Below are 57,671 nucleotides of genomic sequence, written 5' to 3'. Positions count from 1 at the left end.
AAAAGGTGCAAAGCATCTGAAATCCGGAATTTTTCAAACTGATCGGCAATTTCCACAATGGTTTTATCCATTTGGTTTCCAAACCACGCGATTGCTTGCTCGTCAGATTTATTTGCCGCTAAATCATCATTTTTTTTCCATCCTTGAATCAGCTTATTTGAGTTCCAGATTTTGGTTGCAAAATTTCGGCCTTGTAACATCAAGTCTTCGTCAAATAACAAATCGTTTCCTGCAGCTGAACTCAATAAAATACCAACACGAACGCCGTCCGCGCCATATTTTTCCATTAATTCAATCGGGTCCGGCGAGTTTCCGAGTGATTTCGACATTTTCCGTCTTTGTTTATCGCGGACAATTCCAGTGAAATACACGTTTTTAAACGGAACTTCCTGGCGGTATTCAATTCCGGCCATAATCATACGCGCAACCCAGAAAAAGATGATATCCGGGCCGGTAACCAAATCGGAAGTCGGATAATAATAACTAATGTCTTTATTTTCTGGATCTAATAATCCATCAAAAACCGACATTGGCCACAGCCACGAAGAAAACCAGGTATCCAAAGCATCTTCATCCTGACGGAGATCGGAGATTTCGAGATTTGAATTTTGAGATTTTTCGCGCGCAAGAAGCAGTGCTTCATCGATATTTTCAGCTACCACGAAATGTTCTTCGGCGGTTCCGTAGAAATACGCCGGAATTTGCTGTCCCCACCAAAGCTGGCGAGAAATATTCCAGTCGCGGATGTTTTCCATCCAGTGTTTGTAGGTATTTTTGAATTTTTCGGGGTGAAATTTTATCTCGTCATTCATCACCACATCCAATGCAGGCTGAGCAAGCTCCGACATTTTCAAAAACCACTGGACCGAAACTTTCGGTTCTATGATGGCGCCGGTTCTTTCGGATGTTCCGACTTTATTGACGTAATCTTCAGCTTTCAGCAAAAGATGTTTTTCCTCCAGCTCCTTTACGATTTCCTTGCGGACAACAAAACGGTTTTTACCGGCATAATGCTGCCCGTGCTCATTCAAATTCGCATCGTCATCCAGTGAATCAATCATGGGAAGACCATGACGTTTTCCGATTTCGTAATCGTTGGTGTCGTGAGCCGGCGTAATTTTCAGCGCGCCTGTACCAAATTCCATATCCACATAATCATCCTCAATAATTGGAATAACGCGGTTTACAATCGGAACGATAACTTTTTTCCCCCTTAAATGGGCATATTTTTCATCTTTTGGATTAATGCAAACTGCAGTGTCGCCGAAAATGGTTTCCGGGCGCGTAGTCGCAACGGTAAGAAAATCTTCAGTTCCTTCGATTTTATATTTTAAATAGAATAATTTGCCGTTTTGCTCTTTAAAAATTACCTCTTCGTCAGAAATATTGGTTTTCGCTTCCGGATCCCAGTTTACAATTCGGTAACCGCGGTAAATCAGACCTTTTCGGTACAGATCCACGAAAGATTTCACCACCTGCTCGGAAAGTTTTGGTTCCATGGTAAATCGCGTGCGCTCCCAATCACACGAACAGCCAAGTTTTTTCAGCTGCGCCAAAATGGTTCCGCCGTACTTATCGGTCCATTCCCAGGCGTGTTTCAAAAATTCTTCCCTTGAAATATCGGCTTTATTGATGCCTTCTTCTTTCAGTTTCGCCACCACTTTTGCTTCAGTCGCAATTGACGCATGATCTGTGCCGGGAACCCAACAGGCGTTGAAGCCCTGCATACGTGCGCGGCGCACCAAAATATCCTGGATGGTATTATTCAGCATATGTCCCATGTGCAGAATTCCGGTAACATTGGGCGGTGGAATTACGATGGTATACGGCGGCTTTTCGTTTGGTTCTGAATGAAAATAATTATTTTCGAGCCAGTAATTATACCATTTTTGCTCGGTTTCCCGCGGCGAATATTTATCTGAAATCTGCATAGAATCTAACTTTTGCTTTAATCTACAAAAATAGACAAATAAAAAAAATTTCCTTTACTAATAAAATAATTTTTAACTTTGCCTGTTACAATTTGTCAAAACAACAATTTTAAAACATCAAAAAAATGAAAAAAATATTTGCCGGACTTTTCCTTACCGCTTCTTTCGCTTTTGCTACCGCGCAAACTATTTCCTTTGATAAAACAACCATCGATTACGGAACTGTAAAATTAGGTGAAGATGGTCACCGTTACTTTACTGTGAAAAATACAGGTGATAAGCCGTTAATTATTTCCAGAGTTCAGGCGCAGTGCGGCTGTACAACTCCGGAAGTGCCGAAAGATCCGATTATGCCGGGAAAAACAGCTAAATTAAACGTAGCTTACGATACCAATATCCCGGGAACTTTTGTAAAAATCATCGAAGTTTATTCTAATGATGCTGAAAACGGAAGATCTGTAATCAATATCAAAGGTAAAGTTGATCCAAGTGCGCCGGCAGCAGCTACAAAAGCTCTTCCTGCTACAGCGGTTCAAAAGGACTAAATAGAATTTCCACATATATCGTATTTCTGCGATAATCCTGAAAATCATTTCTTTATTGAAATGATTTTTTTATTTTAGTAGAAATATAAAAATATGGATTTAGATTTTAGAGATAATTTTATTGTTAAAGATAGCTTTAAAATTGGAGATACGCTTACCAAATACGACGGTAAACTTCAAAAGGCAGAAGGCAAAAAAATGCTCGAAAAGGAGAAAGAAAAACTCCGCGACCTGCAGGAAAAACTTTATGCTGATGGCAGCAAATCTTTATTAATCGTGCTTCAGGCCATGGATGCTGCAGGAAAAGATTCGCTGATCGAGCACGTTTTCGGTGGTGTAAATCCGCAGGGCTGCGAAGTCCACAGTTTTAAATCTCCAAGTGCTAAAGAATATGCGCACGATTTTTTATGGCGTCATTACATCGCTTTGCCGGAAAAAGGTAAAATCGGGATTTTTAACCGAAGCCATTATGAAAGTGTATTAGTTTGTAAAGTTCACCCTGAATATAATTTAAGCGAAAGGGTTTGGGATTCTCTAAACGATTTTGATGGGAAATTCTGGGAAAACCGTTACGAAAGTATCCGTAATTTTGAAAAACATCTGGCAGAAAACGGCACTACAATCGTAAAAATATTTCTGAACGTTTCGCAGGAAGAACAGAAACAAAGATTTCTGGACAGAATAAATGAGCCGGAAAAAAACTGGAAATTTGCAGCAGGTGATTTACCCGAACGCGCTTTGTGGGAAAAGTATATGGAAGCTTACGAACGCGCAATAGATGAAACTTCAGAGGATCACGCGCCGTGGTTTGTAATTCCGGCGGACCAAAAGTGGTTTGCACGGGTAGCCGCCGTTCAGATTATTATTGATGCTTTAGAACACATGGATTTAAAATTTCCGAAACTTTCGGATAACGAAACTGCCGCTTTAGCAGAAGCGAAAAAACAGCTGGAAAACGAATAAAAAACTGACTTCTGACCCCTGATTACTGGCCACTGACCACTGAAAAAAACCCACAAGAAAAACTATAAGCCGGATTCTGTTCTCTCGCCGAAGCGAAAGCGCCTGTTATTTATCTACGTTCTGCATTGCTGCAGAACTTTAGCTGTTTACCCCTCGGTTTTTGGAGCGAGCAACTCCTATCCCGGCGAACCGGGAAATCCGATATACTTAACATTGCACCGCAAAGAGTTTACCTGGTTTCACTATAAATTAATATACATACTTTCTGTTGCACTTGTCCTGATCTTGCGACCGGCGGGCGTTACCCGCTTTGCTGCTCTGTGGTGTCCGGACTTTCCTACCCCAGACGAATCTGGAATCAACAGGCCGTTTTTCTTGTGGACCGCAAAGATACATATTCCCGCAATTTTTATTAAACTATTATTTGGAAAGAATTTTGCTTCCCCCAAAACCTAAAATATCGATATTTGACTTATGAATTATTATGAAATTATAATGAACGTGCTGGAACGCTGGTACCGCACATTTGTTCAGGCAACGCCGAAACTCGTCGTAGGAATACTGGTTTTCCTGATTTTTTATATGATGAGCACCTACCTCAGTAAAATTTCGGTGAAGATTTTCCACAAATTTTTCCCGAAAAGTAAAAACCGCTCCATTGTAGCTTTAATTAAAGTTTTTAAATTCCTCATTGTTCTCGCCGGCGCCTTTATCGCCATGGAAATCATGGGACTCGGCGGTTTTGTCTTTAAATTTATCGGAAGTTTAGGTGTTGCCGGTGTTGTTGCGGGTGTTGCGCTGAAAGATTTGGTGTCTTCGATGTTTTCCGGTGCGCTTGTCGGCATCGATAAGTCTTTTTCCGAAGGCGATTATGTTTCCATAAAAGAAGTCACCGGAGTTGTGGAAAAAATAGGCTTTTTAACAACCAAAATTATTACCGACGATGGCAAAAAAGTTTTCGTGCCGAACCAGCTGATTTTCACCGCGCCATTCACCAACTATTCATCATCAGGGCAAAGAAAAGTATTCTTAAATCTTCAGGTTGCGGCCAACCAGGATTTGGAAAAAGCCACCGAAATTATTTTAGAAGAAATAAAAAGCTTTGAATTTACCGACCATACCGATCAGGCGCAGGTGATGATTCTGAAACAGTCGTTTGGTATTTTCTACCTTCAGGCAAGATTTTTTATGCAAACCGGCTCGGATATTATGAAAGTAAAAAGCGACGCTTTGCTTCGACTTAGAAACAAATTGCAGGAAGAAGGCATCGAACTTGCAACGCAACTTCCAACTTTCAGCGACGATGATTTCTAAAAAATTCCGTGCTAACAGCTTTTTTTTTCAAAATAAAAAATCCGCGTAATCTGCGCGTGAAATTCCGGCTTTCAATCAGCAAATACTTGCTGCTTAAACATCAAATATTTCCAAAATATAAACAAAAAATTCCGCCCAAATAGAGCGGAATTTTTTATTATTTATTTCTAAATTTTAGTTTCCTAAAACTTCTTTTACTTTATTAGCAGCTTCTTCCAAAGTGATTACCGAATGCACCGGCAAACCAGAATCATCGATGAGTTGTTTCGCTTCAATCGCATTTGTTCCTTGCAAACGCACGATCAAAGGAACTGGTAAACTTCCCATTGCTTTGTAAGCGTCTACGATTCCCTGCGCAACACGGTCGCAACGTACAATTCCACCAAAAATATTGATAAGGATTGCTTTTACATTCGGGTCTTTCAGGATAATTCCGAAAGCTTTCTGTACTCTTTCCGCGTCAGCAGTTCCACCAACATCTAAGAAATTCGCTGGATTTCCGCCAGATAATTTAATAATATCCATGGTCGCCATCGCAAGACCGGCACCGTTCACCATACAGGCAACATCACCGTCAAGTTTCACGAAATTAAGACCAGCTTCACCAGCTTCAACATCCGTTGCATCTTCTTCTCTTGTATCTCTAAGTTCCGCCAAATCTTTGTGACGGAAAAGCGCGTTGTCATCTAAAGAAACTTTTGCATCAACAGCGATAATTCGGTTATCAGAAGTTTTTAAAACCGGGTTGATTTCGAACAGACTCGCATCAATACCAACATACGCGTTGTAAAGCGAAGTGATGAATTTCACAAAATCTTTATGTGCAGCACCGCTCAAACCGAGGTTAAAAGCGATTTTTCTCGCCTGGAAACCTTGCAAACCAACACCCGGATCAACCACTTCGTTGTGAATCAAGTGCGGTGTTACTTCTGCAACGTGTTCGATATCCATTCCACCTTCGGTAGAATATACGATCATATTTTTTCCTTGTGCTCTGTCCAAAAGGATAGAAACATAAAACTCTTTAGTTTCGCTTTCACCAGGATAATACACATCTTCCGCCACCAAAACGAAATTTACTTTTTTACCTTCTGCAGAAGTTTGTGGAGTCACCAACTGCATTCCGATAATATTTCCGGCATTTTCCTTCAATTTTTCGATATTTGGGGAAAACTTTACACCGCCGCCTTTACCACGGCCACCTGCGTGAACCTGTGCTTTTACCACCCAGCCTTCGTTACCGTTCAGTTCTGTCAACTTGTTTGCTGCTTCTACAGCTTCGTCCACATTGTTTGCGATAAAACCGCGTTGGATATTTACGCCGTATTTTGCCAAAATTTCTTTCGATTGGTACTCGTGAAGATTCATATTATTCTTATTAGATATTTGTTTATTTAAAAGATGCACAAATTTAAGAAAATTTGCTAAGAAAGCGGCTGAAAACCACCAAATTTTTGATTCCAGCTTGATCCGGCTTTAGATGATATCTTTGATGTTTTATTTAACGCAAACATTTCACTTTCTCGAAAGGCAACAACTCTATTTTTTTGGGCGCCTTTTCCGGCTTTCACTACTCGCTTCCCGATCAAATGCATCGGGAGAGCTCAAACAGGCCGTTCAATCCGGGGCGCGGTTTGTCGTTAGTTGAAATTTTCCGCACCAAATCAAAACGAAAAAATTTGCCTCTAAAACAGCCAATTTTTCCAAATTTCAACTCCACGTTCTCTCTCATTTGGAGAGGGCCACGGTGAGGAAAAAATTCCGTGCTAAATCCACATCTTTTTTAAAAATAAAAATTTTGTACAGATAATGCCACGAATGCACTAATTTCAAACTTATAAAAAGTTCGCGCTTATAAAATAAAATCCGCGAAATCCGCGAAATCTGCGCGAGATTTCCTACCAAAATAAACACCACTAAAAACACAAATTATTTTTCAGAGTTCCCTCGCTTTTGGAAGGGCTAGGGAGAGGAAAAAATTCGCCGCTAAAACGCCCAATTTTTTAAAATTGCCAATTCCGGAAAAATAGCTTATTTTGCCGCTTTTCGTCAAGAAATTTAGACTTTCCAAAAACGCAATCTTCAGCATTTTAAAATATGAACATGAGAAAAAGTACCCGCAACTGGCTCCTCATTACCTTCGTCAGCACGCTTATTTTCCTGCTCGCACTCTTTCCCGTTCCGGCGCAAAATCCCATTAAATATGTGGAACGCGACACCGGCGCCCCAAAAATCGAAAATGTTTACGGCGAAAATTGGCTGAACTGGCTTTATCACAATCCCGTGGGCCGCGCAACTTTGTGGACAGTCGCAAAACGGAAATTCGTTTCTTCCATTTATGGTGACATGATGGACGATCCTTCCTCCGCCGAAGAAATTATGCCTTTTGTAAAAGAATACAAAGTAGATCTCAGCATTGCGCAGGAAAAAAAGTTCAGCAGTTTCAACGATTTTTTTGTCCGAAAGTTGAAACCCGAAGCGCGTCCCATCAACCAGGATTCTTTGGTCGTGACTTCTCCTGCGGACGGAAAGATTTTAGCCTATCAAAACCTAAAAAATTCAGATTTCTACATCAAAGGTGTAAAATTTAATGTTGCATCCTTTTTAAACAACGCCACTTTAGCAAAAAGATATGAAGACGGCGCCATGATCGTTTTCCGCCTTGCACCGCCGGATTATCACCGCTATCATTTTCCGATCAGCGGTACTGCACCGCAAACCAATACAAAAATTGATGGTGATTACTATTCAGTAAATCCTTTAGCCCTGCGAAAAAAAGCGGAAATTTTCTGGCTTAACAAACGTGAATTCGGCGTCATTCAAAGCCCAATTTTCGGCGATGTTATTATGTCGGAAGTGGGCGCCACCATGGTGGGCAGCATGATTCAAACCTATAAAAATACGGCGGTAAAAAAAGGCGAAGAAAAAGGCTATTTTAAATTTGGCGGCTCCACGGTGGTTCTTTTCTTTGAAAAAGACAAAATAAATATCGATGAAGATTTGCTGAAAAACACAGAAAAAGGCTTGGAAACCACCATAAAAATGGGTAAAAGAATTGCTGAGAAAAAATAAAGTTGCTGTGCTTTACTTTCCGTCTAATGCGATGGCTTTCTTTTCGTAAAAAGTAACTGCAATTCCACCAAGAATTATTAAAGTGCCGAACATCTGATGAACCGTAATTTTTTCATCAACGAAAATAGCCGCTAAAATTGTGGCAAAAATAGCCTGACTCAATAAACTTAATGAAACGCGTGTAGGCCGCATTTTCTGCGTCGCATAACTGATCAGTAACCACGCGATTAACTGGCAGACAATTCCCTGAACGAAAAGAGAAATCCACGCATTTGAAGAAAATCCCAAAAACTGTTCGCGCAAAATTACATTAACGAAAAAAAGGAAAATCGTACTGAAAATCATGCTGTAGGTGATAAATGTAATGACTTCCATTTTTTCCAAAACGGTTTTGCTTACCAAGATATACAGCGCATACAAAACACCAGAGAGAATCCCGAGAAAAAAAGCAGCGTCAAGCTGGAGATTCAAAATCGTTTCAATTCCTACAAAAATTGCCATTCCTAGCAGCGCAAATATCGTCCCCAGCCAAAAACTTTTCCGCGGACGGAAATTCAGGAAAAGAAGTGAGAAAATTCCGACCCAAATGGGTGATAAATTTGTTAATAAAGTGGCCTGCGTTGCCGAAGAATTCTGAATTGAAATATTCCAAACGGCTATATCTGAAGCGAATAAAACACCGCAAACCGCGATTGGAAAAAGCGTTTTTAAACTTTCAAGCTTTAGTTTGCCTTTGCAAATTGCAATCGGTAAAATAACAGCAGTTGCAATTGCCATCCGGTAAAAAGCCGAAATCAAACCCGACGTAAGATTCATCCGTACAATTACAGGAAAAATGGAAATACATAAAATGCCTATAAATAAAGCAATTCTGGGCTTCATCATCACCTAATATTTTCTGCCCACCTCTTTGCAGATTTCCAGATATTCTTCCGGCATTTTCGAGAAATAATTTTGCTCGTAATATTCATCCGAATGCGGAATATAAAGGCTGTATTTTTTGCCAAGCGGGATAAGCGGGATGAAAAATAACGTAATGTAATTTTTATAAATCTTAATCTCAGCATTCACCATAAAACCATTTTTGTTGATTTTTCTGGTTTCCTGACCGACTAATTTCTTGGTATTTCCTGCGATGAAAAAGAACATTACATTTTATTTTTAGCAAAATAGAAAATAAGCATCGCCCAGGAAATAATCATCAGCAAACCACCAAGCGGCGTCACCGGCCCAATAAACTTCGACGGAATTGCCGCCACTTCACTGAACGCCAAAAGATAAATACTTACCGAAAAAATAAATGTTCCGAGAATCATCAAAATGGAAATCCATTTTTCTGCCGGTGTTTCAAACTTTAAAATATAACCCACGACAAGCAAAAAGAGCGCAGCGTACATTTGATATCGCACGCCGGTTTCAAAACTCACCAGTTTCTCCACCGAAATGATTTTCTTTAAAGCATGCGCACCAAAAGCGCCTAAAATAACGGAAACCAAACCGTAAACCGCTCCAATAATCAGCGTTGTATTTTTCATTTTAAATTTCTTTTAGTTGATACATCAGGATTAATTTAGCAATAACCGAAAAAGCGCCGATGGCGATAAACATCCAGTAAAACCGTTTTGTTTTTGCAAATCCGGGATCCTTAGTGACTTTCAGAAAAATCCCAAAAACTATTAATAAAGCGCCTAAAAAAAGCTGAAACATTTTATTTATTTCTGAGATTATTAAATTCCGTAATTACTTCATGGTGCGTTACCGTTCTGTTTTTGAAGTAATTCACGAAATGCTCTTTTTCAGCTTCTGTCGCGCCGAGTTGATTTAAAATATTGAAAAGATGCATTTTCATGTGCCCTTTCTGGATTCCCGTCGTCACCAACGAACGCAGCGCACCAAAATTTTGCGCTAAACCGGAAACTGCCAAAATGCTCATCAGCTCCTGCGCGGAAGGTTTTCCTAAAAGTGCGAGAGAAAATTTCACCAGTGGATGAAGATTTGTCAAGCCGCCGACAACGCCGACAGAAATTGGTAAATCGATCCAGAAACGGAAAATTCCGTTATCAATGGTGCAATGCGTCAAGCTGGAATATTTTCCGTCTTTGGAAGCGTACGCGTGCGCACAGGCTTCTGTCGCGCGGAAATCATTTCCGGTTGCAATTACCACCGCATCCACGCCGTTCATAATTCCTTTATTGTGCGTTGTAGCTCGGTATGGTTCAATTTCAGCTATCTTCACCGCACGTTTAAATTTCGTTGCAAACTCTTCATTGGAAATTCCGCTGTCGTCTTTTAAATCTTCAATTCTACAGGAAACCTCAGCACGTACGATACAGTCCGGCGTGTAATTGGACAGAATATTCATCACAATCTGCAGCGAACTTTTTTCTTCCGGCGTAAAATCTTCGTCTTTTTCAACCTCTTCTTTCAGCGTTTTTCCAAATTGTTCAAGGCAGGAATTAATGAAATTCGCACCCATGGAATCCACCGTATCAAAACTCGCGCGCAGCTGGAAATAATCTTCCATGTCTGCAGTTTTATCGATGAGGCGAATATTTAAAATTCCGCCGCCACGGTTGCGCATATTTTTGGTGATGTCTTCGGTCGCTTCAAATAATCTTTTCTTCAGTTTAAAATTGAAAAAATGCAGCATTTTATGCGGTTCCACATTCATCATAAAATGCGTGTGGCCGAGCTTTTTGGTATTGATGATGGTCGTTTTGAAACCGCCTTTATCAATCCAGAATTTTGCAGCTTTAGATGCGGCAGCAACTACGGAACTCTCTTCTACCGCCATCGGCAAAGCGAGTAATTTCCCGTCAATGAGAAAATTCGGCGCGATTCCGTAAGGCATGTAAAAGTTGGAAATGGTGTTTTCGGAAAATTCTTCGTGAAGCTTTTGTAAAGTGTGATCGCCGTTCCAATATTGCTGAAGAATTTGCTCGTAACTGCGGTCTTCATTAAGATATTCTTTGATGAGCCAATCTATTTTTCTTTGTTTTGAAAGTTTAGAAAAGCCTTCAACGGGTTGGTGGTTCATTGAAAATATTTTTGAAATTCAAAGATAGGAAATAAGGTTGAGGTAAGTGTCCGCGCAGCGCGGAATTGTGCACAAAAAAAATCGCCAAAAATTTCCGGCGATTCCGATGTTTTTTTTGATTTTAGCTACAGTGTTAACCCAGTTGAGTTCCCAGATATTCCCATTCTTCCAAAGCCAAATCGAGTTCCGCTTTTTTCGAATTATAAATTTCTAAAGTTTCTTCCGACGGATTTTCAGAAGTAAAAGTGGCTTCCATTTCCTCGATTTTCAGCTCTAAATCCGAAATTTTTTCTTCTACTTTTTTGATTTTATTTTGAAGGTTTTTTTGGTCTTTAGAAACGATCTCCACCTTTTTTTCAATTGGTTTTTCAACCACTTTCGGTGCTGGCTCATTTCGCAGTTCCTGAAGTTTTGATTTTTCTGCAGAAACTTCACGGATGCTTTCTTTCTGCCGGAATTCGAGATATTCATTAATATCACCTAAAAATTCTTTCATTCTGCCATCGCGAAATTCGAAAATTTTGTCACTTAAACCCTGTAAAAATTCGCGGTCGTGGGAAATGACGATTAAAGTTCCTTCAAATTTCTGCAAGGCAAGCTTGATAATTTCTTTAGACTGAATATCAAGGTGATTCGTCGGCTCATCCATAATCAAGGTGTTGAACGGGCGCAGTAAAAGCTTACACAATGCCAGGCGGTTTCTTTCACCACCGGAAAGCACTTTGGTTTTTTTCTGCACATCTTCACCCTGGAACAGGAAACTTCCGAGCAAATCCCGCACACGAGGACGCGTTTCTTCGGTCGCAGAATCTTCAGCTTCTTCTAAAACGGTTTTATTCGGCGTTAAAACCTCTTCTTGATTTTGGGCAAAATAACCGATGTTTACGTTGTGACCCAAGTTCCATTCGCCGGTGTAATCGGTGATTTCGCCGGACAGAATTTTTGCCAAAGTTGTTTTCCCCTGACCGTTCTGGCCCAAAAGCGCGATGCGGTCGCCCCGTTCTACAAAGAAATCTACGTGATCGAAAATCTGTTTTTTTCCGTAGGCTTTGCCCAAATTTTTCGCTTCAAAAACCACTTTCCCGGGAACGACAGACTGCACGAAACGGATGTTGAATTTCGAAACGTCATCGTTATCAATTTCAATGCGGTCAATTTTATCGAGTTTTTTAATTAAAGACTGCGCGAATGAAGATTTTGTCGCAGACGCACGGAAACGGTTGATGTTATCTTCCATCTGCTTAATTTCTACATCCTGATTTTTCTTCGCCTGAATCAACTTTTCTTTTCGCTCTTTACTCAGTTCCAGATATTTGGTGTAATTGGCTTTGTAATCATCAACTTTTTTATTGTTGATATCGAAAGTCCGGTTACAAACCGAAGTCATAAATTGCTTGTCGTGACTCACCAAAACGATGGAACCCGGATAATCTTTCAGAAAACTTTCAAGCCAGATAATCGATTCCATATCCAGGTGATTCGTGGGCTCATCAAGCAGCATCAAATCATTTTTCTGCAAAAGAAGTTTCGCAAGTTCAATTCGCATTCTCCAGCCACCGGAAAATTCATCGGTTATTTTATGAAAATCATCGGCTTTAAAACCTAAACCTAACAGAATTTTCTCCACATCACCTTCCAAATTATACGCGTCGTAATGCATCAAAAGATCGTTAAGCTCGGTCATTTTATGGATGAGATTTTCGTAGTAATCGCTTTCATAATCGGTGCGTGTCGCCAGTTGCTCATTCACGTCATCTAGCTCGTTTTTCATGGCATTAATCTGCTCAAACGCCTGCATGGTTTCATCCCAAACGGTTCTGCCTTTCACGAAGTCGAGGTCCTGTTTCAGAAAACCCATGGTTACATTACCTTCCGGAACGATGGAGCCTTCGTAGAAATTAATTTCGCCGGTAATCATCTTCAACAAGGTGGATTTTCCCGCACCGTTTTTCCCAACCAAACCGATTTTATCATCTTTCTTGATTGTAAAATTGACGTTTTGGAAAAGATAATTTCCCGAGTGATGAAGACCTAAACTTTGAACCGAAATCATAAGATTTAATACTAATTGATGAGTGAATTTTCGAGGTGCAAAAATAGTGAAACTAATTGAATTACAGACTATCCTGGAATCAGGTGGAAATCAGTTTTTTAGCAAGAAAAGTTTTGCCGAGAAAGAAAAAGATAATTTGAAAAATTTGCCGCTATTTCGGCTAGAAATTTCCTTTTAGCAAATGGCAATATTTTGAAAACTTAAACTAAAAAACGCGGTGAAGAAAAATTGATAAAATTTGCCCTTTTAACGACTTATTTTTCAGGAATAGAAATTGGATATTGCGCGGTTACTGAGATGCTAAAAATAAAAGAATCCACCGATGAAAGTGGATTCTAAAAAACACAAATGATGAAAAAAAATTTATTCTTTGCTTTCGCAAGCATTTGAACACTGCAAATATTGGCAATTTTTTCATCATAGCAAAATATTTCTATTAAAAAAACAACTGTTTAATGTTTTTAATTGGTTTTTAATATAGCAAGAGCAATTTATAGCGGTATAAAATGTTGCTAAAACCCTTTCTATCAGTATTAAATTTAATATGTCGGAAATGAGCTCAAACTTTGCTTAAATTTATTTTGTTTAAACCTGTTTTAAATTTAAAAATTTCCGAAAAAACACCAATTTAGCAGGTTATTTTTCGTTTTGCGTTTTTCGTTTTTTAAAATTAACAGCCCGTTTCAGGTTTAAATGTAAAAATAAAAAAAGTATGTTTGAAAAAACAGAGCTTTCACCATTTATTTTTACAAAAAGTAGAAAGCAAAAACCACCGGCGAAACTGCGCGATGGTTTTTTTTAATTTTAAAGAAATTTGTTATTCCGACGGGCGGAAAACCAAACCGCTTTCCTCGAAATAATCTAAAATAATCCGATCGCCGTCGTTTACATTTCCGGCCAGGATTTCTTTCGAAAGTTTATTCAACACTTCCTGCTGCAAAACTCTTTTCAAAGGTCGCGCACCGAAACTCGGGTCGTAACCACGGTTGGTAAGATATCTTATAGCATCGTCTGTAGCGGTCATAATGATACCGCGTTTTGCAAGCATTTCGTTGAAACCACGCAGCTGGTAATGCACGATTTTGCCGATTTCCTTGATGTTCAAAGGTTGGAAAAGTACGGTTTCATCAATTCTGTTTAAAAATTCCGGTCTCAAAGTCTGTTTTAGCAAAGCAAAAACTTCTTCTTTTGTTTTTGCAACAATTTCGTCCACATTTTCTTCGGTGATTTTCTCGAAATTTTCCTGAATTAAATGCGAACCTAAATTCGATGTCATGATGATAATTGAATTTTTGAAGTTCACCACGCGGCCTTTATTATCAGTGAGACGGCCGTCATCCAACACCTGTAGCAAAGTGTTGAAAACATCGGGGTGCGCTTTTTCAATTTCATCTAAAAGCACCACGGAATATGGTCTGCGACGAACGGCTTCTGTTAACTGGCCGCCTTCGTCATAACCCACATAGCCCGGAGGCGCGCCGACCAATCGCGACACCGAATGTCTTTCCTGATATTCGCTCATATCAATTCGCGTCATATTATTTTCGTCATCGAAAAGATATTCGGCGAGCGCTTTTGCAAGTTCAGTTTTACCAACGCCAGTTGTTCCTAAAAATAGGAAGCTTCCGATCGGTTTTTTTTCATCATTCAAGCCCGCGCGGTTTCTGCGGATTGCATCGGCAACAGATTCTATTGCTTCTTCCTGACCAACAACGCGCTTATGCAGCTCGTCTTCAAGGTGAAGAAGTTTTTCACGTTCAGATTGCAGAAGTTTGGTCACCGGAATTCCCGTCCATTTTGAAATGACTTCGGAAATATTTTCGGCGGTGACTTCTTCTTTGATCAGTTCATTCTGATGGTTTTGCATTTCAAGCTCCAAAGTATGCAAAGCATTTTCTTTTTCTTTTATTTTACCATACTGAATTTCGGCAACTTTGGCATAATCACCGGCTCTGGAAGCGCGTTCGGCTTCTAATTTCAGCGCTTCAATATCTTTTTTAATGGTGGTCAGATCTTCAGATTTTTGCTTTTCTTTCAGCCATTTTGCATTGATTTCATTCCGCTCTTCGGAGACTTTTGAAATATCTTCTTTTAAATGCTGAACTTTAATATCATTTCCTTCTCTAGAAATTGCTGCTAATTCAATTTCCATCTGCATTAATTTTCGGTCTAAAACATCCAATTCTTCCGGTTTTGAATTGATTTCCATTCTCAATTTAGCGGAAGCTTCATCAATTAAATCAATGGCTTTATCCGGTAAAAAACGGTCGGAAATATATCGTTGAGACTGCTCCACCGCAGCGATAATCGCTTCATCTTTGATGCGGACTTTGTGATGCGCTTCGTATTTATCTTTTATTCCACGCAAAATAGAAATCGCAGATTCCGTGTCAGGTTCTTCAACCATAACCTTTTGGAAACGTCTTTCTAAAGCTTTATCTTTTTCGAAATATTTTTGATATTCATTTAAAGTCGTGGCACCAATCGCGCGAAGTTCACCTCTAGCCAAAGCCGGTTTTAAAATATTTGCGGCGTCCATCGCACCTTCGCCACCGCCGGCACCAACCAGCGTGTGAATTTCATCGATGAAAAGAATGATTTGCCCGTCGGATTTTATGACTTCGTTCACCACAGATTTCAGCCTTTCTTCAAATTCACCTTTGTATTTTGCACCGGCAATCAACGCGCCCATATCCAGCGAAAACAAGGTTTTGTCTTGCAAATTTTCTGGGATATCTCCGGAAATAATTCGGTGCGCAATACCTTCCGCAATTGCCGTTTTTCCGACTCCGGGTTCACCAATTAAGATTGGGTTATTTTTGGTTCGACGGGAAAGAATCTGTAAAACGCGGCGAATTTCTTCATCCCGCCCGATAACGGGATCAAGTTTTCCTTCGGCGGCGAGTTCGTTGAAGTTTTTCGCGTATTTATTTAAACTTTGGTAGGTTTCTTCCGAGCTTGCGGAAGTTGCTTTCGAGCCTTTTCTTAATTCCTTTATTGCGGTTTCAAGCGTATTTTTTGTAACGCCCATGTCTTTCAGCATTTGCGAAACCGGCGAACTTACTTCAAAAAGTGAAAGCCACAAATGTTCGATGGTTACGAATTCGTCGCCCATTTTTTTGGCGATATTCGGCGCATCGAGCAAAATTTTATTTGTGGACTGCGAGAGGTAAATATTTCCACCTTCAACTTTTGGTAATTTTTCGAGATTTTCACGGTTTCTTTCGCGAACTAAAGTCAGTTCCGCTTCAGATTTTTTCAGCAAAAATTCAGAAATATTTTCATCAATTTGAAAAATTCCTTCTAATAAATGTTGTGGCTCAATGCTTTGATTCCCGAATTCCATCGCAATTTGCTGCGCTTTCTGGATGGCTTCCTGAGATTTTACGGTATATTGATTCAGATTCATAGGAATATTTTTTAATTTGTTGGGAACACGGGGAATTCACTACTTCTGAATTCCCGATGCCTCCAATTCAATCATTTATTTAATTCAACTTTCTGTCATCAAAAATTATTCTAACGCATTTATTTGCCGTTATTTAAGCCAATTTTTCCGATTTGCATTTTCTAAAGCACTGGCTTTCAGTCAATTTTTCCGGATTTAGCAAAATAGCAAAATTCCATTTTTAAAAAATATGCCGTTAAAGGAGGAAATTTTTCTGATTTGAAAAGCAGGCTTCCAATTTTTCAGCTTTTAAAAAATAAGTATATTTGTTGAACTCACTTTATTTGAGATTTTTACTTATTATGCACCATTTCCACCAGCTAAAAACAACGAGAGTTACGCGCGAAACCAACGATTGCGTACATATCGCTTTTGAAATACCAGACCATCTCCGCCACGAATTTTCCTTTAAACAAGGGCAATATCTGAATGTAAGATTTGTTTTTGAAGGTGAAGATTTGCGCCGCAGCTATTCCATCGTCAACGCGCCGAGCGAAAAAAACAACGAGCTGGAAATTTTGGTAAAACATCTGGAAAACGGTAAAGTTTCCACGTATTTAAACCAGGAATTAAAAGCCGGTGATATGCTGGAAGTTCTCGCGCCGTCGGGGCACTTTTACACGCATTATCATCCATCAAACCAAAAAACCTATGTCGGTTTAGCGGCAGGAAGTGGAATTTCGCCGGTTTTATCCAATATTAAAGAAGCACTACTTCAGGAACCTTTAAGTTCAGCTTATCTTTTTTTCAGCAATAAAAGTTTTAATGAAATTATATTTAAAAAAGAGATCGATGAGCTGGTAGAAAAATTTCAGGGACGTTTGAAGGTTATTTTTCTGCTTTCGCGCGAAAAGCATTTTGAGGATGAACTTTTTGAAGGACGAATTTCTGCGGAAAAACTGGATCTTTTGTTTCAAAGGTTTGACCAGATTCCGGTGCAGGATTCCACCTATTTTATTTGCGGACCTTCGGAAATGATTAAAGGAATTTCAGATTATTTGAAAAAAGAAAAGAAAGTTCCGTCTTTACAGATTATGTATGAATATTACGTTGCGCCCGACCAGGAAGGCAATGCAGATATGAGTGAAGAATTTAAAGCTATTCCCAATCTGGAAAGTATGGTGACATTGATTATCGATGACGATGAATATTCCTTTCACCTGAATTCCAAGAAAAAAAGTATTCTGGATCAGGCGTTAGATGAGAAACTTCCGGTACCGTTTGCGTGCAAAGGCGGCGTTTGCTGTACCTGCAAAGCACAGGTGATGGAAGGTGAAGTATTTATGGAGAAAAACTTTGCGCTTACTGAAGACGAAGTGGAGCGCGGTTTTGTACTAACGTGCCAATGTCACCCGACGACCAATGTGGTGATGTTGAACTATGACGTTTAAGTGAAATTAAAAAAAACAGAAAAAATGGCAAGCTGGAAATTTGCTTCGATTATCGAAGAAGACAAAGAATTTAAAGTAGAAGGATTGAACATCTGGAACTATTATTGGCATTGCTCTGACCGCAAGATTGAAGTGATTGGTCCAAAAACCGGAAATCCTTATCTCTTTAATGAGTACGAAATCCGAAGTCCGGAAAAAACCGTAACTTTTGTAGCCGGCGAATTTTCCGACGGCAAAATCGGACTTTATTTAAAAGAGGAAGAATCAATTAATTAATTTGAAAATGTGCTGATTTGAAAATGATTTGAAAAAGTACTTTAAACTACACCTCCTAACTTTCAAATTCTCAAATTTTTAATTTTTAATTTTCAAAAAAAAAGCAATGAATAACGATAAATTTTTAGAATACGTACAGGCAGAAAATAAAGTCGAACCTAAAGATGTAATGCCCGATGATTACCGAAAACTGCTCGTACGCCAGATTTCTCAGCACGCGCACTCCGAAATAGTGGGAATGTTGCCCGAAGCCAACTGGATTTCCCGCGCGCCCTCGCTCCGACGAAAAATGGCACTTTTAGCAAAAATTCAGGATGAAGCCGGCCACGGTTTGTATCTATACGCCGCAACAGAAACTCTGAACAACGGTGAAATTGCGGCAGACCGGGATTCCACCTACAATGATATGCTTTCCGGAAAAGCAAAATATTCCAGCATCTTTAATTATCCGGCGCTGAGTTGGGCGGATATTGGCGCGATTGGTTGGCTCGTAGACGGCGCTGCGATTATGAATCAGGTGATGTTGATGGGAAATTCTTACGGACCCTATTCCCGCGCCATGGTGAGAATCTGTAAAGAGGAATCTTTTCACCAAAGACAGGGTTATGAAATCTTGATGACACTTTGTCGCGGTACAAAAGAGCAGAAAGATCTGGCTCAGGAAGCTTTGAACCGTTTCTGGTGGCCGGCGTTGATGATGTTCGGACCGAACGATGCCGATTCGCCAAATTCGCAAAAATCCATGAATTACCGGGTAAAAAGAGAAAGCAACGATGCACTTCGTCAAAGATTTGTGGATGTTACCGTTTCCCAGGCAGAATTTTTAGGTCTAAAAATTCCGGACAAAGACTTGAAATGGAACGAAAAAACGCAGCATTACGATTTTGGAGAATTGCCTTGGGATGAATTTATGGAAGTTTTGAAAGGAAATGGCCCGTGCAACAAAAAACGTTTGGAAACCAAGCGGAAAGCGCAGCGCGAACATTCCTGGGTGAAAGAAGCCGCGATGGCGTATGCTGAAAAGCATGTTTCGGTGTAAATAAAACTTAAATAATTGCTGAAAATTATTCCATAACAATATACGCGAAGGAATTAATTTTCAAATCATCACATTTTCAAATTGTCAAATCTCAAATCTCAAATTTAGCCCATGATCTGGCAAGGACGCTTCGATGGTGAGGAACCACTCTATCACCGGGTTTTCCAACGTGTTACCGAAGAAAGCAGTTATGAAATCATAAAGGAAAATGATTTTGTACTGCACGGTTTTGCGGTGGATGAAGGTGTTAAGAGAAATAAAGGCCGCCAAGGCGCGAAAAACGCACCAGACATTGTGCGAAAAAGCACCGCGAACTTTCCGGTTGTCAATCCGCATTTTGTGCTAAAGGATTTTGGAAATATTTTCTGTGAAGACGGTGACTTGGACAAATCTCAAAAAAACCTCGCTGAAGCCGTTAAAAAAACTTTAGAACAAAAAGGAAAATCTTTGGTTTTCGGTGGCGGACATGAAGTGATGTTCGCGCATTTTTCCGGCATTAAAGCCGCTTTTCCGGAAAAGAAAATCGGAATCATCAATTTTGATGCGCATTTTGATAACCGGGAAATCGACAAAAATATCGGCGCAACTTCCGGAACGGGATTTTGGCAAATCGCGCAGCAGGAAAAACTTCATTCATTACACATCGGAATTCAGCGGAATTCAAATACCTTAAAATTATTTGATTCCGCCCATCAGATGGGAATGAAATACATTTTGGCGGAAGAAATATTTTTCGAAAATTTGCCTGTTTTGTACCCAAAAATTGAGGAGTTCATTGCGGATGTGGATTTGCTTTACATCACCATTTGTATGGATGTTTTCAATGCGGCAATAGCACCGGGCGTTTCTGCGCCTGCTTATAACGGGATTTTTGCGGATGCGGCTTTTATGCATATTTATAAGCATATTTTCGATTCAAATAAAGTAATCGCGCTGGATGTTGCTGAAGTGAACCCAAATTTCGACGAAAATGAAAGAACCGCAAGGTTAGCCGCGGCGCTGGTGAATGAGTGGTTTATGGCAACTTCATTTTAAAAAAAATCGGGTTAAAAAGACATTTTTTCTAAATTTCTATTTTCAGTTTTAATAAAATTTAATCTGAAGTTTTTCTATTTTTATCGAACCTTACTCAAGAAAATTAGGCTATATTTGCCCACTTTTTATAAAATAATGCAGGTAGGAAATTCCGAAAAAAAGCACCGAAGAGCAGGTAAAAAATACTAAAAAAAGTGCTACTAATAAAGAATTTTATATATTTGCAGCAACTAACAATTAATTAAAATTTAATACTATGTCAGACATTGCATCAAGAGTAAAAGCGATTATCGCTGATAAACTCGACGTTGAAGAAACAGAAGTAACTCCAGAAGCTAGCTTTACTAATGATTTAGGAGCTGATTCTTTGGACACTGTAGAACTAATTATGGAATTCGAAAAAGAATTTAACATTCAGATTCCTGATGACCAAGCAGAAAAAATTACAACGGTAGGACACGCTATTGCTTACATTGAAGAAGTAGTGAACAAATAATATTCTATCACAAAGAAAAGATTTATGGAATTAAAAAGAGTAGTTGTTACCGGCTTCGGCGCTATTACACCTGTAGGAAAAAATGCCAAAGATTTCTGGGAAAGCCTTGTGAAAGGTGAGAGCGGTGCTGCTCCTATTACTCTTTTTGATGCCAGAAACTTTAAAACCAAATTTGCGTGCGAGGTTAAAAACTTCGATTCATTGGAGCATTTCGATAAGAAAGAAGCGAAGAAAATGGATAGAAACACGCAACTGGGCGTTGTTGCCGCGCGCGAAGCCGTGGCACATTCCCGAATTATGGAAGGCGAACTTGATAAAAACCGAGTTGGCGTAATCTGGGGCTCCGGAATTGGCGGTCTGGAAACTTTCGAACAGGAGGTATTGGGCTGGGCAAACACGGAAATCCCGCGTTTCAACCCGTTTTTTATTCCAAAAATGATTGCCGATATCACTGGCGGTCAAATTTCTATTGAATACGGTTTTCACGGACCGAACTACACGACAGTTTCTGCGTGTGCTTCTTCTGCGAACGCGATTATCGATTCTAAAATGCTTATTCAGCTCGGCAAAGCAGACGTTATTGTCTGCGGTGGTTCTGAAGCTGCTGTTACAGCGAGCGGCGTGGGTGGTTTTAATGCCATGATGGCGCTTTCAACCCGAAACGACGATCCTAAAACTGCTTCCCGACCTTTTGACAAAGACCGCGATGGTTTTGTTTTGGGCGAAGGGGCCGGAACCATTATTCTAGAAGAATATGAGCATGCGGTAAAACGTGGCGCAACCATTTATGCTGAACTTAAAGGTGGCGGAATGAGTGCTGATGCTTACCATATGACTGCTCCGCATCCTGAAGGTTTAGGTGCTTATCTGGTAATGAAAAATTGCCTGGAAGATGCCGGAATAAGTGCAGACGAAGTGGATCACATCAATATGCACGGAACTTCTACTCCATTAGGCGATATTGCGGAATCCAACGCAATCTCGAAACTTTTAGGTGAACATGCGTTTGACATTCAGATCAATTCCACAAAATCAATGACCGGTCACTTATTAGGTGCTGCGGGCGTTGTGGAAGCTATTGCCGCAATCCATACCATCATCCACAATATTGTTCCTCCAACGATCAATCATTTCACGGATGATGAAAAAATTGACAGTCGACTGAACTTTACTTTCCACCACGCAGTGGAAAAAGAAGTAAATGTAGCGATGAGCAATACTTTCGGTTTTGGCGGGCATAATGCGTGCGTACTTTTCACTAAAATCTAAGAACTTCAACAATGGAGTTACAGAAATACCTTTCTAAATTCCTGGTCAGAAGAAAAAAAACACTTTCGGAAAAAGATTACCATTTAAGCAATGAAATTACCAAAATCATCGGTTGTTCCATTCAAAACATCAATCTTTACCGCGAAGCTTTTTCTTTAAAATCATCTTCGAAATTTAAGCAAAACAACAACTATGAACGCCTGGAATTTTTAGGCGATTCTGTCTTGGGAACCATTATTTCCTGTCATTTATTTGCAACATATCCGCACGCGAACGAAGGATACTTGACGCAGATGAAATCTAAAATCGTAAACCGGAAAAACCTCAATAAGCTTGGTACTGAACTCGGTTTACCGAATTTTCTGCAGAATGATTCGCATACGACTTTAAGCGAAAATCTCGCGGGAAATCTTTTCGAATCGCTTATTGGTGCACTTTACCTGGATTTAGAATACGACACGTGCAGAAGAATTGTGCTCGAACGTTTGCTTACGCCGTCGGAAATCAACAAGCTTGAAAATAAGATCGTAAGTTACAAAGGTTTGCTGCTGGAATGGAGCCAGAAAAAAAAGCTGAGTATCCGTTACGAAACTGTCGAAGAAATTCAGGCAAATAGAAACCTGGTTTTCAGGACGTACGTTTGGCTCGAGAACGAAAGCATTTCTAACGCGACGGAAACCTCTAAGAAAAAAGCTGAAGAAAAAGCAGCACAGCGTGCCTTCTATATTTTAAATAAAAAACAGTGCATCATTGAAAACCCAAAAGATCATCCTTGATATTGACTATGACGACGAAATTACGATCGGCCTGGTCCGTCTCGCAAAGGAGGTCCCGGATTATGAACTTTTTTACCACCTCAACACCTTAAATCCTTTTAGCTTTAAGCGGATTTCCGACCTTATTCTACGCGGCAACATTTCAGATCATTATTTCCCTCGCTTCCGGGCTTTTCACAATTCCACGCAAGTATGCGTTCACTTTATTTCCAACCGTGCTTCGCAGGTAATACAGACCAAAACTTCGCACGAATTATTTTCCGGCGACGAAGATTCCGCGTTTTTGCTGAAAAATTTTCAGGATGTAGATTATATCATAAAGACATCGGAGCCATTTGATGATTTTTCAGTAATTTTGCTCCCTGAAAATCTGATGTTTCAAATTCAGAATTTTCATTTAAGCCCTGACGAAGAGCTTTATCAATTAATTCAATATTATGATTAAATATCTAAAAAAGACCAAAATCATCGCAACACTCGGCCCTGCATCTTCCGACAAGGAAACGATGATCGAGCTGGTAAAAGCAGGTGTAGATGTGTTCCGTATCAATTTTTCGCACGCTGATTACGCTATTGTAAAGAAAAATATAGAAACCATTCGCGAAATCAACAAAGAGTTTGGTCACTCCGTTGGAATTTTAGGGGATTTACAGGGACCGAAGCTTCGCGTTGGCGTGGTTAAAGAAGGTTCTTATTTAAATCCCGGTGATGTTTTAACCTTTACCAATGAGAAAATTGAAGGCGATTCTACCAAAGTTTATATGACTTATCAGCAGTTTCCGAAAGATGTAAAAGTTGGTGAAAGAATTTTGATCGATGACGGAAAGCTGGTTTTGCAGGTTATAGAAACAAACGACATTGACACTGTTCGCGCGAAAACCATTCAAGGGGGACCGCTGAGCTCAAAAAAAGGCGTAAATCTTCCGAACACGAATGTTTCTTTACCAGCTTTGACGGAAAAAGATATCGAGGACGCAAACTTTATGCTCGATTTGGAAGTTGACTGGATTGCATTGTCTTTTGTGCGGCACGCGCAGGACATTATTGATTTAAAGGAAATTATAAAAAATCACCCTACAAACAAGCAAAAAACGCCAATTATCGCTAAGATCGAAAAGCCGGAAGGTGTTCGGAACATCGAACAGATTTTGATGGAATGCGACGGATTAATGGTGGCGCGTGGTGATTTGGGTGTAGAAGTTCCGATGGAAGAAGTTCCGGCGATTCAGAAAAATTTGGTGGCTATAGCCCGAAATTATGCGAAACCTGTCATCATTGCAACTCAGATGATGGAAACCATGATCAATAGTTTAACACCGACCAGAGCTGAGGTAAACGACGTTGCGAACTCGGTTCTTGATGGTGCCGACGCGGTAATGCTTTCCGGTGAAACTTCAGTAGGAAAATATCCGGTTGATGTGGTGCGGAATATGGCAAAAATTGTAAAAAATATTGAGCAAACTAATTTTTACCGAACAAAAAATTCGCCAATTGAGCACGATTTTGACTGCATCGATGAACGTTTTATTACAAATAGAATCTGTCTTGCAGCCGTAAGAATTGCTAAAACCACAAACGTTGAAGCAATTGTAACTTTGACACATTCCGGTTATACCGCGTTTCAAATTTCAGCACACAGACCGAATTCAAATATTGTCGTTTTCAGTTCTAACAAACGCGTAATTACGATGTTGAACTTGCTTTGGGGCGTACGCGCTTTTCATTACGATATGCACAAATCTACCGACGAGACGATTACTCAGGTGAATATGCTGGCGCATACCAACGGTTTTGTTCAGAAAGGCGATTTTGTGATCAACCTGAACGCGACGCCGGCTTATGTAGACGGGAAAACAAACACGCTGAGACTAACTACGATATAATTTTTGCTGTATGCTTTAGGCATTATGCTGTAAGCGATAAACAAAAAATTCCGTGCTTAAAGCACGGATTTTTTTTATTTGCTAAATGCTCTACGCATTTTGCTGTAAGCTTAAAGCTTACGGCTTACGGCTTACGGCTCAAAATTCTTTAAATCTAAAAAATTAGCCGATATAACGGCATATTTTTTGGGTTTGCTAAAACAAAAAATTCCGCGCTAAAAGCACGGAATTTTTTTCTCTGCTATAAGTAAGCTTAAAGCCTATTGCTTATGGCTTAAAGCAGTAAGCATATTACATCATTCCCGGCATTCCGCCACCCATTGGCATTGCTGGTTCATCTTTTTTAACTTCGGTGATTACACACTCTGTAGTTAACAACATTCCGGAAACGGAAGCTGCATTTTCCAAAGCAACACGTACCACTTTAGTTGGGTCAATGATTCCCGCTTCGTACATGTTTACATACTCGTCAGTTTTTGCATTGAAACCAAAATCTGATTCACCTTCCGCAACTTTCGCTACGATTACAGAACCTTCTCCACCTGCATTGATCACGATTTGTCTCAATGGTTCTTCGATGGCTCTTCTTACGATTTTAATACCGGTAGTTTCGTCCATATTTTCTCCTTCGAAATTAAGGGAAGCAATACTTCTTACCAACGCTACACCACCACCTGCAACGATACCTTCTTCTACAGCGGCTCTTGTTGCGTGAAGTGCATCATCTACACGGTCTTTCTTCTCTTTCATTTCTACTTCAGAAGCAGCACCTACGTAAAGTACTGCTACTCCACCAGCTAATTTTGCCAATCTTTCCTGAAGTTTTTCTTTATCGTAATCAGATGTTGTAGTTTCCATCTGAGCTTTGATCTGGTTTACACGACCTTTGATTTGAGCTTCGTCACCGCCACCGTTTACCAAAGTAGTATTGTCTTTATCGATAACCACTTTTTCAGCTGTTCCAAGCATTTCTAAAGTTGCGTTTTCCATAGTGAAACCTCTTTCTTCCGAGATTACAGTTCCGCCAGTTAAAATCGCGATATCTTCCAACATTGCTTTTCTTCTGTCACCAAATCCTGGCGCTTTCACTGCAGCAATTTTCAACGAACCTCTTAATTTATTTACGACTAAAGTTGCCAAAGCTTCACCTTCAACTTCCTCACAGATAATCAATAAAGCTTTTCCGGCCTGCGCAACTGGTTCTAAAACCGGAAGTAATTCCTTCATCGAAGAGATTTTTTTCTCAACCAAAAGAATATAAGGATTTTCAAGCTCTGTTAACATTTTTTCCGGGTTTGTCACAAAGTACGGCGACTGGTAACCTCTGTCGAACTGCATACCTTCAACAACATCTACAGTTGTATCGGTTCCTTTTGCTTCTTCCACAGTGATCACACCTTCTTTACCAACCTTACCGAAAGCTTCAGCGATTAATGTTCCGATGTTATCGTCGTTATTTGCAGAAATTGAAGCAATTTGCTTGATTTTTTCTGATGAATCACCAACTTCTCTGGATTGTTCTTTTAAATTTGCTACAACTGCAGAAACTGCTTTGTCGATCCCTCTTTTCAAGTCCATTGGATTTGCACCTGCAGCTACGTTTTTCAAACCTTCGCGAACGATAGCCTGAGCTAAAACCGTTGCTGTAGTTGTTCCGTCTCCGGCGATGTCATTGGTTCTGGAAGCAACTTCCTTCACCATTTGAGCACCCATATTTTCTACGCGGTCTTCAAGCTCAATTTCTTTTGCGACAGAAACACCGTCTTTGGTAACGTGTGGTGCACCGAATGATTTTTCGATTACCACGTTTCTACCTTTTGGTCCTAAAGTTACTTTTACAGCGTTCGCCAAAGCGTCAACACCTCTTTTTAGAGCGTCTCTTGACTCGATATCAAATTTTATTTCTTTTGCCATTTTCTTTTATTTTTTGCGAGGGAGTAATTTACCTGCGCTTGATTTGTTAATTGTTAATTGATATACTAGAAAACAGAGTGTTACCCAATAATTCCCAAGATATCGCCTTCTTTTACGATCAGATAATCTTTACCATCTAACTTCAATTCGGATCCTGAATATTTTCCGTAAAGCACTTTATCACCAACTTTTACGGTTGTAGGTTCGTCTTTTTTACCGGGACCGGCAGCAACTACAATACCTTCCTGTGGTTTTTCTTTTGCCGTATCGGGGATAATAATTCCTGAGGCGGTTTTTGTTTCAGCAGCGGTTGGCTCTACCAAAACTCGGTCTGCTAATGGTTTAAAGTTTACTGACATATTTTTTAGTTTAAATTATTAATTATACTGCGGTGGTTTTGACGAAAACAATGCCAACGGAGCTTTTGTGCTAATCTGTCACGGCAGAGCCATTTGCAAGAAAATTTGGCAGAAAAAAAGTCACCTCAATGAGATGACTTTTATTAAATTTTATTTTCTACTTTTTCTTTCCGGCTGCCTGCATCGGATTTACTTTTCCGTTTGCAGCGCCACGCGCTGAACCTTCCTGCTTTTGTTTGAAAACCTGAAATTTCGAAGTCGGTTCCGGAATCTCTCCCCAGAAATTATTCGAAGTATCGATGTCAGCAGTTTCACGCATCGGATCAAGCTGAACTGATTTCAGTTTTTTCTTGAAATAATACGTTTTCGACACCTTATTTTCATTTTTTCTCCAGATTTGCGCCGAAGATTTGTCATTTAATTTTGAACCATCTTCGAAAGTGAATTCTAAAATCAGCGGCATTACCAAACCGCCTTTATTTGCGAAATCAATTTGATAAGCGTAAATATCTTCAACTGCAGCTCTTTCTTTTTCCGGCACGGTTTGTAAATTATCGGCCTTAATTCGGTATTCTTTTTTGCTGTCTACTTTTTCCTGGCCGCGGTTGTAACGCCAGTAAAAATCCTGAGTTTCTTTATCCGTGTCCGTATAAAAAGTGATGTTTTTATCTTCTTTATTTCTGATTTTCGAAATATCCACAAAATCATTTTGCAACGGCGGATCAATGGTATAAATGAACTCGCGGTTTGGTGGCAAGGTTGTAAAATCTGGCTTTGCAACTGTCACTTTTTCAATAGCGATATCTACCGGATCAATTCCGTAAAACCAACCTCTCCAGAACCAGTCCAGGTTTTCAGCACTTGCATCGTTCATGCTCCGGAAAAAATCTGCCGGCTCCGGATGCTTAAATGCCCATCTTTTAGAATAGGTTTTAAAAGCTTTGTCAAAAAGTTCGCGACCAACAATCGTTTCACGAAGAATATTAAGTCCTGTTGCCGGTTTTGAATAGGCGTTTGGACCAAATTGAACGATATTTTCCGAGTTCGTCATAATCGGTTCCAGCTGGTCTTTCGGCAATTTCATGTAATCTACAATCGTATGCGCCGGACCGCGACGTGACGGGAAATTATTATCCCATCTTTCTTCGGTTAAATATTCCACAAAAGTATTCAAACCTTCATCCATCCAGGACCATTGTCTTTCATCAGAATTAATAATCATCGGGAAGAAATTGTGCCCTACTTCATGGATGATTACGCCGATCATTCCATTTTTAATTCCTTCGGAATATGTACCGTCTTTTTCAGTTCTCCCAAAATTGAAGCAAATCATCGGATATTCCATTCCGTTTGCGGCTTCAATTGATTGTGCTACAGGATACGGATAAGGAATTGTGAATTCAGAATAAGTTTTAATCGTATGTGCAACGGCTTTCGTAGAAAATTTTCGGTATAGATTATAAGCTTCTTTCGGATACAAACTCATCGCCATTACCTCATTTCTATTTTCAGGAATGGTAACTTTCATTCCATCCCAAACAAATTTTCTGGATGACGTCCAGGCGAAATCACGAACATTTTCAGCTTCAAATTTCCAGGTTTTTCGCTGCTTAGACTTGCTTTTTTCCGCTTTCTTCGCTTCCTCTAAAGTCACAATTTCTATCGGTTCGTTAGCATTTTGTGCCTGTTTCCAACGCGCAAGTTGTGCTGAAGTCAAAACTTCCTCGAAGTTTTTCCCGGAACCTGTTGCAGCCACGATGTGATCCGCAGGAACATTCATTGAAACTTTAAAATCGCCAAAGGCTAAAGCAAATTCACCACGACCGGTAAACTGGTTATGCTGCCAACCGCGGAAATCGCTGTAAACACACATTCTCGGGTACCATTGCGTAATCGTATATAAATCATTTCCGTCTTCCGGGAAAAATTCGTATCCGCCACGGCCACCCATTTCGATGCGGTTCGGGATGTTGTAATTCCAATCTATTTTAAAGGTAATTTTTTCACCTTTTTTCAACACTTTAGGTAAATCGATGCGCATCATCGTTTTATTCACGATGTATGGCAAAGCTTTTCCCGAAGCGTCTGTTACCTTTTCCAGGTTCACACCGAAACCATTATTTTTTGCCGGTAAATCGCTCACTTTTAAATCATCAGACGTTGCTCTTTTAGGCAAAAATGATTCTGAATCATAACCTGCATTTTTTACAGACGACTGCTCATTTTCATCTAGCTGAAGCCACAAATATTCCAAATCATCGGGTGAGTTGTTGTAATAAGTTATGGTTTCCGAACCTCTTAAAATTCTTTTGTCCTCATCCAGATACGCGGTAATATCATAATCTGCACGATTTTGCCAATAACCTTGTCCTGGCGCGCCAGAACCTGTTCTGTAAACGTTCGGCGTTGGCAGAATTGTGCCGAGCTGTTCAAACTTATTGCCGTGATTGCTTGTAGGATTGTTTTGAATGTTCTGCCCGAAAAACACAGTAGAACAAAAGACCAGAGCGAGGAATTTGATTTTCATAGATGCTTAGTGAGATTTCAAATTTAATTATTTTGTGTAAATATTGGTATTTTTTTCCAAAAAACCACGCTGGAACCGAATTTTTTCTGCGGTTTTCGCAAATTCAAATTTTTCGGTGAAGTCAAAATCGAAAAAAAGGGCAAAATAGCCCAGAATTTTTACATCCGTTCCAAAATCATTTGTCCAGAAAGTAAGATTGCAACCACGGAAATTCCGGTGATCCAATATTTTTGCTGAAGTTTCAAGAATTTTGAAAGTAAGAAAAACAGCGTCATAATCAGTACAACAACAGTAATTTGACCGAGTTCCAAACCGATATTAAAACCTAAAAGCGGTACCGCGATGGTTTGTTCCGCTGCCATTGCCATTCGCGCGGTATTTGCGAAACCTAAACCGTGAATCAAACCAAAAAAAAGTGCTAAAACATAATTGATTTGCATCAATTTCTGCCGGTTTTCCCGAAGTAAAATATTGTCCAGCGCCGTTAAAACAATGGTAATCGGAATTAAAATTTCAACTAAAGCTGACGGTAATCTGAACACATCTAAAACACTGAAAGCTAAAGTTATGGAATGACCAATGGTAAAAGCGGTAACCAAAAGCAGGATTTTGCGCCAGTCTTTGTAGAAATACGCCGCCACCAAAACCAAAATAAAAAGTTGATGGTCAAGCGCATCTAAAGAAATAATGTGTTCCCAGCCGAGGTTTAAGTAAAATAAAAAATCAGACATTGTAAAAAAATTTTTACGAAAATAATGATTAATTTCGTCACCTGAAATGCAAAACATAATGCTGAAAAAAATACTGCCCTTTTTACTGCTTTTTTTCTTTTTTACCGCGCCGGCCAAAGAAATTCATCCGTATCACGTTGGCTCGGTAGAATTTAATTATAACCAAAAATCAAAAACTTTCGAAATTACCGGCAAATTTTTTCTGGATGATTTGGAAAATGCCTTGAAAGAAAAATACGGCAGCGCGGTTCATTTTAATGACGCGAAATATAAAAATCAGATCAACGATTATTTGAAAAAATACTGCCATGAATATTTGAAGCTGAAAGCAGACAACAAATTTCTAAAAGTCAATTATATCGGTTTTGAAGAAGACAGTGAAGCCGTAAATATTTATCTGGAATCCGAACCTGTAAATGCACCGAAAAAGGTTGAAACAGCAGTGAGTTTACTTTATAATTTTTTCGATGATCAGATGAATATTATCCATATTATCGTAGCCGGAAACCGCCAAAGCGATAAACTGAATTATCCCAAAAGGTATTTGTACAAAACCTTTTAAAAGCCGGAATTCACTTCATGCACGTGCGCTACAAGGTCCGGAAAAAAAGCGTCGAAATGCCGTTGAAGTTGTGGTTTATTGCTGAGAAAAACTTCGAAAGCGCCTAAACTTTTGTCCAGATATTTCGCTTTATTCAGCACATTCTGCATGGAATATTTAATTCCCCAATCTTGGCGGTAATTGAAAAGCCAATTGTCTTTTTCCATCGCGTCCACCATTTTTAGGAGCTTTTCTGGCAAAAAATCTTCATTTTTCCGCAGCGCCTGATAAACTTTTTCAGCGTGTTTTTTCAACTCTTTTTCCGACAGTGCGTTTGCTAAAAAATAATCCAGCGCCACATCAACGAAGGCACCGGAATATAAACGCACCATGGGACTGAAAATTTTCCGCGCGTAATGAAGTTCCGGATGTGCGTCGGTAAAAGTATCGATTTCACGGTGCAAAGTAATTCCCTGCTGCATTTTTTCGGGATAAGAATAGCGGTCCCGATTCGGAATATAATCCTCCAGAAACTGCCCCACGATCTGCTCGTCGGAAAAAGTGAGGAAAGAATGCGCGAGGTAATTCATGTTTTAAGGATGGAAGATGGAGGTTGGAGGATGAATTGGTAATTATTAATGGTTAATGATGAGTTTTAAAACAAGCTTTCATGAAAATCCTCAATCTTGCTCACTTCCACGATGGTAATGCCGTATTTTTTCTTTGGAATTTTATTAAGGTTTGAAACGAATATTTTTTCGTAGCCGAGTTTTTCAGCTTCGGAAATCCTTTGCTCAATCTGCGGAATGGGACGGATTTCTCCACTCAAACCAATTTCTCCCGCAAAACAGAAATGTTCAGAAATCGCCACATCTTCATTCGATGATAAAATAGAAGCTACCACGGCTAAATCCAGCGCCGGATCTCCTGTTTTTATTCCACCAGTTATATTAAGAAACACATCTTTCGCACCGAGCTGAAAACCCGCTCTTTTTTCCAGAACCGCCAAAAGCATATTCAGTCTTTTGGAATCGAAACCTGTACAACTGCGCTGTGGCGTACCATAAACCGCGGAACTTACCAGCGCCTGGATTTCAATCAGCATCGGGCGGTTTCCTTCCAAAGTCACTGCGACAGAATTTCCGGAAAGTTCCTCGAACTTTTTAGTTATTAAAATTTCCGAAGGATTTTTAATTTCTTTCAAACCCTGCGACACCATTTCGTAAATCCCGATTTCTGCTGTAGAGCCAAAACGGTTTTTACTCGCGCGCAAGAGTCGGAACAAATGATTGCGGTCGCCGTCAAAATTCAAAACCACATCTACCATATGTTCCAAAACTTTCGGACCCGCGATCTGGCCGTCTTTGGTAATATGCCCAACTAAAAAAGTCGGTGTATTGGTTTCTTTAGAAAATTTAATTATTTCATTTGAACATTCGCGGATCTGAGAAACAGTACCGGGTGAACTTTCGATGAGCTGGCTTTGCAATGTTTGTATGGAATCGATAATCATAAAATCCGGCTGTAATTTCTTCGCCTCATGAAGAATTTTTTCCACCGAAGTTTCGGTAAAAAGATAACAATTCGGGTTTTGAAGTTCCGTCAGTCGGTCCGCACGCATTTTGATTTGTGAGGCACTTTCTTCGCCGGAAACGTAGAGAATTTTCTTATTCATTTTCAGCGCCAGCTGCAGCAGTAATGTCGATTTTCCGATGCCGGGCTCGCCGCCAATCAGGGTTACGGAACCCAGGACAATGCCGCCGCCCAAAACCCGGTTCAATTCCTCAGAAGGCGTTGTAATACGCGGTTCTTCCTCCGTTTGAACCTCTATAATATTGATAATATGCTGCTTCGATTTCTCCGTAAAAGTTTTCGCGGGAGATTTCTCTACAATTTCTTCAACCAGAGTATTCCACTCGCCACAATTTTTACACTGCCCGAGCCACTGCGGATATTGTGAGCCACAGTTTTGACAGAAATATGCCGTTTTCACTTTTGCCATGTTGCGAATTTCCTTCTTTTTTTTGGATAATTAAATTTTTACAAAAAAAAGAACCGCTGGAAAGCGGCTACTTTTTATTGAAGAATATTTCTTGTTTGATTAGTTCGCAACAATATTTACAGTCACTTTAATTGCATCACCGGTTTTTACTCCCATGAAACCAGGTCTTTCCATACCGTAAGTTGAAAGTTTCATATTTTCAGTCCCGGTTATATGATAAGATTTACCGTTTTTAGTTACTGTTACAGGGAAATTCACCTCTTTGGTAACACCTGCTATCGTCATTTTACCTGCCAAATTTCCTTTTCCAACTGATAATGTAGGTGCGGTAAAAGTAATGTTAGGATACTTATCTGATTTCAGCGCTCCATATGCTTTGTTATCCATCATTTTTCCTTTGGTGCTTTTGAGGCTTTTTGTCGGCATTGTGAATTTTACATTGGTGATGGTGTTTCCGTCTACAGTTCCTGTAAAGGTTGCAGATGACCCATTCATCACCCAGTCATGCACTGGTGAAGTTCCTTCGATATTTACAGTTGTAGATTTTCCTGTGATGTTTTGAGCATTTACCAATCCAGTAAGGGTAACAGCAAATAAAACCAAAATGGATTTCAATGTGTTTTTCATTTTTTTAATTTTTTACAGTCACTTCATTGTAACTGTGTGTAGGACAAAATTCCTTTGGTGAAGTTAAATCACTTTCGGCCACATTCGTATGACAACTGTCAGGTTTACGTTTTTAGCGTATCATATTGACCAATTCCTTTTTTTAGGGCAGATTATGGAAATTTTTTGCGCGCAGTAATTTTGAAAAAAAATGCCAAAATAGCAGCAAATTTTTTTGGTGCGAATGCAGGGATTTTTGAAAAGGAAAAAGTGAAAAGGAAAAAGGAAAAAGAAATTTTTTAGCGCACAAACAGTTTTTTGCGTGGCACATTGATCTGTGAAAATCTGTTAACGAAGACTTTCCGCAACTAAAAAATTCGGCGTTAAATGAGCATTTTTTCTTGATTTTGCATGCGAAGTAATTTTAAAAAAAAATGCCGAAAGCAGCATATTTTTTTTCCAGCGAAGTATTTCTAGCCCTGATTGCAGCGGCATCCTTTTTTGACGAGGAACGAGGAGAAAAAGATACAGCGGAAAGCAGGTTCCCGGCTCCTTAAAAATATTTAGCAGCGCTTTAGTTGCGCCACGTTGCAAATTCCCTTAACTTTGCCCAAACCTAATCTAATGAGTAAAAAGAACACGAAATACATCTTCGTAACGGGCGGTGTAACTTCTTCTTTAGGCAAGGGAATCGTCTCGGCATCGCTCGGCTTACTGCTGAAATCGAGAGGTTTTAATGTCACCATCCAAAAACTTGACCCTTATATAAATATCGATCCCGGAACGCTGAATCCGTACGAACACGGCGAATGCTACGTGACGGAAGATGGCGCGGAAACCGACCTCGACCTGGGCCACTACGAAAGATTTCTGGATTCTAAAACTTCGCAAAATAATAATGTAACAACCGGTAAAATTTACCAAACCGTAATTGAAAAAGAGCGCAAAGGTGATTTTCTGGGGAAAACCGTGCAGGTAATCCCGCATATTACAAACGAAATCAAGCGCCGCATAAAAATTCTGGCGAAACAGAACTACGACATCATCATCACTGAAATTGGCGGTACGGTGGGCGATATTGAATCACTGCCGTACATCGAAAGTGTACGACAGCTGAAATGGGAACTGGGCGAGCAAAATTCTATGGTGATTCACCTGACTTTGCTGCCGTATTTGGCCTCAAGCGGAGAACTGAAGACGAAACCCTCGCAACACTCGGTACGCCAGCTGATGGAATCGGGAATACAAGCCGACGTTTTGGTTTGCCGTACGGAGCACATTATCCCGAAAGAGCAGCGCATGAAACTGGCGCAGTTTTGCAACGTGCCGCTGGAAAACGTGATTGAATGTAAAGATTTGGAAACCATTTACGAAGTTCCGCTTTATTTGCAGAAACAGGATTTCGACGATGTAGTATTAAAGGAATTGAACCTGAAATCTGAAAAAGAAGCCGATCTGAAAGACTGGAAAAGCTTTTTGAAAAAATATAAAAACCCGAAAAGATCGGTGGAAATCGCGCTGATTGGAAAATATGTTTCCTTGCAGGATTCTTATAAATCCATCGCGGAAGCCTTTATCCACGCTGGTGCCGATATGGAAACCGAGGTGAAAATCCGTTGGGTGTACAGCGGTGAGCTGACGGAAGAAAATATCGCCGAAACTTTGCAGGGAATTGACGGAATGCTGATTGCGCCCGGATTTGGTGACCGCGGAATTGAGGGAAAAATTGCAGCCGCGAAATTCGCGAGAGAAAATAATATTCCGCTTTTGGGAATTTGTTTGGGCATGCAGATTATGACGATTGAATTTGCGAGAAATGTCTTGGGTTACCAGAAAGCCAATTCGATGGAATTTGATACTTCTACACCGGAACCTGTAATTTCCCTGATGGAAGACCAGAAAAATGTGGTGGAAAAAGGCGGAACAATGCGCCTTGGTGCCTGGAAATGCGCGCTGAAAAGCGGCTCTAAACTGAATGAAATTTATGGTACAAAAAATATTTCGGAAAGACATCGACACCGTTATGAATTCAATTCTGAATATAAAGAGGAATTCGAGAAGAACGGTTTAATTCCTACCGGTTTTAATCCGGAAACAGAACTGGTAGAAACCATTGAGTTGAAAGATCATCCGTTTTACATCGGGGTACAATATCACCCGGAATACAAAAGTACGGTTGCCTCGCCGCACCCTTTGTTCAAGGCGCTCATCAAAGCTTCCACGAAAAAATAATCAGCAGGAGATAAAGGACAAATGTTTTTTATCTCTTGTTTTTTAAATGAATAGGTAAAATCTTCTTGATTGCCAAAAATTTCAGTATTTTTGCCACCTAAAATTATTGGGCGTTAAAAAGACTTTTTTTTGAGCTTTATAATTCAATTCCAAATAAATTAAAATGCAGCAAAATAACGGTTTAGATAAAAACCAACTGATCAGTTTCGTTTTGTTTTCGATGCTTATCATCGGCGCCATGTTTTATTTCCAAAATAAAAATGCGCAGGAACAGCAATTAAAAGAGGCGCAAAATACAACGCAGGCAGCACCGGCGGCTCCTAATGCTACAAAACCTGCTGTTGTTGCAAACCTAAACGACAGTGTACAGGCAACTTCAATTCAGCAAGTTCAGTTAAAAAATAAAGAGTTGACGGTTTCTATTTCAACTTTGGGTGGGCAGCTTTCTACCGTGGAGCTGAACGAGTACAAAGCGTACAACAAAAATACGGATGTAAACGACAAAAAATTACTGCTTTTTGACCAGAATAATTCTTCATACGGATTTCAGTTTAAAGATAAAACGGGTAAAATATTTAGCACTAAAGATTTAGTTTTCACGCCGACACAAAACGGAAATACCGTAACGATGCAGGCTAATGCAAACGGCGCTGTGATCCAATTCATTTATACGTTGCTTGGAAAATACACGATAGATTTTAATGTGAAAACCCAAGGTTTATCACAATTGGTTTCTGACACGAAAGCTGATTTTGTTTGGGATTTCACCGCAAGACAGCATGAAAAAGGACGTTCGCAGGAACAAACGCATACGGAATTTAATTACGTTTTCGATAATTACAGTAGTTTTGATTACGACGGAAGAACCACAATGGAGGAACCGGACGAAACCCTAAACTGGTTGGCTATAAAACAGCAGTTTTTCGCGATGGTGATAGAGCCGCAAAACGGTTTTAAAAACTCGCAGGGCAGTCAGGACATGATTGACGAAGGCGATTTTCTGAAAAAATTTAATTTTAACGGTCAGGTTGATTTGGCCGGCGGTGAAATGAGCCAGAATTACAAATGGTATTTCATGCCTTTGGATTTGCCTTTATTAAAATCTTACGACAAAAACTTCGATGAATTGCTTCCACTGGGTTGGTCGTTCATCGGAACTTTAAACCGATGGTTTTTCATCCCGATGTACAATTTGATTTCAAGTTGGGGATTAGCTGCAGGTTGGGTAATTTTCCTGATGACAATCATCGTGAAAATTATTTTGTCGCCGGTAATGTTTAAGCAGCATAAGCTGAGCGCGATGATGCGCGTAATTCGTCCTGAAATAGATGAGGTGAATGCGAAATACAAAGACGCCGACCCGATGAAAAAGCAGCAGGAAACCATGGCGGTTTACCGGAAAGCCGGAGTAAACCAAATGGCGGGCTGTTTGCCGGGACTTTTACAGGTGCCGATTTTCTACGCCCTATTCCGCTTTTTCCCAAATATGATCGATTTAAGGGGTAAAAGTTTTTGGTTTGCTAAGGATTTAACTGCGTATGATGACGTAATTAAACTTCCGTTTTCAATTCCATTATTAGGAGATCATTTAAGCATATTTGCGATTGCGTGTACCGTGGTGATTTTAATTTACACCGTAATGACGGCGGGGAATATTCAGCAGCCAACTCAGGAAGGTATGCCGAATATGAAAGTGATTATGTACATTTTCCCGATTACTTTCCTTTTCTTCCTTAATACCTCCGCATCCGGACTTTCGTGGTATTACTTCGTATCGAATGCGATTAATATTTTAATCATTTTAGTCATTAAATATTGGATTTTGGATGAAAAGAAAATTCATGCCCAAATACAGGCGAATAAATTGAAAGAGCCGAAGAAAGAAGGAAAACTTCAGAAAAGAATGCGCGTGATGATGGAAAAAGCACAGGAGCAGCAAAAACTTCAGCAACAGCAGTCTAAGAAGAAATAGAAAAAAACACCAAAAAAGCCGGAAGAAAATCTTCCGGCTTTTTTATGCTTCTAAATATGCTGCTTCCTCTTCCGGCGCCGCTTGGCTATAATCTAAGCGGAATGACCTTCGGTGATGAACAGTTGGCCCAAATTCCATTAATGCATTCTGATGTGCTTTTGTCGCATAGCCCATATTGGTGTTCCAGCCATATTGCGGAAATTCGTCATGAAGTTTTATCATCAGTTGATCACGGTAATTTTTTGCTAAAATTGAAGCACACGCAATTGAAAGAAATATTTCATCACCTTTTATAATACACTGATGTGGAATAAAAGGATAAGCGTGGAACCGGTTGCCATCAACTAATATAAGTTCCGGGCGCGTCGTTAATTGATCTACGGCACGGTGCATCGCGTGAATGCTGGCGTTTAGAATATTGTGTTCATCTATAAAAGACGGCGGAAGTTCCGCAATTGCAAACTCCATTACATTTTCTTTAATATAGGAGTCCAAATCCATTCGGGTCTGAAACGTTAATTTTTTGGAATCATTAACCAAATTTTGCTTAAATTTTTTGGGTAAAATAACAGCTGCAGCTACGACCGGACCGCAAAGACATCCTCTTCCTACTTCATCGCAACCTGCCTCCAGGTAGAGCGATGACCAGCTTTTACGCAATTTCATTTATAGTATCTTTTTAATAATTAAATGGTAATTAAGGTGACAAAAATACAAATTAATTAAGAATTTGTTAACAAATAATTTGGATATATAAATTAAAGTGTGCACTTTTGTTGTAATGAAAAAATTTAATTTGATATGAAGAAACTAACAACAAGCGTTTTAGCTGTAGTTTTGACTGCTTCATTTGCTTTGGTAAATGCACAGACAAGAGATACAATTAAAACACAGGATATCGAAGGCGTCGTAGTTACGGCTTTAGGTATTAAAAGAGAGAAAAAATCACTGGGTTACTCTTCTCAGGAGGTTAAAGCAGACGCTTTAACAGAAGGAACAACCAACACAGGAAACATTGCTTCTCAACTTTCCGGGAAAGTTGCAGGTCTTAATGTTACTACAACCAGTAACTTTGGGGGTTCTGCCAACTTGGTAATTAGAGGGGTTAAGTCTGTAGACGGTGCTGCTCCGTTGGTGGTAATTGACGGGTCGCCTGTTAACAACACCTCTTCACTCTACGGTAATACAGATTACGGTAACGCGCTTTCTGACATCAACCAGGAAGATATCGCTTCAATCAACGTCTTGAAAGGTGCGGCAGCATCTGCTCTTTACGGTGAAAGAGGTTTGAATGGTGTAATTTTGATTACTACCAAAAACGGTAGAGGAAATGATGACGGATCTTGGGGTGTAACCTGGTCAACAGGTGTTCAAGCAGGATTTGTTGATAAAAGCACCTTTGCTGAATACCAAGACAAATACGGCGCTGGATACGATACTACCTTCTATACCGAAAATCCTGCACCAGACGGAAATTTCTATGCAAACTTTGCAGAAGATGCTTCTTGGGGACCAAGATTCAACCCGAATCAGTTGGTTTACCAATGGGAATCTTTGGATCCGACTTCACCAACATATGGTAAAGCGACTCCTTGGGTAGCTGGTAAAAACACTCCAATTGAATTTTTCGAAACACCTTTCACTTTCTCGAATACTGTTTCATTGCAAAAAGGCAATCAAAACTCAAACATCTTGTTTTCTTATGATAACATGACGCAAAGTGGAATAATGCCGAACTCTAAACTTTCCAAAAACACCTTCTCTTTAAAAGCAAATTACGATTTTACAGAAAAGCTTCACGCATCATTCTACACAACATTAACTTTACAAGATACAAAAGGTAGAGCAATCGGAGCGTACAGTGACAATATTATGTCTGGTTTCAGACAATGGTGGCAAACCAACGTAGATGTATTATCGCTAAGAGATGCTTATTTCAGAAACATTGCGAATCCGGTAGAAGCTAACAATTACGGTAACGTAACCTGGAACCCTTACGATTCCAGCAATACGCGACCAATTTTCTGGAACAACCCTTACTTCCAGGCGTATGAGAATGCACCTAGAGACCAAAGAAACAGAAACTTTAATGTTGCGAGCATAACCTATGACTTTACAAAGGATATCAGTGTAATGGGTAGAGTTTCTTATGACAGAAGTGATCTGCGCGTTGAGCAAAAAATGGCAGTTGGTACGCTTGCAACTGGTTTTGGTGCTTCTGGTAACGATGTTGCATCAGGATACGCAAGAAGAGATGTTCGTCGAAGCGAAACCAACTACGATTTGATCGGTAACTATAAATTTGATATTACAGATAATGTAAATGTTAGCGGTATCGTCGGTGGAACTATAAGAAGAAACTACAATAGCAGCCTTTACGCTTCTACAGAAGGAGGTTTGGTAATCAGAAATATCTATAGCCTTGGTAACAGTGCTGCACCTACGTTAGCACCTTCTGAAAGTGAAGTAACTTGGCAAACGAATTCGGGATATGCTTCAGCATCTTTCGATTTCTACAAAATCTTCTATTTAGATGGAACTTACCGTGTTGACCAGAGTTCAACGCTTCCGGGAGGAAACAACGTTTATGGTTACGGTTCTGTCACCGGTGCTTTGATCTTATCAGAATTGATAAAACCAAGCTGGATGAACTTCTGGAAATTAAGAGCAAACTATGCTGAAGTTGGTGGAACAGCAGATCCATATCAGTTAGCATACTACTATGCTCCAGCAGGATTCTTTGGTGATGTAGGTCTTTCCGGAACTCAAACAAGACAGCCAAATGCTGACTTGAAACCACAAAGAGCAAAAGAATTCGAGGTGGGTACTGAAGGTAGCTTCTTCAAAAACAGATTCACTTTTGATTTGGCATACTACAAAACAAAAACCATTAACCAGATCCTTCCTACTCTTCCAATTTCATCAGCGTCTGGGTTAAGCTCAGCTTCTGTAAATGCTGGACAGATTGACAACTGGGGTTATGAAGTTGCTTTAGGACTTGTTCCGATTAAAACTTCAAACTTTACCTGGAATATGGACATCAACTGGTCACAAAACAGAAACAAAGTTGTTGAACTTCTTCATAATGAAGTTTCTGATGTATCCAACGTATTACTTCAAGGATACCAAGGTGGTGTTTCACTTAACGCAAGAGAAGGTGAAGCTTGGGGTACTTTAGTAGGTAGTGATTATGTTTTCTTAAATGGTCAGCCAGTAGTTAATGCTACAACTGGTTATTACTTAAAAGAAAACAACAAGATTATTGGTAATGCAACACCAGACTGGATTGGTGGTGTAAGAAACAGCTTTGATTACAAAGGACTTTCTGTAAGTTTCTTGATCGATGTTAGACAAGGTGGTGATGTATTTTCTACCGATATGTATTACGGTTTGGCAACAGGTTTGTATCCTGAATCTGCCGTAGGTGATATCAGAGAAAAAGGAATTGTTTGGCCAGGTGTAAATCCGGATGGTAGCCCGAATACAACCAATACACGTAACCCTTCAGCATTTGGATCATTAGACGGGTATGCTAGAATGCCTGCAAGCCGTTTCGTATATGATGGTTCATATGTTAAACTAAGAGAAGCTGCTATTGGGTATACCCTTCCAAAAACCATCTTGGCTGGGACTTGGGTGAGAGATGCTAAAGTATCTTTAGTAGGTAGAAACTTATGGATTATCCACAAAAACTTGCCTTATGCAGACCCTGAAAACATGGTCGGCGGTGGCCTAAGTTCATACGGATGGTCAATCGGTTCTCTACCAACAACAAGAGATATCGGATTAAATGTTACTTTAAAATTCTAAGATTACAACAATGAAAAAAATACTTAATAAACTTATCATAGGTGCGTTGGCTGCAATCAGCCTTACGTCGTGCCAGAGAGATTTGCTTTCATTAAATGAAAACGTGAAAGCTCCCTCTGTATTGCCTTCTGAGACATTATTGGCAATGGGGCAAGAAAGGTTTTTCTACTCTACATTTACGGGTAGCGTAAACTTTAATAACTATCGTTTCTTCGTTCAACAGTGGACCGAAACCACCTATACAGACGAAACAAACTACGACTTGGTTACCCGTAACCAACCTCGTAACCACTGGAACAGAATGTATGTGAACTCATTGAACAACTATGAGCAAGCTAAAAAGAACCTTCCAGCCGAAGCTGCTCTTTCTGAAGCAGAAAGAACAAATAAGATGGCTACTTTAGAAATCTCACAAATTATAGTTTGGGAAAACTTGGTAGACACTTACGGTAACGTACCATATTTTGATGCGCTAGCAGCAGCAGAAGGTAATTTTGCGCCAAAATATGATGATGCAAAAGCAATTTATGCTGACCTTTTGAAAAGAATTGATGCTGTTGTTGCACAAATTGATGAAGGTGCAAATGGATACGGAAGTGGTGACTTAGTTTATGGTGGAGATATGACAAAATGGAAACATGTTGCAAACTCTGTAAAACTCAGAATGGCTCTTAACTTAGCTGACGTAGATCCTGCGACTTCAAAATCTGCTGCAGAAGCAGCGGTAGCTTCAGGTGTAATTGCTTCAGCAGATGAGTCTTATACTCTGGACTTCGCTGGTGGAACTTATAATAACCCAGTTTATGACGATTTAGTTGCTTCAGGTAGAAATGACTTTGTTCCAACAGAACTGGTTATTAACATGATGAACGCTAAAAATGATCCAAGAAGAGAAGTTTGGTTTACTACTGTTGACGGTAAATATGTTGGAGGTTTATTTGGAGAATTAAATCCATTTAATGGTAAATCTCACATGAGTGATTTCTGGTTAGCGCCTGATGCACCAGCACCATACTTAAGCTACGAAGAAGTATTGTTCATGAAAGCTGAAGCAGCTGCAAGAGGATACAACGTAGGCGGAACTGCTGTTGAAATGTACAATAAAGCAGTACTAACTTCAATGGCCTTGAACGAGGTAAGCACTGCTGATGCTGCAGCTTATTTAGCTGCTCATCCTTACGATGCTGCAAACTGGAAAAAATCAATTGGGGAAGAAGCTTACATTGCTTTATTCAACCAGCCTTTCGGTGCTTGGTTATTCTCAAGAAGATTAGATTATCCTAAGTTTGAAAACCCTAAAAACAATAAACTTGAAGGAGTACCGGTAAGAATGCCTTACTCTGATCAGGAATATGTGTTGAACAAAACAAATGTAACTGCTGCTGCTACCGCAATTGGTGGTGACAAAGCAACTACAAAACTGTTCTGGGACAAATTCTAAGGTTTAATCCTCAGTATTTAATTCAGCCACTCCTCGGAGTGGCTTTTTTATTTCTGTATATTTGTATATCAAAAATCTACCATGAACATTAAAGATATTATTCAGGACAAATTAAAAGAAATTATCGCCACGGTTTTTCAAATAGATGGTCTAAACATAACCGATACAGTCACCCTGGAGGTACAGCAAAATAAAACCGACTTCGAAGGAGATTTCACTATCGTTACTTTTCCGCTTGTAAAAGTTTTGAAACAAAGCCCGGACTATATCGCAATGGAACTCGGCGACGCGTTCATGACCCAAACCGATTTTGTCGAAAGCTATCACGTCGTAAAAGGCTTCCTCAACTTAAAAATTAAAAACAAATTCTTCCTCAATAATTTCCAACATACCAAAGAAAACTTTGATGAAATAAAAAGCCGAAATGAAACCGTAATGGTAGAGTTTTCATCACCAAATACCAACAAACCATTGCACCTAGGCCACATCCGAAACAACCTTTTGGGATATTCGGTATCGCAGATTTTAAAGCAGGACGGCTACGACGTTATCAAAACTCAGATCATCAACGACCGCGGAATCCATATCTGCAAATCAATGCTCGCCTGGCAAAAATCCGGGGCAGGTGAAACTCCGGAAAATACCGGCTTAAAAGGCGATAAATTGGTGGGAAACTATTATGTCGCTTTTGACCAAAACTACAAAAAGCAAATCGCCGAACTCGTTGCTGAAGGAACCGACGAAAACACCGCTAAAAAACAGGCACCTGTCATGCTCGAAGCACAGAAAATGCTTCTCGACTGGGAAAAAGGCAATGAAACGGTGCGGACCCTTTGGTCTGCAATGAACTCTTGGGTGTACGCCGGCTTCGCCGAAACTTACAAGCGTCTAGGCGTAGATTTTGACCAAATTCAATACGAAAGCAACACTTATCTTTTAGGTAAAGATCTTATTCAGCACGGCCTCATTACCGGCGTTCTCTACCAAAAAGAAGACGGCTCCGTGTGGTGCGACCTTGCAGATGAAGGCTTGGACCACAAACTTTTGCTTCGCGGTGACGGAACTTCAGTTTACATGACTCAGGATCTGGGAACTGCTGTTCAGCGGTTTCAGGAAAACGACATTCAGAAACTCATCTATACCGTCGGGAACGAGCAGGATTACCACTTCGATGTGCTCTTCAAAATTCTGAAAAAATTAGGCTATGACTGGGCAAAAAATCTTTACCATCTATCCTACGGAATGGTCGAACTTCCCGAAGGCAAAATGAAATCGCGCGAAGGAACCGTAGTTGATGCCGACGATTTGATGCAGGAAATGTACATCACGGCAAAAGAAAAAGCACAGGAACTAGGTAAACTCGAAAATCTATCCGACGAAGAAAAAGAAAAATCTTACGAAACCGTCGGAATTGGCGCACTAAAATATTTCATGCTGAAAGTAGATCCGAAAAAGAAAATGCTTTTCAATCCGGCAGAAAGTATCGATTTTGCTGGAAATACAGGCCCGTTCATCCAATACACGTACGCGCGAATCCAGTCGTTGCTGGCGAAAGCCAACTACCAGCCAACTGCGCTCTCCGACTATGAACTTACCGCCTCGGAAAAAGACCTCGTGATGCATCTTTCCAATTTCAAGGAAACCGTTACGCGCGCTGCAGAAACACTTTCACCGGCACTCGTGGCAAATTACATTTATGACGTCGTAAAATCCTACAACTCCTTCTACCAGAACAATCCGATCCTGAGCCAGGAAGATGAAAACACCAAAAATTTCCGTCTTGAATTGTCAGATTTAACCGGAAAAACCATTAAAAAAGGGCTTGAATTATTAGGAATCGGCACCGTAAACCGCATGTAAATATTTTGGGCGTGCCCCGATTTCCCTCGGCATTTCCCGCGCGCATCGGGTCGGTCTCTGGCTGCAATCTTTTTTTGTGGCGCTTCGCGCCGCAAAAAAAGGATTTCCGCCTCCCACCTCACGCGGGTGATCGCTGATATGAAACCATTTCAAAAAATGAAAATCGATTTTTCTCAAAACTCCTGGCAAAACCTCACGCCGGAAACGGATTTTGAAAAAAAAGTGCTCGCTTTTATCAGCGAGTGGTTTTCAGCATCCGAAACAGTAAAAGTGCAGACTTCCGGTTCCACAGGCGCGCCGAAAATTTTCGATATCGAAAAAGTAAAAATGCGCAATTCCGCGAAAATGACTTGCGACATTTTAGGACTTCAAAAAGGCGATTCCGCACTACTCTGTCTTCCCGTAGAATATATTTCCGGGAAAATGATGGTTGTACGTGCCATTGAAAGAGATCTGATTTTAACCGTAAAATCACCATCCGCCGCGCCGCTGGAAGATGTGATCGAACAAATTGATTTCTGTGCGCTCTCGCCGCTGCAGGTAGAAAATTCCCTGCAAAAACTGCATTTTTTTCAAAATATCATTATCGGAGGCGCCTCGGTATCTGAAACGCTGAAAAATAAAATCCACAACGCTTTAAGTTCAACCGAAATTGAAAATGCTCCAAAAATATTTGAAACCTACGGTATGTCGGAAACGTTGTCTCACATCGCTCTTAAAGAAATTTCTCCTGTTCCAGAGGCATTTTTTTCTGTTTTGCCTGGCGTGGAAATATCTACCGATGACAGAAACTGTCTCCAGATTTTCGCGCCCAATTTAAATTCGGAACTGCTTACAACGAACGATTTAGTTGAGATAAAAAACGAAACTGGTTTTCGTTTTTTGGGTAGAATTGATCACGTCATCAATTCCGGTGGATTGAAAATTTATCCGGAAGAATTGGAAGCATTGGTGAAAAAAATCCTGCCTCAGGAGCTTATTTTTCTCGGAATCCCGGACGAAGTGCTCGGGCAGAAATTGGTTTTGGTCATTGAAGGCGCGGAAGATGAAACCCAAAAATCGCTGCTTAGAACCGTTAATTTTCCTACGAAAAATCATCAGCCCAAAGAAATTATTTTCCTCAAGGAATTTCCACGTATTCCGAACGGCAAAATCGATCGCCAGAAATTGCTTCAAATCGCAACTGAAAAAATCCGCCGTTAAAACGGCATTTTTTTTCGTTTTACAATATTCTTTATCTTTGTTTCCATGAGAGATTTCACCAAAGAACTTACGTACAAAACCTCGCGCAGCAGCGGCGCGGGCGGACAAAACGTGAACAAAGTGGAAACCTCGGTCACCGTCATGTGGAATGTTGCCGCCAGCGATTTTTTTTCAATTGAAGCGAAAGAAATGATTTCTGAAAAACTGAAAAATCGTATCAATTCAGACGGAATTTTGCAACTCACCGTTTCGGAAAGCCGCACGCAGTTGCAGAACAAAAAAATCGCGACGGAAAGGATTTTAGAATTGGTGAAAAAATCGCTTTTCATTCCGAAAGCGCGAAAGGCGACAAAACCTTCAAAAGCGAAAATCGAAAAGCGGCTGAAAGCGAAGAAGGAACTTTCCGCGAAAAAGGAAAACAGACGGTTTCGCGGTGAATAGATTTTTGAAAAAATTTGCTGTTTTAAGGGTAAATTTTTTGGTTTTTAGCTCCCGCAGATTTTGATAATTTCGCAGATGTAAAAAATTAGCTGCTTAAAGCGGATTTTTTTTGCTTTTTGCCTTGAAAAGAAGAAACCAAAGCTCCCCTAGCCCCGATTGCAGTGGCATCCCCCGGCGAGGTTGCAACCGAAGCCGGGGATAAAACGGAAAGCGGGTTGTAATCTTCGAACGGAGCGAAAAGCGTCTTGTCCTAAAAGAATTCTTTTTAATTATTATCTTTGCTAAAACGAAAAAATTATGAGTAAGCCGATTACGGAATTTATAGAAAAATATTATCTGCATTTTAATTCTGCCGCTTTGGTAGACGCTTCCAAAGGTTATGTGGCGCACCTGAAAGATGGCGGGAAAATGATGATTACCCTTGCCGGCGCGATGTCTACGGCGGAAATCGGGAAAATTCTGGCGGAAATGATCCGTCAGGATAAAGTGGATATTATTTCGTGTACAGGCGCGAATTTGGAGGAAGATTTGATGAACTTGGTGGCGCATTCACATTATGAAAGAGTGCCGCATTACCGCGACCTTACGGCGCAGGATGAGTGGAATTTGCTTGAAAAAGGTTTGAACCGTGTGACCGATACGTGTATTCCGGAAGAGGAAGCATTCCGACGTTTGCAGAAACATATTGTGGAAATTTGGAAAGATGCAGAAGCAAAAGGCGAGCGTTATTTCCCGCATGAATATATGTATAAAATGCTTTTATCAGGCGTTTTGGAGCAATATTATGAAATCCCGAAAGAGAATTCCTGGATGTTGGCCGCGGCGGAGAAAAACCTGCCGATTGTAGTGCCAGGCTGGGAAGATTCTACCATGGGAAATATTTTCTCCAGCTATTGTATCAAAGGTGAACTAAAGCCTTCGACCATGAAATCAGGAATTGAATATATGATGTATTTAGCGGATTGGTATCCGAAAAATTCTGGTGGAAAAGGCGTTGGATTCTTCCAGGTTGGCGGTGGAATCGCGGGTGATTTCCCAATTTGCGTAGTTCCGATGCTGTACCAGGATATGGAAATGACCGACATACCTTTCTGGTCGTATTTCTGCCAGATCTCTGATTCTACAACGTCTTACGGTTCGTACTCCGGTGCTGTGCCGAACGAAAAAATTACTTGGGGAAAACTGGATATCACGACACCGAAATTTATCGTTGAAAGTGACGCCACGATTTGTGCGCCGCTGATGTTCTCTTATATTTTGGAAAACTCGTAAACGAAGGATGAAGGGTGAAGTTGGAAGTCTGAAATATGGAGTTTGAAGTATGAAATAAAAAAATCGTCTCAGAAATGGGGCGATTTTTTTTGCCGTTTTAACACCGAATTTTACTAAAAGTTCTAACTTTAAACTATGAATGATTTATTCAACAAGCAGGTTTTTGAAATCATTAACCTTATTCCGAAAGGTCGTGTGACAAGTTACGGCGCGATTGCAAAAGCGGTGGGTTATCCGAATCACGCGCGGCATGTGGGAAATGCATTGCGAGATTACGATGATGATTTTCCCGCACACCGCGTGTGCAATGCTTCCGGACGAATTACCGCGAGCTGTAAACGCGATTTTATAGGAAAGTTAAAAGCAGAAAATATCGAGGTAAAAGAAGGAAAAATCCAGAATTTTAAAAATGTGTTTTGGAATCCGCTGGAGGAATTATAACTACGAATGCAGAAATAAAAAACCTCGTAAAAGTTTGACAACTGCTACGAGGTTATATCAGCAAATTTCTTTTCTCTTTTTACTTTGCTCTTTTCAATTACTTACTCAACTGCTGATAACTTCTTTGTATAAAATCCGTCAGGTCTTTTCCTTTCAACAAATTTTGAGAAAGTTTCGCCAAATCTAAAGCATATTTAATTTTGGTGTTTTTCTCTTCTGCATTTTGATTTTTCAGGATTTCGGAAGCAAGTTCGCTGTTCGAATTTACCACCAAATTATACATTTCCGGGAAACCGCCCATGCCGAACATTCCACCGCCGCCGGTCGCCTGCATATCTTTCATACGGCGCATAAATTCCGGCTGCGTAATCATAAACGGTGCTTCGGTGCTTTCTAAATCCTCGATTTGTACTGAAAATTTAGTATCGTTCACCGCTTCTTCAATATTTTTCTTCAAAGATTCTTTTTCCTCTTCATTGAGTTTAGAAATCGCTGCATCTTCTTTTTTAATCAAATTGTTTAGGTGATCCGCATCAACGCGTGCAAAAGAAATTTTCTCTTTCGAAGTTTCTAATTTCTGAATCAAATGCGGAACTATTGGTGAATCAAGTAACAAAACTTCATAACCTTTGTCGTTCGCGGCCTGAACGTAGCTATGTTGTTCGTGTTCATTTGTCGCGTATAAAAGCACGAAATTTCCGTCTTTGTCAGTCTGCTTTGGTTTCAGTTTTTCTTCCAGTTCAGACCATAAATAATATTTTCCGTCGGTGGTTGGATACAGTGCAAATTTGTCTGATTTATCAAAGAACTTATCTTCGGAAATCATTCCGTATTCGATGACGATTTTTATGTCATTCCATTTTTTCTCGTAATCTTCACGGTTTTCATTGAATAATGAAACCATTTTGTCCGCCACTTTTTTGGTGATATAAGACGATATTTTTTTCACCGCGCCGTCCGCCTGAAGATATGAACGGGAAACGTTCAGCGGTATATCCGGAGAATCGATGACACCGCGCAGTAACATGAGGAAATCCGGCACAATTCCTTTCACCTCATCGGTCACGTACACCTGATTTTGGTAGAGCTGAATTTTATCTTTCTCAATGTTTAAGCCGTTGGTCAGTTTCGGGAAATACAAAATTCCGGTCAAATGGAACGGATAATCCACGTTCAAATGAATATTAAATAAAGGCTCCTCAAACTGCATTGGGTACAGCTCGTGGTAGAACTGCTTGTAATCCGCGTCAGTCAGCTCGCTTGGCGCTTTTGTCCACGCTGGAGTCGGATTGTTGATGATATTGTCCACTTCCACATTTTCGGCTTTTGCATCTTCAGCAGCATCTTCCGGTAAAGGTAAAGTTTCCGTTTTCGTCCCGAATTTAATCGGAACCGGCATAAATTTATTGTATTTCAAAAGCAGCTCGCGAATTCTGGATTCTTCCAAAAACTCCGTAGAATCTTCAGCGATGTGCAAAATAATATCCGTTCCGCGCTCGGTTTTGTCGGCTTCTTCCAAAGTATAAACCGGACTTCCGTCGCAAATCCAACGCACAGCAGGTTCGTCTTTGTAAGATTTGGTTACGATTTCCACTTTTTCCGCCACCATAAACGCAGAGTAAAATCCAAGTCCAAAATGACCGATAATTCCGGAATCTTTCGAAGTATCTTTATATTTTTCCAAGAATTCTTCAGCGCCTGAAAATGCAATTTGGTTGATGTATTTTTCAACTTCAGCACCCGTCATCCCGATTCCCTGGTCAGAAATCGTAAGCGTTTTCGCGTCTTTATCGATCGCAACTTCAATTTTCGGTGTACCGTAGTCGGTTTTTATTTCACCGATGCTGGTCAGGTGTTTCAGCTTCAAAGTCGCGTCTGTCGCGTTAGAAATCAGCTCACGCAAAAATATTTCGTGGTCGCTGTAGAGAAACTTTTTGATTAAGGGGAAAATATTTTCCACCGAGACATTAATATTTCCTTGTGTCATTTTAAGTGATTTTTATGTTATGCGAGGGAAATCTCAAATAGAACACCAATCTGCAGAAAGTGACATTTTGTCAAGATTTTGGGCAATTCCCTTGGCCGGCGCCTGCGGCGCCGGCCAAGGGGACCGGGATATTCACTGCAACTCCTCCCCGCGCGGCGGGTCCGGGGTTTCCGTTGCTATCCCTATTGCGGCTTGCGTGCTAATTTTCCTTTTCGTCTAGAATTTTTAGCCGTTATTCCACCCAAATTTTCCGAATTTCCAAAATTCGGCAAAAATCTAAAAAAACACCTAAATAACCGGCAAATTTTAGCTGCTTTTTAACCAAGCTCTGTTTAAGCAAAACCGAAAAAAAAACGGTAAAATAACCGGCAGATTTTAGCTGCTATTGAAACCAAAATCGTGTTTAAGCAAAAAACAAAAAAAAACACCAATTTAACGCGGAATTTTTTCATTCAAAAATTAAAATATCCGGGTGAAAAACAAAAAAAACGGCAAAAAATGCCGTTTTTTTTATCATTAAAATAGTTGGGATTAAGCTTCTTTTTTGTTTTTAATCTCTTCGCGGATTTTTCCTTCAAGCTCATCAGACAAATCCGGATTGTCTTTCAACATATCACGAACCGCATCGCGACCTTGACCCAGTTTCGTGTCCGCATAGCTGAACCAGGAACCGCTTTTTTTCACAATTCCCATATCTACGGCAGCGTCCAGGATTTCACCAGTTTTCGAAATGCCTTCACCGTACATGATGTCGAATTCTGCCATTTTGAAAGGTGGAGCTACTTTATTTTTCACAATCTTCACTTTCACGCGGCTTCCTACGGCCTCATCACCTGTTTTAATCGGCGCGCTGGCTTTTCGGATATCAATCCTTACCGAAGCGTAAAACTTCAGCGCATTTCCGCCCGTTGTCGTTTCCGGGTTTCCGAACATCACCCCGATTTTTTCTCTCAGCTGGTTGATGAAAATCACGGTACATTTGGTTTTAGAAATGGTTCCGGTTAATTTTCTCAATGCCTGTGACATCAATCTCGCGTGAAGTCCCATTTTGGAATCTCCCATTTCACCTTCAATTTCTGCTTTTGGCGTTAAAGCCGCCACAGAGTCAATCACCACGATATCCACAGCACCGGAACGGATTAAATTATCAGCGATTTCCAAAGCCTGTTCACCGTTGTCTGGTTGAGAAATAATAAGATCATCTAGGTTAATGCCTAGTTTTCTCGCATAACTTCTGTCGAAAGCGTGCTCTGCATCGATAAAAGCAGCAATTCCGCCCAATTTTTGCGCTTCAGCAATAGCGTGTAAAGTCAAAGTCGTTTTTCCGGATGATTCCGGTCCATAAATTTCGATGACGCGTCCGCGCGGATAACCGCCCACGCCCAAAGCCAAATCTACCCCAAGCGACCCCGAAGGAATCACCTCGATATTGGTGTCAACAGATGCGTCACCCAAAGTCATTACGGTACCTTTACCGTAAGTTTTATCTAATTTATCAAGCACTAAAGCCAGTGCTTTTTTCTTATCGTCAATACTGCTCATTTGTAAATTTATTTTGTCAAAAATACGGAATTTTCACGTGAAATAAAACTAAAAAAAGGCATAATTTCGGGTTTTAAAAAATAATTTTGAAAATAATTTTTTAATTAAAAATATTTGTTTTAGATTTGCACCACCAAAATAATGACAGACCCATGGTGTAACGGTAGCACTTCGGTTTTTGGTACCGCCAGTTGGGGTTCGAATCCCTGTGGGTCTACAAACAAGTACTGTTAATCAGCACTTTACTATTATCAGGGACTAAATCAGGGACTAATGTTCCTGATTTTTTTAGTTTCCAAATAAAATACTTTTAATTTCCGGTAATATTCCTACGCATTTTAAAGGTTCGTTAACTTAACGCTACTTTAAAATATGGTGCTTCTATTTTATTAAATAACATAGTTTTCAGTCAACAAAAAATTGCTTTGAATAAGGGCAGATTTAGCGAATCACCACTCTTTTTGCGATTTAGTTCAACATCATAAAAGGCACTAGTCTTGTTATCAATACTTTTGTGCAGCCACGAAATACCTTATAATTTTAAATGTGATACCTTTATATTTAATTATCAGCACTGTATGAAGTGGAGCGCAAAATTAATTACACATCGAAACCAAGATAGAATTGCGGTAATTTTCGATAAAGATGAAGAGTTGATCCGACGGATAAAACTAATTAATGGAGCGCGATGGAGTCAGCAGAAAAAACTATGGCATATCCCAGACACGCGAGAAAATAGAGAAAAATTCCAAATCACACAGAAACAAGACACCACACTTTCGGAAGATGGACAACAACATCTAAATCAATTCATCCGGTGGCTCTCGTCGAAAAGATATAGCCCAAATACAATCAAAACTTATTCTGAGGCATTAAGATCATTTCTCGTTTATTACCAATCTAATGCTATTTGCGAACTAACCAACGCACATGTACTTGATTTTAATAACGATTACATTTTGAAAAAAAAATTATCCGCATCTTACCAAAACCAAGTTATTAGTGCTATCAAATTATACTTTAGAACAATACGTAAAACAAAAATAGAAGTAGATAAAATTGACCGACCCAAAAAGCCTAAAACATTACCAAATGTTTTGAGTAAAGAAGAAGTAAAGAATATATTGGAAGCACATGCCAATATGAAACACAAAATGATGCTTTCCTTAATTTATAGTTGTGGTTTGCGCTGCAGTGAGTTACTACAATTACGACCACTGGACATTGATTCTAAAAGAAATATTGTTCTGATTAAGCAAGCAAAAGGAAAAAGAGATAGAATTACGCCATTGTCTCCAAAGATTTTAGAATTATTAAGAACCTATTACCAACTTTACAAACCAAAAACGTATTTATTTGAAGGTCAAGAACCAGGTACTATTTATTCTGCAAAAAGCCTTCAAAGTGTATTAAAACAAGCATTAGAAAAATGCAATATAAAAAAGCCAGTTACCTTACATTGGTTACGGCATAGTTATGCCACGCATTTATTGGAAAGCGGAACTGACTTGCGTTACATTCAGGAATTACTTGGGCATAACAGCAGTAGAACAACAGAAATTTACACCCATGTAAGCACGAAAAGCTTACAGCACATAAAAAGTCCGTTTGATGATTTGTAATGGAAAAAAATATATCTTAGTGATTCGAAATAAGTCCTACGACTATCAGACAAATCCCTACCAAACACGTTGTATTTGTCTGACGAAGTAAGACATATAAATAAGTTGTAGGTCATTTTAGGACGGAACGCATAACCAAAAAACACAACTAAAAGATTGGACGAAATTTTACTAATAGGGCTTTTTATTCTTGTTTTTGTTGGACTTCCAATCGGGCTTGGACTTTTATTATATTTTATTCCAAAAAAATTTGGTCACCCAAAGACAGGAAAGTATTTAACAATAATTTTTGGAGTTTTTATATTATCTATAGTACCGTGGACTGCGTTTGAAGACCAACTTTTTACAACGAATAACGCAAAAGAACTTGTTGAAGAACAACAAATATTTTTAAAAGACAAATTTGATTTACAAGACAACAAATCAATGTTAGCAATTGGCGACTATTATCACACTTTTACGTTGAAAATTTCAGCGCGCGATAAGCAAAATGCGATTTTTAAAATAAAGAATTCTGACAATTTCAAAACTAACAATTCTTCCGTCAACCAAATGCTTTATCTTTCAGACAAAAGATATTTTGGACCTAAAGTGACGCAAAATTATGAGACTTCAAATGCTTTTGTTAGAGAGTATTTCCAACCTAGTGGACAAGAGGGTTATGCACCAACATTTAGAAGGATCTCTATAAATAAAGATAAAAACGAATTGACATTTGAAGATATTGATGAATAAAAAAACGCCCTATAACAAGATATTTCTACAAGCGGGTATGAAGTTTTCATCGAAGATTTTAGCGGTTAATTAAGTTTTTAGCAAGTACAAAGTTTTCGTATTTTTATCCCGCCTGCAGAAATATCCAACCGTTATGCGTCAGCATCAAACGACGGAAATATAATCATAAATAATTTATGGCATTTTTATTTTTTCTTTTCTTTCTAGTTCCATTGACGGGAATAATGATTTTCGTCTGGTGGAAAACAAATAATAAGGTTTTCGGAAAAGTAATCGGATACTTCTGGCTTTCCGTGATTGGATTAATTATTTTATCTTTAGTAGTGGAAAAATTAACGGCGAAAAAAATATTAAAAAAGAAAGACTATTACGGACAGTACATTATCGACAGAGACTTTTTCCCAGGTAAACAGGCGGATTGGCAATATGAAACTTTTCGATTTAAAATTAATAATGATAAAATTTATTTTTATGTTACAAATCATGACAAAATAGTAAGAACTTTTAGTGGTACAATTTCAACAACAGCACCATATGGTTCAGAAAGACTTATAATAAATATGGAGCAACCGACAATTCATGTATTAAAAACTAATCCAACAGTTTATAGAAACGCTTGGAGTTTTTATTTAGTTTTCCATTCCGATAAATTTAATAATATGTACTTTAAAAAAGGAAATTGGAAACCCATAAATTGAATAAATTTTAAAAAGCCGAACGCATAACATCGTATTGGCAATAGTGCGGAGGAATCGCAAGTTGAACCATTTTAGATGTTTCGAAGAGTAATTATAATAAGAAAGTTTCCGCGTTTAAGCCGCACCATCGCCAATACGTAACCGTTAGTGGCAAGGCTATGACGACACAACCCGACAGACAAATCGGGTACTTTTTGATATTTTGTATTTTAGTAATTGCTTAAATAAACAAATTGACTATCTTTGCCTTATGGACAATAATTCTTGCATAAGACAACAAGCGGACATTAAACAAATAAACCGCTGTAAAGACCGAGTTTCAGAACTTAACGGCTCGTTTGAGTATTTATCGAACGGACTTGAATTGGCAGGAAACAACGTAAGACTGAAAATTCTATTTCTACTTTATGAAGAAAAACGACTTTGTGTTTGTGATATAAGCGATATTCTTGGTATGACAATTTCAGCAGTTTCGCAACACTTACGAAAACTCAAAGACAGAAAGCTCATTGAAACCGAACGTGAAGCACAAACCATTTTTTACTCATTGACAAAAGAGTATGAAAAAATGCTGAAACCGTTTTTCAAAATACTTGACGAAAACAAAATATTAGAAACATTATGAAAACAGACAACAAACTAATCGGAGCAGGACTTTTAACAGCAATTGCAGCTTCATTGTGTTGCATTACACCTGTCTTGGCTCTCATTGCAGGAACAAGCGGACTTGCTTCAACTTTTTCTTGGCTTGAACCTTTCCGACCATATTTTATCGGTTTGACAATTTTGGTTCTTTGTTTTGCTTGGTATCAAAAGTTAAAACCTAAAAAGCAAATTGACTGCAATTGTGAAACAGAAGAAAAACCAAAATTCATTCAGTCAAAAATGTTTTTAGGAATAGTAACAGCATTTGCAATCGTAATGCTTGCCTTTCCATACTACTCAAGCATTTTCTACCCAAAGACAGAAAAGCAAATCATAGTAGTGGACAAATCCAATATTCAAAAAGTAGAATTTACGATTACCGGAATGACTTGTGCAAGTTGTGGCGAACACGTAAATCACGAAGTAAATAAATTGACAGGAATAATAAGTTCAAACGCTTCCTACGAAAAAGGAAACGCAATCGTAGAATTTGACAACTCAAAAACAAATATTTCTGAAATCGAAAAAGCAATAAACTCAACAGGATATTCTGTAACCGACAAAAAATAAAATCAAATGGAAATCAAATTACAATCAACAATTACTTGCCCCAACTGTGGACACAAGAAAGAAGAAACAATGCCGACAGACGCTTGCCAATATTTTTACGAATGTGAAAAATGCAAACAAGTGCTTAAACCAAAGCAAGGCGACTGTTGTGTTTATTGCAGTTACGGAAGTGTTGCTTGTCCACCAATTCAGCAGGACAAAAAATGTTGCTGACAGACGGAAAACAAAGAAGCCCAGCCACTAACAGCGGTTTGGCAAAAGTGGCGGTTTAGTACTTCGTATGACAGTTTTTCGTAAATTTGAAGTGTGTGCTTCGTATGAACATTTGTGGTAAAATCGCCACCTTCGCCAAGCCGCAAAACGTTAGTGGCTATTATACAAGAAATCGAATGAAATCAACCGAAAGAATAATAAAAGATATTCGTTTTTACGAAATAAAACCAAAAGATTTCACAGGGGATTTTGACGGAATTATTGGTAATGTTTACCATATTACTGAAGACACAAATTCAATCGGTCAACGAATTGCTAGAAAACTTAACGAGTGGAACTTTATTTCAGGAGAATTTGATCATATTTATATAAACTTTACCGAAAACATAAAACTTGGAGAGTTAATTGAAAGCGAAAAGTTTCTAGATAAACGTATAAAATATGTTGATTATGGAATTGAGCCAAAATCATTTAATTCGCTTACAGAATTTGAAAAAAATCAATTAGTCAAAGACGTTACATTCAAAACTTTAATTTTGCTTTACGAAAAAGATGAAGAAAAAATTGGTAAAATAATTGAAGTCGAAAATTTGCTAAACAAATTTGAAACGGAAATTGAAATCGCTTATAAAATCAAAGAAACAAATTCATATAAAATTGAAATTGGTTATATGATTAATCCGAAAAAAACTTTGTCAAAAATTGTTGTAAAATATTTTGATAAAGAAAATGAAACTCAAAAAACAACGACTAAAGATTTATATTTTTATGAAGACATATTTTATTTAGTTGACAAAATTGAAGTTAAGAACGGAAAAATAATTTTCACGCATAAAAAAACGAGTTTAGGAGAAATTGCAACTGCCAAATATGAAAAGCCATTTGAAATAGAAATCACCGAAATGGAAAGAAATAACAGCCACTAACACACGCTACAAGCAATTTGGGCATTTGGCTTAATGGAAAATTTGGTTTGTATTTGGAAGATTTGGCAAATCCGAAAGATTACGCTTCCTTAATCCCAAACTGCCTGTAGCGCGAGAACGTTAGCAAATATTTAAAACGAAATCACATATGAAAATAATTCTGATTTTATTATCATTTCTTTTTTTGACTGATTCAAATTTATTACATCAAGACACATTATTAAAAGTTGACGAAAACGGAAAAATAATTGGATTGCCGAAAGAATTTGGTATTGCAGAATTTGATTTAGACAGAAAATATTTAAGAATAAATGACAAAGAAATAGTTTTTCCTAGATGTATGAATTATTATTTTAATATCCACAAAAAACCTAATATAAAGCTATTGGCGTCTTGGTATCATTCAAAAGACATAATGCCATATTATTTGAATTTTGATATTTCACAGCAAAACGAAAATTTCGGTTATAACATATTGGTTAATTTAGAAACATTAGAACTGATTTACATCAATATTTCAATCGAGCAAGGAACTACGACTTATAATCACAAAATCCAACTAGAAGAATACTGCTTGGACGAATATAAAAATGGAATAAATACTCTGAAATAGCGAATGAATAAAAAAACATTTGCTAACAGCGGCTATGCGCCAGGCGGGAAATCCGTCTTCGGTTGACAGATTACGGATGCGAGAAATGAGCGTTTTCAAAAGAACAATCCCGGGTAAAAGCCCCGCCCGGCGCATAGCCGCGGAACGTTATCTGTAATGCTATCGAAAAATCGGTTTTAAAAGTTAAAAACTTGATCTACAAAAATAAAAGTTCAAAAATATGGATGGAAAGATAAAATT

50 protein-coding genes, 1 tRNA gene and 1 other RNA gene (1 of these 52 running past the window's edge) are annotated in these 57,671 nt (G+C 39.3%); 32 read left to right on the top strand and 20 right to left on the bottom strand.

Going from position 1 to position 57,671, the window contains the following annotated elements; all coding sequences use genetic code 11:
- Positions 1 to 1,931, bottom strand: partial view of a valine--tRNA ligase gene (locus tag BMZ55_RS08380; RefSeq protein WP_089819976.1) — the 5' portion only. The gene continues 691 nt to the left of window position 1, outside the view; 1,931 of the gene's 2,622 nt are visible here — the first part of the coding sequence; it begins with the start codon at positions 1,929 to 1,931; its stop codon lies beyond the left edge, outside the window.
- Between the two features lie 125 nt (positions 1,932 to 2,056).
- Between BMZ55_RS08380 and BMZ55_RS08375 the strand changes: the two genes are divergently transcribed.
- Both BMZ55_RS08375 and BMZ55_RS08370 read left to right on the top strand, forming a co-directional pair.
- The gene (locus BMZ55_RS08375; protein ID WP_089819975.1) at positions 2,057 to 2,476 is read left to right on the top strand and encodes a DUF1573 domain-containing protein; all 420 of its coding nucleotides are present in this window, start codon (positions 2,057 to 2,059) and stop codon (positions 2,474 to 2,476) included.
- A 93-nt stretch (positions 2,477 to 2,569) separates the two neighbouring features.
- On the top strand, positions 2,570 to 3,439 hold the full coding sequence (locus tag BMZ55_RS08370; protein WP_089819974.1) for a PPK2 family polyphosphate kinase: 870 nt from the start codon (positions 2,570 to 2,572) through the stop codon (positions 3,437 to 3,439).
- A 49-nt stretch (positions 3,440 to 3,488) separates the two neighbouring features.
- Here the strand turns inward: BMZ55_RS08370 and rnpB are convergent.
- Positions 3,489 to 3,817: RNase P RNA component class A (gene rnpB, locus BMZ55_RS08365), an RNA gene on the bottom strand.
- A 96-nt stretch (positions 3,818 to 3,913) separates the two neighbouring features.
- On the opposite strand from rnpB, the gene BMZ55_RS08360 reads away from it, so the two are divergent.
- Positions 3,914 to 4,753 carry a mechanosensitive ion channel family protein gene (locus tag BMZ55_RS08360; protein ID WP_089819973.1) on the top strand — a complete coding sequence of 280 codons (840 nt, stop codon included), beginning with the start codon at positions 3,914 to 3,916 and terminating at the stop codon, positions 4,751 to 4,753.
- Between the two features lie 174 nt (positions 4,754 to 4,927).
- On the opposite strand, the gene sucC is transcribed toward BMZ55_RS08360, so the two are convergent.
- A complete protein-coding gene (gene sucC, locus BMZ55_RS08355) occupies positions 4,928 to 6,121 on the bottom strand; it encodes an ADP-forming succinate--CoA ligase subunit beta (RefSeq protein ID WP_089819972.1) in 1,194 nt (397 codons plus the stop codon).
- Between the two features lie 735 nt (positions 6,122 to 6,856).
- Here sucC and BMZ55_RS08345 point away from each other — a divergent pair.
- On the top strand, positions 6,857 to 7,825 hold the full coding sequence (locus BMZ55_RS08345; RefSeq protein ID WP_089820164.1) for a phosphatidylserine decarboxylase: 969 nt from the start codon (positions 6,857 to 6,859) through the stop codon (positions 7,823 to 7,825).
- Positions 7,826 to 7,837: 12 nt separating this feature from the next.
- Here the strand turns inward: BMZ55_RS08345 and BMZ55_RS08340 are convergent, their stop codons facing one another.
- The 7 genes from BMZ55_RS08340 to clpB form a co-directional block, all read right to left on the bottom strand.
- Positions 7,838 to 8,713, bottom strand: coding sequence for a DMT family transporter (locus tag BMZ55_RS08340; RefSeq protein ID WP_089819970.1), 876 nt, complete (start codon positions 8,711 to 8,713; stop codon positions 7,838 to 7,840).
- The gene (locus BMZ55_RS08335) at positions 8,714 to 8,974 is read right to left on the bottom strand and encodes a zinc ribbon domain-containing protein (RefSeq protein ID WP_089819969.1); all 261 of its coding nucleotides are present in this window, start codon (positions 8,972 to 8,974) and stop codon (positions 8,714 to 8,716) included. It lies immediately after the preceding gene.
- Complete coding sequence (locus tag BMZ55_RS08330; protein WP_089819968.1) at positions 8,974 to 9,360, bottom strand: DUF423 domain-containing protein; 387 nt, start codon at positions 9,358 to 9,360, stop codon at positions 8,974 to 8,976. The genes BMZ55_RS08335 and BMZ55_RS08330 overlap by 1 nt, the downstream gene beginning before the upstream one ends.
- A 1-nt stretch (position 9,361) precedes the next feature.
- A complete protein-coding gene (locus tag BMZ55_RS11330; protein WP_177179801.1) occupies positions 9,362 to 9,532 on the bottom strand; it encodes a hypothetical protein in 171 nt (56 codons plus the stop codon).
- Between the two features lies 1 nt (position 9,533).
- Positions 9,534 to 10,862 (bottom strand): hydroxymethylglutaryl-CoA reductase, degradative, encoded by a 1,329-nt coding sequence (locus tag BMZ55_RS08325; RefSeq protein WP_089819967.1) that lies wholly within the window; start codon positions 10,860 to 10,862, stop codon positions 9,534 to 9,536.
- Between the two features lie 133 nt (positions 10,863 to 10,995).
- Positions 10,996 to 12,915 (bottom strand): ABC-F family ATP-binding cassette domain-containing protein, encoded by a 1,920-nt coding sequence (locus BMZ55_RS08320; RefSeq protein ID WP_089819966.1) that lies wholly within the window; start codon positions 12,913 to 12,915, stop codon positions 10,996 to 10,998.
- An 817-nt stretch (positions 12,916 to 13,732) separates the two neighbouring features.
- The gene (gene clpB / locus BMZ55_RS08315; protein WP_089819965.1) at positions 13,733 to 16,324 is read right to left on the bottom strand and encodes an ATP-dependent chaperone ClpB; all 2,592 of its coding nucleotides are present in this window, start codon (positions 16,322 to 16,324) and stop codon (positions 13,733 to 13,735) included.
- Between the two features lie 323 nt (positions 16,325 to 16,647).
- On the opposite strand from clpB, the gene BMZ55_RS08310 reads away from it, so the two are divergent.
- The 9 genes from BMZ55_RS08310 to pyk all read left to right on the top strand — a co-directional run bounded on the left by BMZ55_RS08310 (position 16,648) and on the right by pyk (position 24,528).
- On the top strand, positions 16,648 to 17,754 hold the full coding sequence (locus BMZ55_RS08310; RefSeq protein WP_233701928.1) for an FAD-binding oxidoreductase: 1,107 nt from the start codon (positions 16,648 to 16,650) through the stop codon (positions 17,752 to 17,754).
- A 24-nt stretch (positions 17,755 to 17,778) separates the two neighbouring features.
- Entirely contained in the window at positions 17,779 to 18,030 is a 252-nt protein-coding gene (locus BMZ55_RS08305; protein ID WP_089820163.1) for a hypothetical protein, read from the top strand.
- Positions 18,031 to 18,136: 106 nt separating this feature from the next.
- Positions 18,137 to 19,069: a 1,2-phenylacetyl-CoA epoxidase subunit PaaA gene (gene paaA, locus BMZ55_RS08300; protein ID WP_089819963.1), complete on the top strand. Its 933-nt coding sequence runs from the start codon at positions 18,137 to 18,139 to the stop codon at positions 19,067 to 19,069.
- A gap of 111 nt (positions 19,070 to 19,180) precedes the next feature.
- Entirely contained in the window at positions 19,181 to 20,104 is a 924-nt protein-coding gene (gene hutG / locus BMZ55_RS08295) for a formimidoylglutamase (protein ID WP_089819962.1), read from the top strand.
- A 256-nt stretch (positions 20,105 to 20,360) separates the two neighbouring features.
- Positions 20,361 to 20,600 carry an acyl carrier protein gene (locus BMZ55_RS08290; protein WP_002976354.1) on the top strand — a complete coding sequence of 80 codons (240 nt, stop codon included), beginning with the start codon at positions 20,361 to 20,363 and terminating at the stop codon, positions 20,598 to 20,600.
- A gap of 24 nt (positions 20,601 to 20,624) precedes the next feature.
- Positions 20,625 to 21,869, top strand: coding sequence for a beta-ketoacyl-ACP synthase II (gene fabF, locus BMZ55_RS08285; RefSeq protein ID WP_089819961.1), 1,245 nt, complete (start codon positions 20,625 to 20,627; stop codon positions 21,867 to 21,869).
- Between the two features lie 11 nt (positions 21,870 to 21,880).
- Entirely contained in the window at positions 21,881 to 22,645 is a 765-nt protein-coding gene (gene rnc / locus BMZ55_RS08280) for a ribonuclease III (RefSeq protein WP_039341734.1), read from the top strand.
- The gene (locus tag BMZ55_RS08275) at positions 22,620 to 23,090 is read left to right on the top strand and encodes an IPExxxVDY family protein (protein ID WP_089819960.1); all 471 of its coding nucleotides are present in this window, start codon (positions 22,620 to 22,622) and stop codon (positions 23,088 to 23,090) included. Before rnc ends, BMZ55_RS08275 begins: the two co-directional genes overlap by 26 nt.
- On the top strand, positions 23,083 to 24,528 hold the full coding sequence (gene pyk / locus BMZ55_RS08270) for a pyruvate kinase (RefSeq protein ID WP_089819959.1): 1,446 nt from the start codon (positions 23,083 to 23,085) through the stop codon (positions 24,526 to 24,528). Before BMZ55_RS08275 ends, pyk begins: the two co-directional genes overlap by 8 nt.
- A 291-nt stretch (positions 24,529 to 24,819) precedes the next feature.
- On the opposite strand, the gene groL is transcribed toward pyk, so the two are convergent.
- The 4 genes from groL to BMZ55_RS08250 all read right to left on the bottom strand — a co-directional run bounded on the left by groL (position 24,820) and on the right by BMZ55_RS08250 (position 30,059).
- Positions 24,820 to 26,442 carry a chaperonin GroEL gene (gene groL / locus BMZ55_RS08265; RefSeq protein ID WP_089819958.1) on the bottom strand — a complete coding sequence of 541 codons (1,623 nt, stop codon included), beginning with the start codon at positions 26,440 to 26,442 and terminating at the stop codon, positions 24,820 to 24,822.
- Positions 26,443 to 26,522: 80 nt separating this feature from the next.
- Complete coding sequence (locus BMZ55_RS08260; RefSeq protein WP_089819957.1) at positions 26,523 to 26,801, bottom strand: co-chaperone GroES; 279 nt, start codon at positions 26,799 to 26,801, stop codon at positions 26,523 to 26,525.
- 157 nt (positions 26,802 to 26,958) lie between these two features.
- On the bottom strand, positions 26,959 to 29,328 hold the full coding sequence (locus tag BMZ55_RS08255; protein WP_089819956.1) for a M1 family metallopeptidase: 2,370 nt from the start codon (positions 29,326 to 29,328) through the stop codon (positions 26,959 to 26,961).
- Positions 29,329 to 29,486: 158 nt separating this feature from the next.
- On the bottom strand, positions 29,487 to 30,059 hold the full coding sequence (locus tag BMZ55_RS08250; RefSeq protein WP_089820162.1) for a HupE/UreJ family protein: 573 nt from the start codon (positions 30,057 to 30,059) through the stop codon (positions 29,487 to 29,489).
- A 58-nt stretch (positions 30,060 to 30,117) separates the two neighbouring features.
- Between BMZ55_RS08250 and BMZ55_RS08245 the strand changes: the two genes are divergently transcribed.
- Positions 30,118 to 30,621: a DUF6702 family protein gene (locus BMZ55_RS08245; protein ID WP_233701927.1), complete on the top strand. Its 504-nt coding sequence runs from the start codon at positions 30,118 to 30,120 to the stop codon at positions 30,619 to 30,621.
- On the opposite strand, the gene BMZ55_RS08240 is transcribed toward BMZ55_RS08245, so the two are convergent.
- The 3 genes from BMZ55_RS08240 to BMZ55_RS08230 form a co-directional block, all read right to left on the bottom strand.
- On the bottom strand, positions 30,618 to 31,190 hold the full coding sequence (locus BMZ55_RS08240; protein WP_089819954.1) for an acyl carrier protein phosphodiesterase: 573 nt from the start codon (positions 31,188 to 31,190) through the stop codon (positions 30,618 to 30,620). The two genes, BMZ55_RS08245 and BMZ55_RS08240, sit on opposite strands and share 4 nt — an antisense overlap.
- 65 nt (positions 31,191 to 31,255) lie before the next feature.
- On the bottom strand, positions 31,256 to 32,602 hold the full coding sequence (radA, locus tag BMZ55_RS08235) for a DNA repair protein RadA (protein ID WP_089819953.1): 1,347 nt from the start codon (positions 32,600 to 32,602) through the stop codon (positions 31,256 to 31,258).
- 99 nt (positions 32,603 to 32,701) lie between these two features.
- Positions 32,702 to 33,229, bottom strand: a complete 528-nt coding sequence (locus BMZ55_RS08230; protein WP_089819952.1) for a YceI family protein — start codon at positions 33,227 to 33,229, stop codon at positions 32,702 to 32,704.
- A gap of 603 nt (positions 33,230 to 33,832) precedes the next feature.
- Between BMZ55_RS08230 and BMZ55_RS08220 the strand changes: the two genes are divergently transcribed.
- Together BMZ55_RS08220 and yidC are read left to right on the top strand one after the other, a co-directional pair.
- Positions 33,833 to 35,440, top strand: coding sequence for a CTP synthase (locus BMZ55_RS08220; RefSeq protein WP_089819950.1), 1,608 nt, complete (start codon positions 33,833 to 33,835; stop codon positions 35,438 to 35,440).
- 163 nt (positions 35,441 to 35,603) lie between these two features.
- Positions 35,604 to 37,412, top strand: coding sequence for a membrane protein insertase YidC (gene yidC, locus BMZ55_RS08215; protein WP_089819949.1), 1,809 nt, complete (start codon positions 35,604 to 35,606; stop codon positions 37,410 to 37,412).
- A 42-nt stretch (positions 37,413 to 37,454) separates the two neighbouring features.
- Here yidC and BMZ55_RS08210 read toward each other — a convergent pair whose 3' ends face one another.
- The gene (locus BMZ55_RS08210) at positions 37,455 to 38,078 is read right to left on the bottom strand and encodes a ribonuclease HII (RefSeq protein WP_089819948.1); all 624 of its coding nucleotides are present in this window, start codon (positions 38,076 to 38,078) and stop codon (positions 37,455 to 37,457) included.
- Positions 38,079 to 38,213: 135 nt separating this feature from the next.
- Between BMZ55_RS08210 and BMZ55_RS08205 the strand changes: the two genes are divergently transcribed.
- The 7 genes from BMZ55_RS08205 (at position 38,214) to BMZ55_RS08170 (ending at position 47,880) form a co-directional block, all read left to right on the top strand.
- Complete coding sequence (locus BMZ55_RS08205; protein WP_089819947.1) at positions 38,214 to 41,222, top strand: SusC/RagA family TonB-linked outer membrane protein; 3,009 nt, start codon at positions 38,214 to 38,216, stop codon at positions 41,220 to 41,222.
- 10 nt (positions 41,223 to 41,232) lie between these two features.
- Complete coding sequence (locus tag BMZ55_RS08200) at positions 41,233 to 42,663, top strand: SusD/RagB family nutrient-binding outer membrane lipoprotein (RefSeq protein WP_089819946.1); 1,431 nt, start codon at positions 41,233 to 41,235, stop codon at positions 42,661 to 42,663.
- An 81-nt stretch (positions 42,664 to 42,744) separates the two neighbouring features.
- Positions 42,745 to 44,523, top strand: coding sequence for an arginine--tRNA ligase (gene argS, locus BMZ55_RS08195; RefSeq protein ID WP_089819945.1), 1,779 nt, complete (start codon positions 42,745 to 42,747; stop codon positions 44,521 to 44,523).
- A gap of 156 nt (positions 44,524 to 44,679) precedes the next feature.
- On the top strand, positions 44,680 to 45,726 hold the full coding sequence (locus BMZ55_RS08185) for an acyl-CoA synthetase family protein (protein WP_089819943.1): 1,047 nt from the start codon (positions 44,680 to 44,682) through the stop codon (positions 45,724 to 45,726).
- Positions 45,727 to 45,771: 45 nt separating this feature from the next.
- Positions 45,772 to 46,167, top strand: coding sequence for an alternative ribosome rescue aminoacyl-tRNA hydrolase ArfB (gene arfB / locus BMZ55_RS08180; protein ID WP_089819942.1), 396 nt, complete (start codon positions 45,772 to 45,774; stop codon positions 46,165 to 46,167).
- Between the two features lie 297 nt (positions 46,168 to 46,464).
- Entirely contained in the window at positions 46,465 to 47,439 is a 975-nt protein-coding gene (locus BMZ55_RS08175) for a deoxyhypusine synthase family protein (RefSeq protein ID WP_089819941.1), read from the top strand.
- A 135-nt stretch (positions 47,440 to 47,574) separates the two neighbouring features.
- On the top strand, positions 47,575 to 47,880 hold the full coding sequence (locus BMZ55_RS08170) for an MGMT family protein (RefSeq protein ID WP_089819940.1): 306 nt from the start codon (positions 47,575 to 47,577) through the stop codon (positions 47,878 to 47,880).
- 97 nt (positions 47,881 to 47,977) lie between these two features.
- Here the strand turns inward: BMZ55_RS08170 and htpG are convergent, their stop codons facing one another.
- Together htpG and recA are read right to left on the bottom strand one after the other, a co-directional pair.
- Positions 47,978 to 49,867, bottom strand: a complete 1,890-nt coding sequence (gene htpG / locus BMZ55_RS08165; RefSeq protein WP_089819939.1) for a molecular chaperone HtpG — start codon at positions 49,865 to 49,867, stop codon at positions 47,978 to 47,980.
- A 531-nt stretch (positions 49,868 to 50,398) separates the two neighbouring features.
- Positions 50,399 to 51,409, bottom strand: coding sequence for a recombinase RecA (gene recA, locus BMZ55_RS08160; RefSeq protein ID WP_089819938.1), 1,011 nt, complete (start codon positions 51,407 to 51,409; stop codon positions 50,399 to 50,401).
- A 146-nt stretch (positions 51,410 to 51,555) separates the two neighbouring features.
- On the opposite strand from recA, the gene BMZ55_RS08155 reads away from it, so the two are divergent.
- From BMZ55_RS08155 to BMZ55_RS08115, 9 genes are all read left to right on the top strand, one after another.
- Positions 51,556 to 51,626, top strand: a tRNA-Gln gene (locus BMZ55_RS08155).
- Positions 51,627 to 51,987: 361 nt separating this feature from the next.
- Complete coding sequence (gene xerA / locus BMZ55_RS08150) at positions 51,988 to 53,031, top strand: site-specific tyrosine recombinase/integron integrase (RefSeq protein WP_089819937.1); 1,044 nt, start codon at positions 51,988 to 51,990, stop codon at positions 53,029 to 53,031.
- 156 nt (positions 53,032 to 53,187) lie between these two features.
- Positions 53,188 to 53,766, top strand: coding sequence for a hypothetical protein (locus BMZ55_RS08145; RefSeq protein ID WP_089819936.1), 579 nt, complete (start codon positions 53,188 to 53,190; stop codon positions 53,764 to 53,766).
- A 176-nt stretch (positions 53,767 to 53,942) separates the two neighbouring features.
- Entirely contained in the window at positions 53,943 to 54,464 is a 522-nt protein-coding gene (locus tag BMZ55_RS08140) for a hypothetical protein (RefSeq protein WP_089819935.1), read from the top strand.
- Positions 54,465 to 54,714: 250 nt separating this feature from the next.
- Positions 54,715 to 55,089 (top strand): ArsR/SmtB family transcription factor, encoded by a 375-nt coding sequence (locus BMZ55_RS08135; RefSeq protein ID WP_076388251.1) that lies wholly within the window; start codon positions 54,715 to 54,717, stop codon positions 55,087 to 55,089.
- Complete coding sequence (gene merTP / locus BMZ55_RS08130; RefSeq protein WP_076388249.1) at positions 55,086 to 55,679, top strand: mercuric transport protein MerTP; 594 nt, start codon at positions 55,086 to 55,088, stop codon at positions 55,677 to 55,679. The genes BMZ55_RS08135 and merTP overlap by 4 nt, the downstream gene beginning before the upstream one ends.
- Positions 55,680 to 55,685: 6 nt before the next feature.
- A complete protein-coding gene (locus BMZ55_RS11475; protein WP_069796431.1) occupies positions 55,686 to 55,892 on the top strand; it encodes a GDCCVxC domain-containing (seleno)protein in 207 nt (68 codons plus the stop codon).
- 176 nt (positions 55,893 to 56,068) lie between these two features.
- Positions 56,069 to 56,818, top strand: coding sequence for a hypothetical protein (locus BMZ55_RS08120; RefSeq protein ID WP_143068763.1), 750 nt, complete (start codon positions 56,069 to 56,071; stop codon positions 56,816 to 56,818).
- A 148-nt stretch (positions 56,819 to 56,966) separates the two neighbouring features.
- Positions 56,967 to 57,431 (top strand): hypothetical protein, encoded by a 465-nt coding sequence (locus tag BMZ55_RS08115; protein ID WP_089819933.1) that lies wholly within the window; start codon positions 56,967 to 56,969, stop codon positions 57,429 to 57,431.
- Positions 57,432 to 57,671: the final 240 nt, after the last annotated feature.

The organism is Kaistella treverensis (assembly GCF_900114045.1).
GTDB classification, from domain to species: Bacteria; Bacteroidota; Bacteroidia; order Flavobacteriales; family Weeksellaceae; genus Kaistella; species Kaistella treverensis.
This window is presented reverse-complemented; position numbering and strand designations above follow the sequence as displayed.

Bases quoted from the DNA above. Each gene is read 5' to 3' on its own strand.
- BMZ55_RS08335 (WP_089819969.1), bottom strand. From the start codon at position 8,974: ATGTTCTTTTTCATCGCAGGAAATACCAAGAAATTAGTCGGTCAGGAA.
- BMZ55_RS08205 (WP_089819947.1), top strand. From the start codon at position 38,214: ATGAAGAAACTAACAACAAGCGTTTTAGCTGTAGTTTTGACTGCTTCA.
- BMZ55_RS08260 (WP_089819957.1), bottom strand. From the start codon at position 26,801: ATGTCAGTAAACTTTAAACCATTAGCAGACCGAGTTTTGGTAGAGCCA.
- hutG (WP_089819962.1), top strand. From the start codon at position 19,181: ATGATCTGGCAAGGACGCTTCGATGGTGAGGAACCACTCTATCACCGG.
- radA (WP_089819953.1), bottom strand. From the start codon at position 32,602: ATGGCAAAAGTGAAAACGGCATATTTCTGTCAAAACTGTGGCTCACAA.
- yidC (WP_089819949.1), top strand. From the start codon at position 35,604: ATGCAGCAAAATAACGGTTTAGATAAAAACCAACTGATCAGTTTCGTT.
- BMZ55_RS08115 (WP_089819933.1), top strand. From the start codon at position 56,967: ATGAAAATAATTCTGATTTTATTATCATTTCTTTTTTTGACTGATTCA.
- BMZ55_RS08255 (WP_089819956.1), bottom strand. From the start codon at position 29,328: ATGAAAATCAAATTCCTCGCTCTGGTCTTTTGTTCTACTGTGTTTTTC.
- BMZ55_RS08200 (WP_089819946.1), top strand. From the start codon at position 41,233: ATGAAAAAAATACTTAATAAACTTATCATAGGTGCGTTGGCTGCAATC.
- BMZ55_RS08220 (WP_089819950.1), top strand. From the start codon at position 33,833: ATGAGTAAAAAGAACACGAAATACATCTTCGTAACGGGCGGTGTAACT.
- BMZ55_RS08305 (WP_089820163.1), top strand. From the start codon at position 17,779: ATGGCAAGCTGGAAATTTGCTTCGATTATCGAAGAAGACAAAGAATTT.
- BMZ55_RS11475 (WP_069796431.1), top strand. From the start codon at position 55,686: ATGGAAATCAAATTACAATCAACAATTACTTGCCCCAACTGTGGACAC.
- BMZ55_RS08135 (WP_076388251.1), top strand. From the start codon at position 54,715: ATGGACAATAATTCTTGCATAAGACAACAAGCGGACATTAAACAAATA.
- BMZ55_RS08290 (WP_002976354.1), top strand. From the start codon at position 20,361: ATGTCAGACATTGCATCAAGAGTAAAAGCGATTATCGCTGATAAACTC.
- BMZ55_RS08175 (WP_089819941.1), top strand. From the start codon at position 46,465: ATGAGTAAGCCGATTACGGAATTTATAGAAAAATATTATCTGCATTTT.
- BMZ55_RS08360 (WP_089819973.1), top strand. From the start codon at position 3,914: ATGAATTATTATGAAATTATAATGAACGTGCTGGAACGCTGGTACCGC.
- BMZ55_RS08170 (WP_089819940.1), top strand. From the start codon at position 47,575: ATGAATGATTTATTCAACAAGCAGGTTTTTGAAATCATTAACCTTATT.
- recA (WP_089819938.1), bottom strand. From the start codon at position 51,409: ATGAGCAGTATTGACGATAAGAAAAAAGCACTGGCTTTAGTGCTTGAT.
- paaA (WP_089819963.1), top strand. From the start codon at position 18,137: ATGAATAACGATAAATTTTTAGAATACGTACAGGCAGAAAATAAAGTC.
- argS (WP_089819945.1), top strand. From the start codon at position 42,745: ATGAACATTAAAGATATTATTCAGGACAAATTAAAAGAAATTATCGCC.
- BMZ55_RS08240 (WP_089819954.1), bottom strand. From the start codon at position 31,190: ATGAATTACCTCGCGCATTCTTTCCTCACTTTTTCCGACGAGCAGATC.
- BMZ55_RS08345 (WP_089820164.1), top strand. From the start codon at position 6,857: ATGAGAAAAAGTACCCGCAACTGGCTCCTCATTACCTTCGTCAGCACG.
- BMZ55_RS08370 (WP_089819974.1), top strand. From the start codon at position 2,570: ATGGATTTAGATTTTAGAGATAATTTTATTGTTAAAGATAGCTTTAAA.
- xerA (WP_089819937.1), top strand. From the start codon at position 51,988: ATGAAGTGGAGCGCAAAATTAATTACACATCGAAACCAAGATAGAATT.
- BMZ55_RS11330 (WP_177179801.1), bottom strand. From the start codon at position 9,532: ATGTTTCAGCTTTTTTTAGGCGCTTTATTAATAGTTTTTGGGATTTTT.
- rnc (WP_039341734.1), top strand. From the start codon at position 21,881: ATGGAGTTACAGAAATACCTTTCTAAATTCCTGGTCAGAAGAAAAAAA.
- BMZ55_RS08185 (WP_089819943.1), top strand. From the start codon at position 44,680: ATGAAAATCGATTTTTCTCAAAACTCCTGGCAAAACCTCACGCCGGAA.
- BMZ55_RS08325 (WP_089819967.1), bottom strand. From the start codon at position 10,862: ATGAACCACCAACCCGTTGAAGGCTTTTCTAAACTTTCAAAACAAAGA.
- arfB (WP_089819942.1), top strand. From the start codon at position 45,772: ATGAGAGATTTCACCAAAGAACTTACGTACAAAACCTCGCGCAGCAGC.
- groL (WP_089819958.1), bottom strand. From the start codon at position 26,442: ATGGCAAAAGAAATAAAATTTGATATCGAGTCAAGAGACGCTCTAAAA.
- BMZ55_RS08140 (WP_089819935.1), top strand. From the start codon at position 53,943: ATGGCATTTTTATTTTTTCTTTTCTTTCTAGTTCCATTGACGGGAATA.
- BMZ55_RS08330 (WP_089819968.1), bottom strand. From the start codon at position 9,360: ATGAAAAATACAACGCTGATTATTGGAGCGGTTTACGGTTTGGTTTCC.
- BMZ55_RS08320 (WP_089819966.1), bottom strand. From the start codon at position 12,915: ATGATTTCGGTTCAAAGTTTAGGTCTTCATCACTCGGGAAATTATCTT.
- pyk (WP_089819959.1), top strand. From the start codon at position 23,083: ATGATTAAATATCTAAAAAAGACCAAAATCATCGCAACACTCGGCCCT.
- fabF (WP_089819961.1), top strand. From the start codon at position 20,625: ATGGAATTAAAAAGAGTAGTTGTTACCGGCTTCGGCGCTATTACACCT.
- BMZ55_RS08375 (WP_089819975.1), top strand. From the start codon at position 2,057: ATGAAAAAAATATTTGCCGGACTTTTCCTTACCGCTTCTTTCGCTTTT.
- clpB (WP_089819965.1), bottom strand. From the start codon at position 16,324: ATGAATCTGAATCAATATACCGTAAAATCTCAGGAAGCCATCCAGAAA.
- sucC (WP_089819972.1), bottom strand. From the start codon at position 6,121: ATGAATCTTCACGAGTACCAATCGAAAGAAATTTTGGCAAAATACGGC.
- BMZ55_RS08120 (WP_143068763.1), top strand. From the start codon at position 56,069: ATGAAATCAACCGAAAGAATAATAAAAGATATTCGTTTTTACGAAATA.
- merTP (WP_076388249.1), top strand. From the start codon at position 55,086: ATGAAAACAGACAACAAACTAATCGGAGCAGGACTTTTAACAGCAATT.
- BMZ55_RS08230 (WP_089819952.1), bottom strand. From the start codon at position 33,229: ATGAAAAACACATTGAAATCCATTTTGGTTTTATTTGCTGTTACCCTT.
- BMZ55_RS08250 (WP_089820162.1), bottom strand. From the start codon at position 30,059: ATGTCTGATTTTTTATTTTACTTAAACCTCGGCTGGGAACACATTATT.
- htpG (WP_089819939.1), bottom strand. From the start codon at position 49,867: ATGACACAAGGAAATATTAATGTCTCGGTGGAAAATATTTTCCCCTTA.
- BMZ55_RS08210 (WP_089819948.1), bottom strand. From the start codon at position 38,078: ATGAAATTGCGTAAAAGCTGGTCATCGCTCTACCTGGAGGCAGGTTGC.
- BMZ55_RS08245 (WP_233701927.1), top strand. From the start codon at position 30,118: ATGCTGAAAAAAATACTGCCCTTTTTACTGCTTTTTTTCTTTTTTACC.